This is a genomic window from Methylobacterium jeotgali, assembly GCF_022179345.1.
Taxonomy (GTDB): Bacteria; Pseudomonadota; Alphaproteobacteria; order Rhizobiales; family Beijerinckiaceae; genus Methylobacterium; species Methylobacterium jeotgali.
Window position 1 is genome coordinate 1 of the sequence record NZ_BPQR01000081.1, and the last position, 56,669, is coordinate 56,669.

At 71.6% G+C, this 56,669-nt stretch carries 48 protein-coding genes and 1 tRNA gene (1 of these 49 running past the window's edge); 23 read left to right on the forward strand and 26 right to left on the reverse strand.

Annotated elements, in window-relative coordinates:
• Positions 1-196 precede the first annotated feature (196 nt).
• On the forward strand, positions 197-517 hold the full coding sequence (locus MFF04_RS19335; RefSeq protein WP_238278224.1) for a hypothetical protein: 321 nt from the start codon (positions 197-199) through the stop codon (positions 515-517).
• 6 nt (positions 518-523) lie between these two features.
• Here the strand turns inward: MFF04_RS19335 and MFF04_RS19340 are convergent, their stop codons facing one another.
• The gene (locus MFF04_RS19340; protein WP_238278226.1) at positions 524-985 is read right to left on the reverse strand and encodes a Ros/MucR family transcriptional regulator; all 462 of its coding nucleotides are present in this window, start codon (positions 983-985) and stop codon (positions 524-526) included.
• Between the two features lie 285 nt (positions 986-1,270).
• On the opposite strand from MFF04_RS19340, the gene MFF04_RS19345 reads away from it, so the two are divergent.
• The gene (locus MFF04_RS19345; RefSeq protein WP_238278228.1) at positions 1,271-1,444 is read left to right on the forward strand and encodes a hypothetical protein; all 174 of its coding nucleotides are present in this window, start codon (positions 1,271-1,273) and stop codon (positions 1,442-1,444) included.
• A 70-nt stretch (positions 1,445-1,514) separates the two neighbouring features.
• Here MFF04_RS19345 and MFF04_RS19350 read toward each other — a convergent pair whose 3' ends face one another.
• The 3 genes from MFF04_RS19350 to MFF04_RS19360 all read right to left on the reverse strand — a co-directional run bounded on the left by MFF04_RS19350 (position 1,515) and on the right by MFF04_RS19360 (position 4,401).
• On the reverse strand, positions 1,515-2,690 hold the full coding sequence (locus MFF04_RS19350; RefSeq protein WP_238278230.1) for an ABC transporter permease: 1,176 nt from the start codon (positions 2,688-2,690) through the stop codon (positions 1,515-1,517).
• Positions 2,691-2,718: 28 nt separating this feature from the next.
• Complete coding sequence (locus MFF04_RS19355; RefSeq protein ID WP_238278232.1) at positions 2,719-3,156, reverse strand: DUF4112 domain-containing protein; 438 nt, start codon at positions 3,154-3,156, stop codon at positions 2,719-2,721.
• A 90-nt stretch (positions 3,157-3,246) separates the two neighbouring features.
• Positions 3,247-4,401, reverse strand: a complete 1,155-nt coding sequence (locus tag MFF04_RS19360) for an aminotransferase (protein WP_238278234.1) — start codon at positions 4,399-4,401, stop codon at positions 3,247-3,249.
• Between the two features lie 334 nt (positions 4,402-4,735).
• Between MFF04_RS19360 and MFF04_RS19365 the strand changes: the two genes are divergently transcribed.
• From MFF04_RS19365 to zwf, 6 genes are all read left to right on the forward strand, one after another.
• Complete coding sequence (locus MFF04_RS19365) at positions 4,736-4,978, forward strand: hypothetical protein (RefSeq protein WP_238278236.1); 243 nt, start codon at positions 4,736-4,738, stop codon at positions 4,976-4,978.
• A gap of 218 nt (positions 4,979-5,196) precedes the next feature.
• Entirely contained in the window at positions 5,197-6,516 is a 1,320-nt protein-coding gene (locus tag MFF04_RS19370; protein WP_238278253.1) for an MdtA/MuxA family multidrug efflux RND transporter periplasmic adaptor subunit, read from the forward strand.
• A 25-nt stretch (positions 6,517-6,541) separates the two neighbouring features.
• Positions 6,542-9,664, forward strand: a complete 3,123-nt coding sequence (locus MFF04_RS19375) for a multidrug efflux RND transporter permease subunit (protein WP_238278255.1) — start codon at positions 6,542-6,544, stop codon at positions 9,662-9,664.
• Entirely contained in the window at positions 9,661-12,993 is a 3,333-nt protein-coding gene (locus tag MFF04_RS19380) for an efflux RND transporter permease subunit (RefSeq protein ID WP_238278258.1), read from the forward strand. Before MFF04_RS19375 ends, MFF04_RS19380 begins: the two co-directional genes overlap by 4 nt.
• Before the next feature lie 95 nt (positions 12,994-13,088).
• Positions 13,089-14,528 (forward strand): efflux transporter outer membrane subunit, encoded by a 1,440-nt coding sequence (locus tag MFF04_RS19385; RefSeq protein ID WP_238278340.1) that lies wholly within the window; start codon positions 13,089-13,091, stop codon positions 14,526-14,528.
• Between the two features lie 124 nt (positions 14,529-14,652).
• The gene (zwf, locus tag MFF04_RS19390) at positions 14,653-16,170 is read left to right on the forward strand and encodes a glucose-6-phosphate dehydrogenase (RefSeq protein ID WP_238278260.1); all 1,518 of its coding nucleotides are present in this window, start codon (positions 14,653-14,655) and stop codon (positions 16,168-16,170) included.
• 3 nt (positions 16,171-16,173) lie between these two features.
• Here the strand turns inward: zwf and MFF04_RS19395 are convergent, their stop codons facing one another.
• The 3 genes from MFF04_RS19395 to MFF04_RS19405 form a co-directional block, all read right to left on the reverse strand.
• Positions 16,174-16,953 carry a restriction endonuclease gene (locus MFF04_RS19395; protein ID WP_238278262.1) on the reverse strand — a complete coding sequence of 260 codons (780 nt, stop codon included), beginning with the start codon at positions 16,951-16,953 and terminating at the stop codon, positions 16,174-16,176.
• A 218-nt stretch (positions 16,954-17,171) separates the two neighbouring features.
• Complete coding sequence (locus MFF04_RS19400) at positions 17,172-17,669, reverse strand: Ros/MucR family transcriptional regulator (protein WP_238278264.1); 498 nt, start codon at positions 17,667-17,669, stop codon at positions 17,172-17,174.
• 278 nt (positions 17,670-17,947) lie between these two features.
• Complete coding sequence (locus MFF04_RS19405; RefSeq protein WP_238278266.1) at positions 17,948-18,649, reverse strand: class II aldolase/adducin family protein; 702 nt, start codon at positions 18,647-18,649, stop codon at positions 17,948-17,950.
• Positions 18,650-18,739: 90 nt separating this feature from the next.
• Between MFF04_RS19405 and MFF04_RS19410 the strand changes: the two genes are divergently transcribed.
• Both MFF04_RS19410 and MFF04_RS19415 read left to right on the forward strand, forming a co-directional pair.
• Positions 18,740-18,895: a hypothetical protein gene (locus MFF04_RS19410; RefSeq protein ID WP_238278269.1), complete on the forward strand. Its 156-nt coding sequence runs from the start codon at positions 18,740-18,742 to the stop codon at positions 18,893-18,895.
• A gap of 74 nt (positions 18,896-18,969) precedes the next feature.
• Entirely contained in the window at positions 18,970-21,651 is a 2,682-nt protein-coding gene (locus MFF04_RS19415; RefSeq protein ID WP_238278271.1) for a bifunctional acetate--CoA ligase family protein/GNAT family N-acetyltransferase, read from the forward strand.
• Positions 21,652-21,670: 19 nt separating this feature from the next.
• Here MFF04_RS19415 and MFF04_RS19420 read toward each other — a convergent pair whose 3' ends face one another.
• Positions 21,671-21,868, reverse strand: a complete 198-nt coding sequence (locus tag MFF04_RS19420) for a hypothetical protein (RefSeq protein WP_238278273.1) — start codon at positions 21,866-21,868, stop codon at positions 21,671-21,673.
• 298 nt (positions 21,869-22,166) lie between these two features.
• Here MFF04_RS19420 and MFF04_RS19425 point away from each other — a divergent pair, with 298 nt between their 5' ends.
• Together MFF04_RS19425 and MFF04_RS19430 are read left to right on the forward strand one after the other, a co-directional pair.
• Entirely contained in the window at positions 22,167-22,376 is a 210-nt protein-coding gene (locus MFF04_RS19425; protein ID WP_238278275.1) for a cold-shock protein, read from the forward strand.
• 119 nt (positions 22,377-22,495) lie between these two features.
• The gene (locus MFF04_RS19430; RefSeq protein ID WP_163366564.1) at positions 22,496-22,696 is read left to right on the forward strand and encodes a hypothetical protein; all 201 of its coding nucleotides are present in this window, start codon (positions 22,496-22,498) and stop codon (positions 22,694-22,696) included.
• A 23-nt stretch (positions 22,697-22,719) separates the two neighbouring features.
• Here MFF04_RS19430 and MFF04_RS19435 read toward each other — a convergent pair whose 3' ends face one another.
• The 4 genes from MFF04_RS19435 to MFF04_RS19450 all read right to left on the reverse strand — a co-directional run bounded on the left by MFF04_RS19435 (position 22,720) and on the right by MFF04_RS19450 (position 26,113).
• A complete protein-coding gene (locus tag MFF04_RS19435; RefSeq protein ID WP_238278277.1) occupies positions 22,720-23,163 on the reverse strand; it encodes a DMT family transporter in 444 nt (147 codons plus the stop codon).
• 95 nt (positions 23,164-23,258) lie between these two features.
• Complete coding sequence (locus tag MFF04_RS19440) at positions 23,259-23,792, reverse strand: Dps family protein (RefSeq protein WP_238278279.1); 534 nt, start codon at positions 23,790-23,792, stop codon at positions 23,259-23,261.
• 183 nt (positions 23,793-23,975) lie between these two features.
• Positions 23,976-25,604: a L,D-transpeptidase family protein gene (locus tag MFF04_RS19445; RefSeq protein WP_373320127.1), complete on the reverse strand. Its 1,629-nt coding sequence runs from the start codon at positions 25,602-25,604 to the stop codon at positions 23,976-23,978.
• 92 nt (positions 25,605-25,696) lie between these two features.
• Positions 25,697-26,113, reverse strand: a complete 417-nt coding sequence (locus MFF04_RS19450; protein ID WP_238278283.1) for an EVE domain-containing protein — start codon at positions 26,111-26,113, stop codon at positions 25,697-25,699.
• 319 nt (positions 26,114-26,432) lie between these two features.
• On the opposite strand from MFF04_RS19450, the gene MFF04_RS19455 reads away from it, so the two are divergent.
• The 7 genes from MFF04_RS19455 (at position 26,433) to MFF04_RS19485 (ending at position 34,360) form a co-directional block, all read left to right on the forward strand.
• Positions 26,433-28,091 carry an OFA family MFS transporter gene (locus tag MFF04_RS19455; RefSeq protein WP_238278285.1) on the forward strand — a complete coding sequence of 553 codons (1,659 nt, stop codon included), beginning with the start codon at positions 26,433-26,435 and terminating at the stop codon, positions 28,089-28,091.
• Positions 28,092-28,217: 126 nt separating this feature from the next.
• On the forward strand, positions 28,218-29,600 hold the full coding sequence (locus MFF04_RS19460) for a sigma-54-dependent transcriptional regulator (protein ID WP_238278287.1): 1,383 nt from the start codon (positions 28,218-28,220) through the stop codon (positions 29,598-29,600).
• Entirely contained in the window at positions 29,593-31,590 is a 1,998-nt protein-coding gene (locus tag MFF04_RS19465; protein ID WP_238278289.1) for a sensor histidine kinase, read from the forward strand. Before MFF04_RS19460 ends, MFF04_RS19465 begins: the two co-directional genes overlap by 8 nt.
• Positions 31,591-31,688: 98 nt before the next feature.
• Positions 31,689-32,405 (forward strand): DNA polymerase III subunit epsilon, encoded by a 717-nt coding sequence (gene dnaQ, locus MFF04_RS19470; RefSeq protein WP_238278290.1) that lies wholly within the window; start codon positions 31,689-31,691, stop codon positions 32,403-32,405.
• Between the two features lie 53 nt (positions 32,406-32,458).
• Positions 32,459-32,779, forward strand: a complete 321-nt coding sequence (locus MFF04_RS19475) for a hypothetical protein (RefSeq protein WP_238278292.1) — start codon at positions 32,459-32,461, stop codon at positions 32,777-32,779.
• A gap of 162 nt (positions 32,780-32,941) precedes the next feature.
• Positions 32,942-34,087, forward strand: coding sequence for an extracellular catalytic domain type 1 short-chain-length polyhydroxyalkanoate depolymerase (locus MFF04_RS19480; protein WP_238278294.1), 1,146 nt, complete (start codon positions 32,942-32,944; stop codon positions 34,085-34,087).
• 196 nt (positions 34,088-34,283) lie between these two features.
• A tRNA-Arg gene (locus tag MFF04_RS19485) sits at positions 34,284-34,360 on the forward strand.
• A gap of 488 nt (positions 34,361-34,848) precedes the next feature.
• Here MFF04_RS19485 and MFF04_RS19490 read toward each other — a convergent pair.
• From MFF04_RS19490 to zapE, 3 genes are all read right to left on the reverse strand, one after another.
• Positions 34,849-36,282, reverse strand: a complete 1,434-nt coding sequence (locus MFF04_RS19490) for an NAD(P)(+) transhydrogenase (Re/Si-specific) subunit beta (protein ID WP_238278296.1) — start codon at positions 36,280-36,282, stop codon at positions 34,849-34,851.
• A gap of 9 nt (positions 36,283-36,291) precedes the next feature.
• Complete coding sequence (locus tag MFF04_RS19495) at positions 36,292-37,866, reverse strand: Re/Si-specific NAD(P)(+) transhydrogenase subunit alpha (protein WP_238278298.1); 1,575 nt, start codon at positions 37,864-37,866, stop codon at positions 36,292-36,294.
• Positions 37,867-38,746: 880 nt separating this feature from the next.
• Positions 38,747-39,967: a cell division protein ZapE gene (gene zapE, locus MFF04_RS19500; RefSeq protein WP_283206389.1), complete on the reverse strand. Its 1,221-nt coding sequence runs from the start codon at positions 39,965-39,967 to the stop codon at positions 38,747-38,749.
• 222 nt (positions 39,968-40,189) lie between these two features.
• Between zapE and MFF04_RS19505 the strand changes: the two genes are divergently transcribed.
• Positions 40,190-40,756, forward strand: coding sequence for a GNAT family N-acetyltransferase (locus MFF04_RS19505; protein ID WP_238278300.1), 567 nt, complete (start codon positions 40,190-40,192; stop codon positions 40,754-40,756).
• Positions 40,757-40,762: 6 nt separating this feature from the next.
• Here MFF04_RS19505 and MFF04_RS19510 read toward each other — a convergent pair whose 3' ends face one another.
• The 4 genes from MFF04_RS19510 to MFF04_RS19525 form a co-directional block, all read right to left on the reverse strand.
• Positions 40,763-41,173 carry a hypothetical protein gene (locus tag MFF04_RS19510; RefSeq protein ID WP_238278302.1) on the reverse strand — a complete coding sequence of 137 codons (411 nt, stop codon included), beginning with the start codon at positions 41,171-41,173 and terminating at the stop codon, positions 40,763-40,765.
• Positions 41,174-41,232: 59 nt separating this feature from the next.
• Positions 41,233-42,000: a lysophospholipid acyltransferase family protein gene (locus tag MFF04_RS19515; protein ID WP_238278304.1), complete on the reverse strand. Its 768-nt coding sequence runs from the start codon at positions 41,998-42,000 to the stop codon at positions 41,233-41,235.
• Between the two features lie 173 nt (positions 42,001-42,173).
• Positions 42,174-43,952, reverse strand: coding sequence for a gamma-glutamyltransferase (gene ggt, locus MFF04_RS19520; RefSeq protein WP_238278306.1), 1,779 nt, complete (start codon positions 43,950-43,952; stop codon positions 42,174-42,176).
• A 94-nt stretch (positions 43,953-44,046) separates the two neighbouring features.
• Positions 44,047-44,541 (reverse strand): hypothetical protein, encoded by a 495-nt coding sequence (locus tag MFF04_RS19525; RefSeq protein ID WP_238278308.1) that lies wholly within the window; start codon positions 44,539-44,541, stop codon positions 44,047-44,049.
• 55 nt (positions 44,542-44,596) lie between these two features.
• On the opposite strand from MFF04_RS19525, the gene MFF04_RS19530 reads away from it, so the two are divergent.
• On the forward strand, positions 44,597-45,316 hold the full coding sequence (locus MFF04_RS19530; RefSeq protein ID WP_238278310.1) for a Sir2 family NAD-dependent protein deacetylase: 720 nt from the start codon (positions 44,597-44,599) through the stop codon (positions 45,314-45,316).
• Between the two features lie 168 nt (positions 45,317-45,484).
• A complete protein-coding gene (locus MFF04_RS19535) occupies positions 45,485-45,721 on the forward strand; it encodes a hypothetical protein (protein ID WP_238278311.1) in 237 nt (78 codons plus the stop codon).
• A gap of 177 nt (positions 45,722-45,898) precedes the next feature.
• On the opposite strand, the gene MFF04_RS19540 is transcribed toward MFF04_RS19535, so the two are convergent.
• The 3 genes from MFF04_RS19540 to MFF04_RS19550 all read right to left on the reverse strand — a co-directional run bounded on the left by MFF04_RS19540 (position 45,899) and on the right by MFF04_RS19550 (position 49,214).
• The gene (locus MFF04_RS19540; RefSeq protein WP_238278313.1) at positions 45,899-46,273 is read right to left on the reverse strand and encodes a hypothetical protein; all 375 of its coding nucleotides are present in this window, start codon (positions 46,271-46,273) and stop codon (positions 45,899-45,901) included.
• A 113-nt stretch (positions 46,274-46,386) separates the two neighbouring features.
• On the reverse strand, positions 46,387-48,729 hold the full coding sequence (locus MFF04_RS19545) for a xanthine dehydrogenase family protein molybdopterin-binding subunit (protein ID WP_238278315.1): 2,343 nt from the start codon (positions 48,727-48,729) through the stop codon (positions 46,387-46,389).
• Complete coding sequence (locus MFF04_RS19550; RefSeq protein ID WP_238278317.1) at positions 48,726-49,214, reverse strand: (2Fe-2S)-binding protein; 489 nt, start codon at positions 49,212-49,214, stop codon at positions 48,726-48,728. The genes MFF04_RS19545 and MFF04_RS19550 overlap by 4 nt, the downstream gene beginning before the upstream one ends.
• Positions 49,215-49,766: 552 nt before the next feature.
• Here MFF04_RS19550 and MFF04_RS19555 point away from each other — a divergent pair.
• Positions 49,767-50,312, forward strand: a complete 546-nt coding sequence (locus tag MFF04_RS19555) for a thermonuclease family protein (protein WP_238278319.1) — start codon at positions 49,767-49,769, stop codon at positions 50,310-50,312.
• 40 nt (positions 50,313-50,352) lie between these two features.
• Here MFF04_RS19555 and MFF04_RS19560 read toward each other — a convergent pair whose 3' ends face one another.
• The 4 genes from MFF04_RS19560 to MFF04_RS21965 all read right to left on the reverse strand — a co-directional run.
• Entirely contained in the window at positions 50,353-52,521 is a 2,169-nt protein-coding gene (locus MFF04_RS19560) for a TonB-dependent siderophore receptor (RefSeq protein ID WP_238278321.1), read from the reverse strand.
• Positions 52,522-52,913: 392 nt separating this feature from the next.
• Positions 52,914-53,438, reverse strand: coding sequence for a cupin domain-containing protein (locus tag MFF04_RS19565; RefSeq protein ID WP_238278322.1), 525 nt, complete (start codon positions 53,436-53,438; stop codon positions 52,914-52,916).
• A 128-nt stretch (positions 53,439-53,566) separates the two neighbouring features.
• A complete protein-coding gene (locus MFF04_RS19570) occupies positions 53,567-55,585 on the reverse strand; it encodes a family 2A encapsulin nanocompartment cargo protein cysteine desulfurase (protein ID WP_238278324.1) in 2,019 nt (672 codons plus the stop codon).
• Positions 55,572-56,669, reverse strand: partial view of a family 2B encapsulin nanocompartment shell protein gene (locus MFF04_RS21965; RefSeq protein ID WP_283206390.1) — the 3' portion only. It continues 294 nt past the right edge of the window; only the last 1,098 of its 1,392 coding nucleotides appear in the window; its start codon lies beyond the right edge, outside the window; the stop codon is at positions 55,572-55,574. The genes MFF04_RS19570 and MFF04_RS21965 overlap by 14 nt, the downstream gene beginning before the upstream one ends.

Genomic DNA, 56,669 nt, shown 5'->3' on the forward strand with positions numbered 1-56,669 from the left:
TCGGCGGCCTCTCATCCCCTGCAACAACCGCCAATCGGTAACGCGGCTCGAAACGAAGCCCGGGAGACGCCGGCCCGACGCGATCGGGTCGGATCGATCTCCGGGTGCGTCCAGGTTCGGGACGATCCCGGTCACGAAGCGTTAACCGTGCGTCAGGCCCGAGCGTCGAAGACTCGACGGCCTTCCGGAGCGCTTCGTGACCGCCCGATCCCTCACCCTGGCCCTGCCGCTGCTCGTCGGGCTCTCCTGCCCCGGCGAGGCCGGCGAGGCTGGCGTCCGCTACGCCGCCTGGAACGGCTGCCTCTCGCGCAGCTTCGCGAGCCAGGCTGCCTTGACCGGCCGCGCGATCGCCGCCGACGCGGCGCTGCGCGACTGCCGCGAGGCCGAGGACGCCTATCTCGCCGCGCTCTCGACCTCGCCGCTCCTCGATGGCGACGACATCGCCCGCGTGCGCCCGGCGCTCCTGACCCGCGCCCGCGCCTCGCTCATCGCGCGGCCCCGGCGGCTGGGTCTCTGAGCGGATTCAGGCGGCGCGACGGCTTTCCCCGCCGAGTCGGGCGGCCATGCGCACCGGCTGGCCGAGGCCGATCTCGCGCGCGAGCCGCGAGCGGCGCTCCGAGTACTCGGAGGCGGTGGTGGGATAATCCACCGGCAGGCCGTAGCGCTGGCGGTAGGCGGCGGGCGTCAGCCCGTGCTTGGCGAGATGCCGCTTGAGGGTCTTGTAGGACTTGCCGTCGATGAAGCTCACGAGCGCCTCCGGCTGGACGGATCGGCGGATCTGCGCCGGGCTCGGCCTGACGGCAGCCACCGCGACCTCGTCGACTGCCTGTGCCGCCCCGTCGAGGGCCGCGAGCGCCCGGTGGATCTCGGCCATCAGGTTGGGAAGCTGCTCCGTCGGAAGAGCGTTGCGCGATACGTAGGCCGACGCGATCTCGGCCGTCCGCGCGAGCCGCTGTGCGGCCCGTGATACTGTCTGCTCGGTCATTTTCTATCTCGATCGATCGATCGTCCCCTTGCGGGGGTAAGTAATCGCCTCGGCGCGTGGCACAACCGCCGCATCGAGCGGATGAGACACATCATCGCGATTGAAGAGCGACCTCGAAAATATCGGTCAGAGCCGGGGTTTTTCCGACTTTGTTTCCGAAAATGTCCGTTCGCCTCCGCTCATCCCGCCCGCGTGCGGGGAAACTTGTGCGCCGGCAGCGAGTTGGACCAGCGAGCACGGCCCGCCCGCCGGGTCAGGCGCCGTCGCCACGGAGGACAATCCCGCATGAAGGCTCTCGCAGCCCTGAGCGCCGTCGCGCTCCTTCTCGCTACCCCGGTCCTCGCGCAGGGGCGCGATCCGTCGAGCTCGTCGGGCGCGGCGAGCAACGCCGAGCAGAACAACAAGCCCCGGCCCAACAGCGCCGGCGGTGGCGGCGGTGGCGGCGGCGGCGGGCAGTAAGCCCCGGCCGTCTCCGGTCCGCCTTTCGAAGAGGCCGTCGGTCCCGGGAGGGGCCGGCGGTCTTTCCGTTTCAGGCGAAGGTCTTGCGGGGGTCGAAGGCGTCGCGCACCGCCTCGCCGGCGAAGATCAGGAGGCTCAGCATCACCGCGACGACGGCAAAGCCCGTCAGCCCCAGCCAGGGCGCCTGGATGTTGTCCTTGCCCTGGGCGAGCAGCTCGCCGAGCGAGGGCGAGCCGGGAGGCAGGCCGAAGCCGAGGAAGTCGAGCGAGGTCAGCGTCGTGATCGAGCCGTTCAGGATGAAGGGCAGGAAGGTCAGCGTCGCGACCATGGCGTTCGGCAGGAGGTGGCGGGTCATGATGCGCAGGTTCGAGAGGCCGAGGGCGCGGGCGGCGCGCACGTACTCGAAGTTGCGCGCGCGCAGAAACTCCGCCCGCACCACGCCGACCAGGGCCACCCACGAGAACAGCAGCATGATGCCGAGCAGCACGAAGAAGCCCGGCGCGATGAAGGCCGAGATGATGATGATGAGGTAGAGGGTCGGGATGCCGCCCCAGACCTCGATGAAGCGCTGGAAGGCGAGGTCGACCCAACCGCCGAAATAGCCCTGCACGGCCCCGGCCACGACCCCGACGAGGGAGGAGACCGCCGCGAGCGCCAGCCCGAACAGCACCGAGATGCGGAAGCCGTAGATCACCCGCGCCAGCACGTCGCGGGTGGTGTTGTCGGTGCCGAGCCAGTGCCACTCGATGTCGCGGCAGCCGCTGCCGCCGGCGCGCTCGGCGACCGGGCGGCACTGATCGTCGGTCAGCATCCAGGTCGGCGGCGAGGGCGAGGGCGTCGGCAGGTCGGAGAGGATGGTGTCGTAGGAGTAGGGGATCGGCGGCCAGATCGCCCAGCCGTTCTCGGCGATCTCCCGGCGGGTCTCCGGCGCGCGGTAGTCGGTGCGGGCGAGAAAGCCCCCGAACTTCTCCTCCGGGTAGTCGACCAGCACCGGCACCAGCCACTCGCCCTTGTAGGAGACCAGGAGCGGCCGGTCGTTGGCGATGAACTCCGCGAACAGGCTGACCACGAACAGCGCGAGGAAGATCGCGAAGGACCAGAAGCCGAGCCGGTTGCGGCGGAAGTTCGAGAGCCGCCGCCGGTTGATCGGCGACAATCCGCGCCGCGTGGTCGGCGTCACGATCGCCTGGGCGCCGGGGAGCGGCGGCTGCACGGGGGCTCTCGTTCCGCGGGCGAGCTCGTTCATGGGCTCAGGTCCCCGCCGCCCGCTATGCTCAGTCGAGCCGGGTGGCCGTGCCCTCGATCTCGCCGAGGCGCACCGCCCCGGTGCGCTCCAGGTGACGGCGCAGCAGGCGGACGTTGCGCCGGTTGGCCTTGAAGGCGGCGTCGAACAGGTCGCCCGCGACAGGCACCGCACCCACCAGACCGTCGAAGGCGATGTTCATCGCCATGCGCGCCTGGATGTGCCGGGGCACCCCTAGACGGCGCGCCTCGAACAGGATGTAGGAGGACAGCACCATGCCGGCGAAGTCGCCGACGATGGGGATGAGGCCCAGCGCCGCGTCGATGCCGACCCGGCGGTTGAGCCCCGGCAGCAGGAAGGCCGAGTCGAGCAGGAAGGCGAGCTTCTCGAGGCGCAGCAGCGTCGCCTCGTGGCTCATGTCGGCGAAGCGGTAGGGCGTCTGCGCGCCGGCAGCGTTCTGGAAGGCCATCGCGGGGTCCCGGAGGGAAGCGGTCATCCGGCAGCATGTGGCCCCGGGCCCGCGAGCCGGCAAGGTTGCGCGAGGCGACGGGACGCAGGCTCACGCGGCCGTCCGCACGAAGGCCGCGATCCGCTCCAGACCCGCGTCCAGCGTCGCGTCGCTCTTGCAGAAGCAGAGGCGCACAAGGCTGCGCACCGCCGCGTCCGGGTAGAAGGCGCTCACGGGGATCGCCGCGACGCCGTGCTCGCGGATCAGCCGGTCGCAGAACGCGGCGTCCTCGCCGAGACCGAGGCGGGCAATGTCGACGTTGACGAACCAGGTCGCCTGAGAGGGCAGCACGTCGAGGCCGATCGCCCGCAGGCCCTCGCTCAGGCGGTCGCGGGAGCGGGCGTAGCCGGCGCGCATCCCCGTGAAGTAGGCGTCCTCCTTCGCGAGCCCGTAGGCGACCGCCTCCTGGAGGTTCGGGGGCGTGGTGAAGCACAGGAACTGGTGTGCCTTGGCGATGACCCGCATCAGGCGCGCGTCCGCCATCACGAAGCCGACCTTCCAGCCGGTGAGCGAGAAGATCTTGCCCGCCGAGCCGATCTTCACGGTCCGCCCGCGCATCCCCGGCAGCGCCATCAGGGGGACGTGGCGGGCGCCGTCGAAGACGACGTGCTCCCAGACCTCGTCGCAGACCGCCGTCACGTCGAACCGTTCGCAGTACCGGGCGAGGAGGGCGAGATCCTCCTCCGGCAGCATCGTCGCTGAGGGGTTGAGGGGGTTGTTGAGCACCACGACCCGGGTGCGCGCATTGAAGGCGTCGGCGAGGTCGGCCTCGGCGAGCCGGAAGGCCGGCGGCCTCAGGCGCACGATCCGGGGGATGCCGCCGGCGAGCCGCACCAGCGGCAGGTAGGCGTCGTAGAGGGGCGCGAACAGCACGACCTCGTCGCCGGGCTCAATCAGCCCGAGCAGGGAGGCGGCGAGCGCCTCGGTGGCGCCGGAGGTCACGATCACCTCGGTGACGGGGTCGAGATCGAGCCCCTGGTGCCGCGCGTAGTGGCCGGCCACTGCCTCGCGCAGGGCCGGGATGCCCATCATCGACGGGTACTGGTTGTATCCGTGAAGCGTCGCCTCCGCCGCTTTGGCCCGGATGTCGGCGGGCCCGGCCTCGTCGGGAAAGCCCTGGCCGAGATTGATCGCGCCGAGCTCCCGCGACAGGCTCGACATCACCTCGAAGACCGTCGTCGGCAGGCTGGAGAAGACCGGATTCATGCGATGCGGACGGCCGGGCGGGGTACCCCTGCGGGCACGGAGGGAGGGGCTGTAGCATGGGCCCACGCGAGACCGAAATGTGCGCGACCGCACGTCGGTGACGCCCTGGCGGCCGGTCGCGGCTGACGAATGTTGACTTTCATCAGTCGTGATCCGATCTTCCTGACACACGGCTGGAGCGGCCCGTCGCCGCCAGGGACTCCGCCCCCTCGTCCCGGGATGCGATGTGCCGCTCCGGTCGTGGTCCTCTTCGAAAGGCCGCCTTTACGGGCGGCCTTTTTTCGTGCCTGCATTCCGCGTCGGGACGACGTGCGCACCGGAGCGGGAGGAGCCCTTGAAGGACGCGGCCGCATCGCCGGGCGGAAGCCGGCTCTCCCTGAGCCTCTGTCTTGCGGGCGCGCTCGTCGCCTGCGGCCTCGGGCTCGGCCTGCGCCGGGCCATCCCCGTCATCCCCGTCGACGAGCCCTTCCGGGAGGTGCTGCGCTTCTACCGCTCGCTGCCGCCGCTTCCGGCACGGGAGGGGCGTTCCGTCGCGCCTCCGGCCAGCAACACGCCCGAAACCCGCGCGCCGTACTAGGGTCTCAATGGGCGGGCATGGCCCGCTCCGCTCTATGAGGTACATGAGCGCGCGCGAGGGGGCGCGGACCGGGAAGGATCGGGCACGATCCCCAGCGGTCGGCGAGGCGTCGCGGCGAGGAGCTTGACCGGCGCGCGCGTTCCGCGGCGTGGTCCCCGAGGGGGACCGCTCCGGCACGACGCCCGCGGCTCCGCCCCGCGCCGCCGTTCGAGGCAGGCATGAACGAGAGCTCACCGATCCGGCGGGACAAGGCCCGCGCCTATCCGGAGGTCGAGGCTCCCGCCGCACCGGTGCGGCGGCGCTCGCGGCTGGTCCGCTGGATGCTGATCGCGCTGCTGCTGGCCGGCGCGGGGGCGATCGCGCATCGCTGGACCGAGTCGCGCACCCAGACCTCGGGCGGATCCGGCACGGGCCGTGGCACCGGCGGGCCGGGCCGCTTCGCGGACATGCCGCAGGCGGTGGGCATCGCCACGATCGCGGCCGGCGACATGCCGATCGTGCTCCAGGGGCTCGGCACGGTGACGCCGCTCGCCACCGTGACGGTGCGCTCGCAGCTCAGCGGCTACCTCACCGAGATCGGCTTCCGCGAGGGCCAGACGGTCAAGAAAGGCGACTTCCTCGCCCAGATCGACGCCCGGCCCTACGAGGCGCTGCTCGCGCAGTACCAGGGCCAGCTCGCCCGCGACCAGGCGCTGCTCCAGAACTCGCGCCTCGACCTCGCCCGCTTCCAGACCCTGAACCGCCAGGACTCGATCTCGAAGCAGAACGTCGACACCCAGGCGGCCCTGGTGAAGCAGAACGAGGGCACGGTCGCCTCCGACCAGGCGCTCGTCGACCAGCAGAAGCTCAACATCGCCTACGCGCGCATCACCGCGCCGGTGGAGGGCCGCGTCGGCCTGCGCCAGATCGATCAGGGCAACTACGTCACCGCCGCGAGCACGGCGATCGTCGTGGTCACGCAGCTCCACCCGATCTCGGTGGTGTTCACCCTGCCCGAGGACGACGTGGCCCGCGTGATGCGGCGCCTGCGCGAGGGCGCCAAGCTGATGGTGCGCGCCTACGACCGGGGCGACGCCCACGAGATCGCCTCGGGCGACCTCGACACGGTCGACAACCAGATCGACACCACCACCGGTACGGTGAAGCTGCGTGCGCTGTTCCGGAACGACGACGAGGGGCTGTTCCCCAATCAGTTCGTCAACGCCAAGCTCACCGTCGATACGATCCGCGGCGCGGCCCTGGTGCCGACCGCCGCGATCCTGCGGGGGACGCCGGGCACCTACGTCTACCTGATGGAGGGCGACGACAAGGTCGTCGTCCGCAAGATCGCGGTCGGCGAGAGCGACGGCACCCGCACCGTCGTCACCGAGGGGCTGAAGGTCGGCGACCGCGTCGTCACCGACGGCACCGACCGCCTGCGCGACGGCGGCCCGGTACGGATCACCAGCGCCGACGGCACCGCGACCGCCGCGCCTCCCGCAGGCGCCCCCGGTGCGGAGGGCGAGCGCCCCCGCGGCCGCCGCCGGCAAGCGCCGTGAGGGAGGCCGCCGGGCGGCCCCGCGCATGAACCCCTCGCGCCTCTTCATCCTGCGCCCCGTCGCGACGACGCTCCTGATGCTGGCGATCCTGATCGTCGGCGGGGTCTCGTACTTCAACCTGCCGGTCTCGGCCCTGCCGGCGGTCGACTATCCGACGATCCAGGTCCAGACCTTCTACCCCGGCGCCAGCCCCGAGGTGATGACCTCGGCCGTCACCGCGCCGCTGGAGCGGCAGTTCGGCCAGGTGCCGAACCTCAACCAGATGACCTCGCAATCCTCGGCGGGCGCCTCGGTCATCACGCTCCAGTTCAACCTCGACCTTCCCCTCGACATCGCCGAGCAGCAGGTCCAGGCCGCGATCAACGCCGCCGGGAACCTGCTGCCGAGCGACCTGCCGGCGCCGCCCGTCTACGCCAAGGTGAACCCCGCCGACGCCCCCGTCCTGACGCTGGCGCTGACCTCGAAGACCCTGCCGCTCACCCAGGTGCGCGACCTCGCCGAGACCCGCCTCGCCCAGAAGATCAGCCAGGTGGCCGGCGTCGGCCTCGTCAGCATGGGCGGCGGCCAGCGGCCGGCGGTGCGCATCCGCTTCAACTCGCGCTCGCTCGCCGCCTACGGGCTCAACATCGACGACCTGCGCACCACCATCGGCAACCTCAACGTCAACACGCCGAAGGGCACCATCGACGGGCCGAAGCAGTCCTACGCCATCAACGCCAACGACCAGATCCGCGACCCTCAGGTCTACGCGGACGCGATCATCGCCTACCGTAACGGCGCACCGGTGCGCCTGTCGGACGTCGCAGACGTGATCGACGGCGCCGAGAACACCAAGCTCGGCGCCTGGATGGACGAGACGCCCGCCGTCATCCTCAACATCCAGCGCCAGCCCGGCGCCAACGTCATCGCCACCGTCGACCGCATCAAGGCGCTGCTGCCCCAGCTCCAGGCGAGCCTGCCGGCAGCGATCGCGGTGGCGCCGCTCACCGATCGCACGGTGACGATCCGCGCCTCCGTCGAGGACGTGCAGTTCGAGCTCGGGCTCGCCATCGCGTTGGTCGTGCTGGTGATCTTCCTGTTCCTGCGGAGCCTCTCGGCGACGCTGATCCCGAGCCTGTCGGTGCCGCTCTCGCTCATCGGCGCGCTGGCGATCATGGACCTCTACGGGTTCTCGCTGGACAACCTCTCCCTGATGGCGCTCGTCATCGCCACGGGCTTCGTCGTCGACGACGCCATCGTGGTGATCGAGAACATCGCCCGGCACGTCGAGGAGGGCGAGGCGCCCCTGGAGGCGGCGCTCAAGGGAAGCCGCGAGATCGGCTTCACCATCATCTCGCTCACCGTCTCGCTGATCGCGGTGCTGATCCCGCTGCTCTTCATGGGCGACGTGGTCGGGCGGCTGTTCCACGAGTTCGCGATCACGCTGGCGGCCACCATCGTGATCTCGGCGGTGGTCTCGCTCACCCTGGTGCCGATGCTCTGCGCGCGCCTCCTCAAGCACGTGCCGGAGCAGGCCGTGCGCCGGGAGGGCCCGATCTCGCGCCTCGGACGCCGGGCGATCGACGGCACCATCGCCGCCTACGGGCGGGCGCTGCGGGTGGTGCTCGCCCACCAGGGGCTGACGCTCCTCGTGACGCTGGGCACGGTGGCGCTGACGGGCTGGCTGTTCGTGGTGATCCCGAAGGGCTTCTTCCCCGTCCAGGACACCGGCGTCGTCCAGGGCATCACCCAGGCCGACCAGACCGTCTCCTACGCTGCGATGGCCGAGCGGCAGGGGCAGCTCGCCGCGATCGTCGTCCGGGACCCGGACGTGGCGAGCCTGTCCTCCTTCATCGGCGTCGACGGGCAGAACGTCACGCTGAACTCCGGCCGCTTCCTCATCAACCTGAAGCCCCGCTCCGAACGCACCGCCACGGCGAGCGAGATCATCCGACGGATCACCGCGGCAAGCACCGCCGTGTCCGGCATCCGCCTCACCATGCAGCCGGTCCAGGACCTGACCATCGACACCTCGGTGTCGGCGGCCCAGTACCAGGTGATCCTGGAGAACCCCGATCTCGACGCCTTCGACACCTGGGTGCCCCGCTTCACCGAGGCGTTCGCGCGCTCGCCCCTCGTCGCGGACGTGTCGAGCGACCACCAGGGCAGCGGGCTCGCCGCCTACGTCACCATCGACCGGGCGACGGCGGGCCGCTACGGCATCACCCCGGCCTCCGTCGACAACGCCCTCTACGACGCCTTCGGCCAGCGCATCATCTCGACGATCTTCACCCAGTCGAACCAGTACCGGGTGATCCTCGAGGCGGACCCGGCGCTCCACACCACGCTGGAGAGCCTCAACCGCATCTACCTGCCCTCCTCGACGGCGACGAACGGGCAGGTGCCGCTCTCGGCGGTGGCCCGCGTCGAGGAGCGGCGGGCGCCGCTGCTCATCGGCCATCTCGGCCAGTTTCCGGCGACGACCGTCTCCTTCAACCTCGCCCCCGGCGCGGCGCTGGGGCAGGCGGTGGAGGCGATCGAGCGCACGCGCCGGGAGATCGGCCTGCCGGACTCCTTCCGGGTGGTGCCGCAGGGCTCGGTCTTCGCCTTCCAGTCGGCGCTCGGCAACGAGCTGCTCTTGGTGCTCGCGGCGGTCGTCACCGTCTACATCGTGCTCGGGGTGCTCTACGAGAGCTTCATCCACCCGATCACCATCCTCTCGACCCTGCCCTCAGCGGGGATCGGGGCGCTGCTCGGCCTGATGCTGTTCGGGCTCTCCCTCGACATCATCGCGATCATCGGCATCGTTCTCCTCATCGGCATCGTGAAGAAGAACGCCATCATGATGATCGACTTCGCGCTCCAGGCGGAGCGCGAGGGCGGCCTCGACCCGCGCGAGGCGATCTTCCAGGCCTGCCTGCTGCGCTTCCGCCCGATCCTGATGACGACGCTCGCCGCGCTGTTCGCGGCGGTGCCGCTCATCGTCGGCACCGGCACCGGCTCGGAGCTGCGCCAGCCGCTGGGCATCGTCATCGCCGGCGGCCTCATCGTCAGCCAGGTGCTGACGCTGTTCACGACGCCGGTGATCTACCTCGCCTTCGACCGCCTCGAGCGCCGCATCTCCGGTCGCCGCAGGCCGGACCTCGCGGCCGGCGAGGCGGTGCCGTGAACATCTCCGCCCCGTTCATCCGGCGGCCCGTGGCGACGACGCTGCTCACCTTCGGGGTGCTGCTCGCGGGCATCTTCGCCTTCCTGAAGCTGCCGGTGGCGCCGCTGCCGCAGGTCGACTTCCCCGTCATCCTCGTCCAGGCGCAGATGCCGGGCGCTAGCCCCGAGACCATGGCGACCACCGTCGCGGGTCCGCTGGAACGGCGCCTCGGCGTCATCGCCGACGTCACCGAGATGACCTCCACGAGCTCGACGGGCACGGTGCGCATCGTGCTCCTGTTCGGGCTCAACCGCGACATCGACGGGGCCGCCCGCGACGTGCAGGCGGCGATCAACGCGGCCCGCGCCGACCTGCCGACGGCGCTGCGCTCGAACCCGACCTACCGCAAGTTCAATCCCGCCGACTCGCCGATCCTGATCCTGGGCCTGACCTCGGACACGCTCTCGCCCGGCCAGCTCTACGATTCCGCCGCCACGATCGTGCAGCAGAAGCTCTCGCAGCTTCCCGGCGTCGGCAACGTCGACATCGGCGGCTCCTCCCTGCCGGCGGTGCGCGTCGAGCTCGATCCGACGGCGCTGTTCCACTACGGCATCGGGCTCGAGGGCATCCGCGCGGCGCTGGCCTCGGCCAACGCCAACTCGCCGAAAGGGGCGATCGAGGCGGGCGACCGGCGCTACCAGCTCTACGCCAACGACCAGGGCCGCAAGGCGGAGGACTACCGCGACATCGTCGTGGCCTACCGCAACGGGGCCGGCGTGCGGCTGACCGATGTCGGCCGCGTCGTCGACGGGGTGGAGGACAAGCGCAACCTCGGCCTCGTCAACGGCAAGCCGGCGGTGGTGCTGTTCGTCTACAAGCAGCCGGGCTCGAACGTGGTCGAGACCATCGACGGCATCAAGGCGGCGCTGCCGCAGATGCGCGCGGCGCTGCCCGGCGACATCGACTTCACCGTCAACGGGGACCGCGCCGCCACCATCCGCGCGTCGCTCGCCGAGACCGAGGACACGCTCGTCCTCGCCGTCGGCCTCGTGGTGCTCGTGGTCTACGCCTTCCTGCGCTCCGGGCGGGCGACGCTGATCCCCGCGGTCGCCGTGCCGATCTCGATCGTCGGCACCTTCTCGGCGATGTACCTGCTCGGCTACACTCTCGACATCCTCTCCCTGATGGCGCTCATCATCGCCACGGGCTTCGTGGTGGACGACGCCATCGTCGTCCTGGAGAACATCCAGCGCCACATCGAGATGGGCAAGCCGCGCCTGGAGGCGGCGCTCGTCGGCGCGCAGGAGGTCGGCTTCACCGTCGTCTCCATGAGCCTGTCGCTGATCGCGGTGTTCCTGCCGATCCTGCTGATGGGCGGCCTCGTCGGGCGGCTCTTCCAGGAGTTCGCGGTGACGCTGTCGCTGGCGATCCTGGTCTCGCTCGTCCTCTCGCTGACGACGACGCCGATGATGTGCGCGCGCCTGCTGCGGCCGGAGCACGGCTCGGCGAAGCGCCCGGCGTGGCCCGCGCGGCTCCTCGAATCCGGCTTCTCGCGGATGCTCTCGGGCTACGAGCGCAGCCTCGGCTTCGCCATGCGCCACCGGCGGCTCGTGCTGCTGAGCCTCTTCGCGACGATCGGGCTCAACGTCTACCTCTACGTGATCGTCCCGAAGGGCTTCTTCCCCGAGCAGGATACCGGGCAGATGATGGGCGGCATCCAGGCCGACCAGCGCATCTCCTTCCAGTCGATGGAACAGAAGCTGCGCGAGGCCACCGCCATCGTGCAGGCGGACCCGGCCGTCGACAGCGTCATCGGCTTCACGGGCGGGCGCGGCACCAACTCGGCCAACGTCTTCGTCGGGCTGAAGCCGAGGGGCCAGCGCGCGCCGATCTCGGAGGTGATGAACCGCCTGCGCCCGAAGCTCTCGCGGGTGGCGGGCGCCCGGCTCTACCTGTTCCCCCGCCAGGACCTGCGCATCGGCGGCCGGCAGAGCTTCGCGCAGTACCAGTACACGCTCCAGGGCGACACGGCCGAGGAGGTCTACGCCGCCGCCCCCCGCCTGATGCAGGCGCTCCAGAAGAACCCGGTCTTCGCCGACGTCACCTCCGACCAGCAGGAGGGGGGCCTCGAGAGCCGGCTCGTCGTCGATCGGGCGACCGCCTACCGCTACGGCATCACCCCCGACAAGATCGACAACACCCTCTACGACGCCTTCGGCCAGCGGCAGGTCTCGACGATCTACAACCCGCTCAACCAGTACCACGTCGTGATGGAGATCGACTCCCGCTACCTCCAGAGCCCGGAGTCCCTGAAGACGATCTACGTCTCGACCTCCGGCGGCAAGGCGCGGGGCTCGGCCACCACCAACGCCGTCGCCGGCACCGTCGCGGCGGGGGGCGTCGTCAACGCGTCGGGCTCGAGCGCCAACACCGACACCGCCGGCCCCTCGGACCCCACGGCGGCGGCCGCGGCGGTCGCGGGCGACTCGGCCCGCAACGCCGCCTCCAACGCCATCGCCGCCTCGAAGGGGGGCGCCTCCTCCGCCGCGCCGGTCTCCAGCGCCAAGGAGACCATGGTGCCGCTCTCGGCCTTCGCCCGCTTCGAGACAGGCAACGCGCCCGTGCAGGTCAGCCACCAGGGCCTGTTCGTGGCGACGACGATCTCCTTCAACCTCGCGCCGGGCAAGAGCCTCTCGGACGCCACCGCCGCCATCGAGCAGGCCATGGCGGAGCTGCGCCTGCCCGCCACCATCCACGGCGAGTTCGCGGGCGCGGCCAAGACCTACCAGGCCTCCGCCTCCCGCCAACCGCTGCTGATCCTCGCGGCGATCCTCGCCGTCTACGCCGTGCTCGGCATCCTCTACGAGAGCTTCATCCACCCGATCACCATCCTCTCGACCCTGCCCTCGGCGGGGATCGGGGCGGTGCTGGCGCTCCTCGTCTCGGGCACGGAGTTCACGGTGATCGCGCTGATCGCGGTGTTCCTACTCATCGGCATCGTGAAGAAGAACGCCATCCTGATGATCGACTTCGCCCTCGAGGCCGAGCGCACCCGCGGGGCGTCGCCCCAGGCGGCGATCGTCGAGGCCTGCCTCTTGCGCTTCCGGCCGATCATGATGACAACGGCGGCCGCGCTTCTCGGCGCCCTGCCGCTGATCCTGGCCGGGGGCGAGGGCTCGGAGCTTCGCCGGCCTCTCGGCATCGCCATCGTCGGCGGCCTGATCGTGAGCCAGATCCTGACCCTCTACACGACGCCCGTGGTCTACCTGTACCTCGACCGGCTCCGGCACTGGGGGATCGCCCGCTGGCGCCGCCGGGGCGCCGCCCCGCAGATCCGGCCGGCCGAATGAGCACGCGCATCCCGACGGGGCTCCTTCCGCGCGGAAGGGGCCGGCTCGCCGCCTGCCTGCTGGCCGCCGCTTCGTTGCCGGGGCTCGGCGGCTGCATGGTCGGGCCCGACTACGCGCGCCCCTCCGTCGAGACGCCGCTCGCCTTCAAGCAGGGCGGCCAGCGGGAGGACAGCCTCGCCCACGTCGCCGCCGTGCGCTCCGGCTGGCGGCCGATCGCGCCGAACGACGCCGCCGAGCGCGGCGACTGGTGGCGGATCTTCAACGACCGGACGATGGACCGGCTGATCCGCCTCGTCGACGTCGACAACCAGACCCTGCGCCAATCCGTGGCGAGCTACACCCAGGCCCGCGCCCTGGTGGAGCAGGCGCGCGCCGCGCTCTACCCGACGGTGATCGGCGCGCCGGGCATCACCCGCCAGCGCGCCGCGGGCGTCCAGCGCACCACGGTCGTGCTCCAGGGCCAGGCGAGCTGGGAGCTCGACCTGTTCGGCCGCATCCGGCGCAACCTCGAGAGCGAGGTGGCGACCGCCCAGTCCGACGCGGCGGCGCTCGCGGCGACCCGCCTCGCGATCCAGGCGGAGCTCGCCACGACCTATATCGAGCTGCGCTACGCCGATTCGCTCCAGCGCCTCCTGAACGAGACCGTCGCCGCCTACAAGCGCACGCTCGCCATCGCCGAGAACCAGTACGCTGCGGGTGTCGCCGCCCGCTCCGACGTGATCACCGCGCAGACGCAGGTGCAGACCGCCGAGGCCCAGGCCATCGCCGTCGGCCTCCAACGGGCGACCTACGAGCACGCCATCGCGCTCCTCGTCGGCCGCCCCCCCTCCGAGGTGACGCTGCCGGTCACCGCGCTCGCAGCCCGGCCGCCCGCGGTGCCGGTCGGCATCCCCTCCGCGCTCCTGGAGCGGCGGCCGGACGTGGCCCAGGCCGAGCGCCTGGTCCAGGCCTCGAGCGAGCAGATCGGCGTCGCCGTGGCGGCCTTCTTCCCGACCGTGACGCTCTCGGCGAGCGGCGGCATCTCGGGCCCGACGAGCAACGGCGTGTTCTCGGCGGTCAACCAGGTCTGGTCGGTGGGCGCGGCGGGCAGTGAGGTGCTGTTCGACGGCGGTGCCCGCTCGGCAGCGCTCCAGGCCTCCCGCGCCGCCTACGAGGCCAGCGTCGCGAGCTACCGGCAGACGGTGCTGACCGCCTTCGGCGAGGTCGAGAACGGCCTCGCCGGCGTGCGCATCCTCGCCCGCCAGCAGGTCGCGCAGGACGCGGCCGTGGCCTCGGCCCGGCGCGCCGTCGAGATCGCGCTCAACGAGTACCGCGCCGGAACACAGAACTTCACCACCGTGGTCACGGCCCAGGCGCTCGCCTTCAACAACGAGGTCACGGCGCTCGGCGTGCGCCTCAACCGCTACACGACGGCGATCGCGCTGATCCGGGCGCTCGGCGGCGGCTGGGATGCGAGCCGCCTGCCCACCGGCGCCGAGTTGAAGGGCCCGCGCCTGCCGATCGATTCCGGCTCCGCCGTCCGCCCCGACGAGTAGCGCTCGCACGGATGTGACCGCGCCCGGCGGCACCGGGGACGGGGCGCGGCAGGAACGCGGGACCGGCGGAGCCGTTGGCCCGGCGCCGCGCCCGACGCGGCCCGAGCATGGAGTGCCGCCCCCGATGCATCCCTCCGAGACCGCGAAGCCCGCCACCGGGGAGACGAGCCCGGCGCCGCCCTGCACCCTGGTGATCTTCGGGGCGGCGGGCGACCTCACCAAGCGGCTCCTGATGCCGGCCCTCTACAACCTCGCAGGTGCCGGCCTCCTCGATCCCGGCTTCCAGATCCTCGGCGTCGACCACAACGAGTCCAGCGACGAGGCCCTGCGCCGCGACCTCACGCAGACGATGGAGTCCTTCACGAAGGACCGCTCCGGCGAATTCCACCCCGACCACATCGACGACGAGACCTGGGGCTTCGTGTGCGCGCGCATCCGCTTCCAGAAGGGCGATTTCGAGGATCCGGAGAGCTACGCGGCGCTGAAGGAGCGCCTCACGGGCAACGTGGTCTTCTACCTCGCGGTCTCCGCCCGCTTCTTCGGCGCGGTGGTGGAGGGCCTCGGGAAGGCCGGCCTCCTGAAGGAGAGCGGGGACGCCTTCCGCCGGGTGGTGATCGAGAAGCCCTTCGGCTCGGACCTCGCCTCCGCCAAGGCGCTGAACGCCCGCATCCTGAAGCAGGGCGACGAGCGCCAGTTCTACCGGATCGACCACTTTCTCGGAAAGGAGACGGTGCAGAGCATCCTGGCGGTGCGCTTCGCCAACACGATGCTGGAGCCGGTCTGGCGGCGGGCGTTCGTCGACCATGTCGAGATCACCGCCGCCGAGACGATCGGCGTCGAGGCACGGGGCCGCTTCTACGAGGCGACCGGAGCGCTGCGCGACATGGTGCCGAACCACCTCTTCCAGATCCTGGCGATGATCGGCATGGAGCCCCCGAAGAGCCTCGACGCCGAAGATATCAGGGACGCCAAGGCCGCCCTCATCGCCGCCGTGCGCCCGGCCGATCCCGGCGAGGCCGCCCGCGGCCAGTACGCGGCGGGCACGGTGCGCGGCAAGGCGGCGGCCGGCTACCGCGAGGAGGCGGACGTGGCGAAGGATTCGCGCGTCGAGACCTATGCCGCCCTCAAGCTCACGATCGAGAACGAGCGCTGGTCGGGCGTGCCGTTCTACCTGCGCACCGGCAAGCGCCTCGGCACCCGGCTCACCGAGGTGGCGATCCGCTTCAAGCCGACCACCCTGCCGCTGTTCCACGCCGACGGGGTCGGGCCGGCGCCGGGCAACGTCATGCGGCTGATGATCGACCCCGAGCAGGGCATCCGCACCGGCTTCACCGTGAAACGGCCCGGCCCGCGGATGCTGCTCGGACAGGCCGAGACGCATTTCGCCTACGGCGAGGCGTTCAAGGAGGCGCCGAGCGTCGGCTACGAGACGCTGCTCTACGATTGCATGACCGGCGACGCGACGCTGTTCCAGCGGGCCGACGCCATCGAGGGTGGCTGGGCCGCCGTCGAGCCGCTGCTCGAGGCCTGGAAGAGCGGGGAGCCCGAAAGCTATCCCGCCGGTTCGGAGGGGCCGCCATCGGCCGCGCACTTGGTCGAGCGGGACGGGCGCGCCTGGCTGCGGCTCGACGACGAAGCCTGAGCTTCAGCGGGCGGCCCGCCGCACCCTGGCGGAGGCGGGCAGTTCGTCGAGTTCGGCGAGGTCGTCGTGGTGGAGGAGGTGGACCCCCGTCGCTGCGGCGAGCTTGCGCGCGGCGGGGGTGAAGCCGGCATTCGAGACCACGGCCGCGGCGTCGCCGCCCCAGTAGCGGGCGGCGGCGGAAGCCTCCTGCACGGCGGCGTTGCCGACCGGGCGCCCGTAGCGCTTGCACTGGACGACGAGGCGGAACCCCTCCCGCTCGGCGAGGATGTCGGCGCCCTGGTCGCCGCTCGCCGGTGTCGGGCGCGCCTGCCAGCCCGCCGCCTCCAGCCGCGACCGGCAGAAACGCTCGTAGGCGATGCCGTCGCCCGGCGCCTCGCTCTCCTCGGCGGGCTCGGCGGCGTCGGCCGCCGCCTCCACGAGGTCGAGCATTTCAACGAAGCGCGGCTCGACGCAGTCGCCGTAGCCCTTCGCCTCCAGGGCCGGCACCAAGGTGCGCTCGACGAAGTAGGCGCGCTCCCGCTCCCAGCCGTCGCGGACCTCGTTGCCGTAGGCGTCCACGAAGCATTCCTGCCGCCGCCGCTGCGCCAGCGTCGGACCGTGGCGGCGGGCGAGGCGCCGCACGAGCCGCCGGAAGCGGGCGGGCCGGCGCAGGCGATGGAGCACGGCGAGACCCATCGCCGCAGCCGTGGCGGCGAGCATCCAGCGGCCGTAGACAAGGCCGAGGCCGCCTCCGACCACCGCGATCCAGAACAGGCGGGCGACGAGGTTCGGCCGGCCGGGCATGCCATCCTCCGGGAGGCCGCCCGGACGGGGCGGCGCCATCCCGGAAGCCTTGCCGGCCTCGGCTTGTCCCTTTCCTAACCGCGCGCGGACCGTTCAGGCCCCGCCGGGACCGGGCGCGGCGCAAGCCACTGCGAGGCCACCCGGAAACGGCCTCGGCCGCCCCCTTGCGGTGGGCGGCCGAGGGTCGAACGAGCTGTGGAAAAGGGTTCGCGCCGGGTTCAGGCCTCGGAGGCCTGGCGAGCCCGGCGGCCGCGCGGGGCGCGGGCGGGGGCCTCGGCGGCGCTCGCGGCGGGAGCGGCGCGGTTCTTCCGGCGCTGCTGGCCGAGGCCCATGTTCTTGGCGAGCTCGGAGCGGGCGGCCGCATAGTTCGGCGCCACCATCGGGTAGTCCGCCGGCAGGTTCCAGCGAACCCGGTACTCCTCCGGGGTCATGTTGTAGCGCGTGCGCAGGTGGCGCTTCAGCGACTTGAACTTCTTGCCGTCCTCCAGACAGACGATGAAGTCGGCGGTGACGGAGCGCTTCACCGGCACGGCGGGCGCCAGCGGTTCGGCCGGGGCCTCGGCGGCGTTGCTGGTCAGCTTGGCCAGGGTCGCGTGGACCGAGACGAGAAGACCGGGAAGCTCGGAGACGGGCACCGAGTTGTTGCTCACGAACGCCGACACGATATCCGAAGCAAGCTCGATGTAATCCGGCGTAATCCCGTTCTCTTCTGCCATCTCGAATCCCTCTGCAACGCAGGCGTGTTTCGTCCCAGGGCCGAGCAAGTCGGGAGCGGAAGGGAGAAAGTGCCGACGCATCCAATGCTGGCGAGGGTTATTAGGGAATCATCAATGATGGCGCAAGATGGCGTATCGCACCAAAAACAGCGGAATTCACGCTTTCGCGCAAGAAAAGCAGTCTTGCGTCGTTCTCCGGCGCGCGACGAAAGGATGAGGGCAAGCTGGAATCGGAAGAGAGTCCTACCACTCTCTTTTACGAAATTTGACTGAGCGTCTCACCGCGGCATCGCCCCGGGCCGGGTCGGCACCTCTCGACCGGATCGATCCGGATCGGCCTTGCGCGGGCCGTAGGACTTGAAGCGTTCGACTGTGCGCAAGACCTCCGCATCATCGAGAACGACCGGCGTGCCGACCTGCAGCGCGACCGCATACTGCCGGCAGAGCGCCTCCACCTCGACGGCGAGCCACAGCGCCCGCTCGAGATCGGGGCCGGTGGCGATCATGCCGTGGTTGGCGAGCAGGCAGCAGCTCCGTCCCTCGAGCGCCGCGAGCGCGGCCTCGGAGAGCGCCTGCGTCCCGTAGGGCGCGTAGGGCGCGCAGCGGATCGTCGGCCCGCCGGCCATGGCGATCATGTAGTGGACCGCCGGGATCTCCCGGCCGCAGATCGCGAAGGCGGTGGCGTAGGTCGGGTGCGCATGGACGACGGCTCCGGCCTCCGGCCGCGCCGCCAGGATGTCCCGGTGGAAGCGCCACTCCGAGGACGGCGCGAGCGGGTGGTCGAAGCGGCCCTCCATGTCCATCGCCACGATGTGCTCCGGCGCGAGCTCCTCCGGGGGGATGCCGGACGGCGTCACCAGGAAGCCGTCGCCCGCCCGCACCGAGACGTTGCCGGAGGTGCCCTGGCTGAGACCGAGCGCGATGATCCGGCGCGAGACCGAGACCACGGCCTCCCGCAACGCGCCGTCGTGAGCGGACATGGTTCTTCCCCGAGCGTCTGAGGTGCCGACGCGGAAACTTCCGAAGCGGTCGGCACGTTGAGGCTCAGATTAACCTTCGCGAGACCCGACATGAAGACCGATTGGCAGAGCCTCTCCGACCTCGCCCAGGCTCGCGGCCTCAGCCTCGCCGAGGCGCGCTCGCTCGCCGAGCGCATGCACTGGCCGATGGTGTTCAAGACCCGCGAGACCCTCGTTCTCGCGCCCCCGGCGGCACCCGAGGGCTGAAGCCGCCTCGGAAACCGTTGACCCGGACCTGAAGATCGCGTCTCTCCGGGCCCTGCCCTGGAGGGAGGCCCGCTTTGAGCACCTACCGCTTCGAGAGGCTGCTCAAACCCGGCTCGATCGCGGTGGTCGGCGCCGGCCAGCGCGAGGGCTCGTTCGGCCGATCCGTCTTCGAAGCGTTGCAGGCCTCGGGCTTTCCCGGCCCGGTCCATCCCGTCAACCCGCGCCACGTCGCCGTCGAGGGGCATCCTTGCGTGCCGCGGGTGAGCGACATCGCCTCGCCCCCCGACCTCGTGCTCGTGGCGACCCCGCCGGCCACCGTGCCCGGCATCGTCGACGATGCCGGCGCGAGCGGCTGCGGCGCGGCCGTGATCCTCACCGCCGATCTCGGCTTCGGGCCGAACGATGCCGGCCCGAGCGCCCGCGAGGCCGCCCGCCGCCACGGGTTGCGCCTCGTCGGCGCCAACAGCATCGGCATCGCCGTCCCGGCGCAGCGTCTCAATGCCAGCCTGCTCGCCCACGCCCCCGAGAAGGGTGACCTCGCCCTCGTGTCGCAATCCGGCACCGTCGCGGCGGGGGTCCTCGAATGGGCGCGCCCGCGGGGGGTCGGCTTCTCGGCGATCCTGTCCCTCGGCCGCTCGTGGGACGTCGACGCCGCCGACTGCCTCGATCATTTCGCCGCCGATCCCGGCACGCGGGCGATCCTGCTCTGCCTCGACACCGTCACCGATGCCCGCAAGTTCATGTCGGCCGCCCGCGCCGCCGCCCGCTCGAAGCCGGTCGTGGTGCTGCGCGTCGCCCGAACCGATCTCGGGAGCGGGCATCCGCAGCCCGAGACCCATACCGGGGCACTCGCCCGGCCGGAGGCGGTCTACGAGGCGGCCTTCCGGCGGGCGGGCCTGCTCGCCGTCGCCGATCTCGACGAGATGTTCTCCGCGGTGGAGACGCTCTCGCGCCAGCGCCCGTTCCCCGGCCGGCGCCTCGCGATCCTGTCCAACGGCCACGGCATCGGCGCGCTCGCCGCGAACCGGCTGACGGAGCGCAGCGGCAGCCTCGCCGCCCTCTCGGACGCCGGCGGCCTGCCGGTGCCGAACCCGGTCAATCTCGGCATCGACGCAGGGCCTTCCGCCTTCGCGGCGGCGCTCGAGCCGCTGCTCGCGAGCCGGGCGACCGACGCGGTGCTGGCGATCCACGTCCCGACGATCCGTTCGAACGCCGTCGAGGTCGCCTCGGCGATCTCGGAGACCGTCCGCCGGGCCCGCGCCGGCGGCAGCCGGCGCCTGCCGGTCTTCGCGGTGTCGCTGGGCGACACGCCGGGCGCGACGGACCTGCTGTCGGGCGCGGCGATCCCGCATTTCTCCACGGATTCCGAGGCGGTGGAGGGCTTCCTGCACCTCGTGCGCTACAGGGAGGCGCAGGACGACCTCATGCGCACCCCCGCCTCGCTGCCGCGGGACTTCGCGCCGGACGTCGCCCGCGCCCGCGCGATCGTGGCCGGCGCCCTGCGCCAGGGGGCGAGCTGGCTCGATCCGCTCCAGGTCGCTGGCCTGCTCGACGCCTACGGCATCGCCGGCCAGCCCCTGACGCTGGTGCCCGACATCGACGCGGCCGCCTCCGCCGCCTGGCCGATCATCGCCGCCGGCGGCAGCGTCGCCCTCAAGGTCGCCTCGCCCGACATCGTCCACAAGTCGGACATCGGCGGCGTGCGCCTCGACCTCACCTCGGAGGCCGACGTGCGAGAGGCCGCCCGCGAGATCCTGGCCCGGGCCCGGCGGGAGCGGCCGGCGGCGCGCATCACCGGCTTCTGCGTGCAGCCCATGGTCCGCCTCGGCCGGCGCATCGAGCTGATCGCCGGCATCGCCGAGGACCCGACCTTCGGGCCGGTCGTGGTGTTCGGCCGCGGCGGCACCGCGGTCGAGGTCGTCGACGACCGGGCGCTCGCCCTGCCGCCCCTCGACCTGGCGCTCGCCGACGAGCTGATCGGCCGCACCCGCGTCGCCCGGCGTCTTGCCGGCTACCGGGATGTCCCGCCCGCCGACCGGGCGGCGCTGGCGCTGATCCTGGTGAAGCTCGCCCAGCTTTCCGCCGACCTGCCGCAGGTGCGCGAGCTCGACATCAACCCGCTGCTGGCCGACGACACCGGCGCGGTGGCCCTCGACGCGCGGGTGCGCGTCTCCCGCGAGACCGGCCGCGACGGGCGCCGGGCGGTCGGCGCCGGCCATCCCCGCTTCGCGATCCGCCCCTACCCCGTCGAATGGGAGCGCACGCTCGCCCTCAAGGACGGCCCCGCCGAGGTGCGCCCGGTGCGCCCGGAGGACGAGGGGATGTTCCGAGCCTTCTTCGAGACGGTCGACCCAGAGGACGTGCGCCTGCGCTTCTTCTCGCCGGTGAAGGACTTCAGCCACGCCTTCCTCGCCCGGCTGACCCAGCTCGACTACTCCCGCGCCATCGCCTTCGTGGCGCTGCGCGAGGGCGCGGACGGCCCGCGGATGCTCGGCGCCGTGCGCCTCCACGCCGACGCCAACCACGAGAGCGGCGAGTACGCGATCCTGGTGCGCTCCGATCTCCAGGGCGCGGGCCTCGGCGACGCGCTGATGCGGCTGATGATCGACTGGGCCGGCGCCGAGGGCATCCGCCGCATCGAGGGCACGGTGCTCGCCGAGAACCGGGCGATGCTCGCGGTCTGCCGCCGCCTCGGCTTCCAAGCCCGCATCGATCCGGACGATCCCGGCCTCGTGAAGGTCGAGCGGTCGGTCTGAGCCCCCGGCCGGTTCGGCCTCAGTCCTCGCCGGACGTCCGCTCGTCGGGCGAAGCCTGATCGTGGCCCTGCGCAGGCCGGTTCCAGCGCCGGCCGGCCGGGCGGCGCACGGCGCCCTTCTCGATGATGCCGGTGCTCTCCGCCACGCGCTTCGCCTTCGCGTTGAATTCGGCGGCCGAGAGCGATTGGGCGCGGCCGTAGGGGGACGAGCGGTTCATGACGGGCTTTCGGCGATGCGACGGCAGAACGAGGTCGCTGCCCGCGCTCACCGACGAGACCCTATTTCGCGACCGATCATGCGTCAAAGATAAATTCGTTCGATGAAAAATTTTCGCAGCCATTGTGAAATTTACCGAGTGTGATTATACGATCTCATATCGATCAGCGCTCGAAATTATTTGGCGGCGATTCTTCGCGTCCGGTTCGAATAATTTTCCTTCACGCATCGATTTGCGAACGAGTCCGGGCGCCTGCGCGCGGACGACTTCATAGCTACCGGAAATATCAGGACTTTCAATGAGCATCGGCACGGTCAAGTGGTTCAACGATCAGAAGGGCTTCGGCTTCATTCAGCCTGAGGACGGCGGCCAGGACGTTTTCGTCCATATCTCCGCCGTCGAGCGGGCGGGCCTGCCCGGCCTCACCGAGGGGCAGAAGATCAGCTACGAGCTCGAGACGGATCGCCGGAGCGGCAAGAAGTCCGCCGGACAGCTCCAGACCGTTTGAACCGCGACGGACCCGAGCGCGGGTTCTATGGGCCGCTCCCTCCGGGGCGGCCCTTCTCGTGTCCGGACCCGCGATCTCCCGCGGGCCGTGCGGCATGGATCGAACATCGAGGAGAGGACATGTCCCACAAGTTCAAGCTCGGGCAGCGCGTGCGCTACGCGCATACGGTCCACAGTGACGGCGCCTCCTCGCGAGGAGACGTGTGCGAGGTCGTGCGGCTGATGCCCGAGGATCAGACCGGCGAGCCGTCCTACCGCATCCGGTCGTCGACGGGCGAGCGCGCCGTCCGGGAGGGCGAGATCATCCTTGCCATGCGCTGACGGGCGTAACGCGCGGCGATGTCCTAGGAGCGGGCCACCAGCAAGACGCCGCCGATCATCAGCGCTCCGCCGAGCAGGCGCAGCGGGCCCGCCGCGTGGGGCTCGAAGCCGACCCAGCCGAAATGGTCGAGGACGATCGAGGCGATGACGCCCGCCGTCACCGTCAGGCCGAGGAAAGTCGCAGCGCCGACCCCTTGGGCGAGGGTGAGCTGCGCCGCGACGATGCCGCCGCCGAGCGCGCCCCCGAGCCAGCCCCACCAGGGCACCGCCGCGATCTGCTCGGGGCCTGGCCAGGACAGGCGGCCCGAGACAAGACCGATCAGCAGCACCGTGGTCGCCGTCGTCAGGCCGACCGCGATCCCGCCCGCGAAGGGCTGCCCGAGGCCGCGGGCCAGCGCCGCGTTCATCCCCGGCTGCACCGCCGTCGCGATACCGACGAGCAGGATGAGCGGGTAGGCGATCCACATCGCGCGGTCCTCCGGGAGGTTGGAATCGAGAGGGCCCCGCACCGCGTCGGCGGTACGGGGCCCTGTGGCGTCGGCCTTGGCGGCCGGAGGGGGGCTTAGTGGCCGCCCTGGGTCGCCTCGCGGGTCGACTCGTAGAGGAACCAGGTCCGCTCCTCGGACTCGTCGATCCACTCCTCGATGAGGCTCGTGGTCGAGACGTCGTTGGCCTCGTCGGTGATCTCGTGCAGCTCGCGCATGTTGGCGGTGAGCTGGCGGTTGTCGTCGCGCAGCTCCTTGAGCATGTCGAGCGGGCTCACGTACTCGGCGTTGTTGTCGGCGACCCGCTTCAGGCTCTCGGCCTGGCCCAGCGAGCGCAGCGTGGTGCCGCCGATCTTGCGGGCGCGCTCGCCGACGGCGTCGATGATCGCGAAGATCTGCTCCGACTGCGCGTCAAGGAGCAGGTGGTAGTCGCGGAAGTTCGGGCCGCTGACGTGCCAGTGGAAGTTCTTGGTCTTGATGTAGAGGGCGAAGAGGTCCGAAAGCAGGACGGTCAGGCCCTCGGAGATCTTCTTCACGTCCTTGGGATCGAGGTCGGTCGGCGTGTTGAGGCGGTCGCTGCCGACGCGCTGGATGGGCTTGGCCTTGGCCATGGGATCGTCTCCGGGGCTTGAACGGATCTCGTCGGCGCGCCCGTCCTGTCGGCGGCGCCTCACGTTCCGCAGAAAGCCCGGGGCGGTCCGATTGTTCCGCGCCGCGGGGCCGCTCTGCACAGCCTGCAGGCGCGGCCCATAGATCCCTTTCGCCCTTCCTGAGCCGGACCGGCCGGAAGCGCTCTAGCCGCGCGGACCGACGAGGCCCGGCGGCAGCGGGATGGGCGAGCCATCGCTGTCGGCCCGCGCGGTCGGGCGCGGCGCCGGCTTCGGCGCGATGGACCCGGTGGTCGTGACGTCGCGGGGGCGCGCGGGCGGCGGCGATACGGGCGCGGGAGCGGCTGCCCCGGCGGCGGCCTTCGCGGGCTCCTTCGACCGGGCGGGCGCCGGAGGCTGGGTGCGGCCGGGCGCGGCCTCGCGGCTCGCCGAGCGCTCCTGGGGCGCGGTGGGGGAGCCCGGCGTGTCGAGCCCGTAGATGTCGTCGCGGAAATGCGCCCGTCCGTCGGGGGTCGCGTAGCCCGTCAGGTAGACGAAGGTCACCGGGATCGGCTTGCCGAGCTTGAGATCGCGGCGCTCGCCCGTGGCGATGCCGGTCTCGATCTCGATCGGCCCCCAGGACGAGCCCGGCCCGTTCGGCCCCTCGACCCCCTGGAGGAGCCAGCCGATGAGTTCCTTCACCTGCCCTACCCGCACGCAGCCGTGGGAGTGGAAGCGGATGTCGCGGGTGAAGTACGACTTCGCCGGCGTGTCGTGCATGTAGACCGCGTGGCGGTTCGGCATGTCGATGCGCACCTGGCCGAGCGAGTTGTCGAAGCCGGGGTCCTGCCGCAGGGTGTAGTTGACAGCCTTCTCGCCCTTCCAGTCGATCGAGACCGCCTCGACCTCCTGGCCCTTGCCGTCGAGGATGCGGATGTGGTTGCGGGCGAGCCAGCCCGCATCCTTGCGCATCTTGGGGATGATCTCGTTCTTCACGACCGAGACCGGCAGCGTCCAGGTCGGGTTGAAGTTCACGTCCGTGATGCGGGTCTCGACGGAGGGCGTCGGCTTGTCGGGGCTGCCGACCACGGCGACGTAGCGCCGGGCGACGACGCCCTTCTCCACCGCCTCGACGCTGGCGGACGGGATGTTCACGACGACGTAGCGCTCGCCATACGCGAAGCTCGAGCCCATCAGCCGCGCCGCCGAGGCGGCGAGCTGGCGCTGGCGGACGCTTGCCGGCACGTTCAGCGCCGCGAGCGTCTGCTTGCCCACGAGCCCGGTCTCGGCGAGCCCGTGCCGGGCCTGGAAGCTCTTCACCGCGGCGGCGAGCGGCGCGTCGTAGCGGTCGCTGGCGGGGGCGTCGGCGGGAAGGTCGCCGGTCAGGGTGAGATGGTGGCGCAGCGCCGGGATCGCCGGATCGCGGGCGCCGGCCTTCGGCGCGAAGCCCGCGGGCAGCATCTCCCAGCCGCCGGCCTCGGCGAAGGCCTGGTAGCGCTCGGCCATGCGCAGCGTGTCGAGGAAGGTCGAGGGCGCGAGGCTCGGCACCGGATCGGCGGAGACGCGGGCATAGACGAGGGGCGCGGCCTCGCGGCTCTTCTTCGGCATGGCGGCCGCTGCGGGCGCGGGCTGCGGCGGCAGGGCGGGCGGCTCGGCGGGAGCCGGCGCTTCGGCCGGGGCAGGTGCCGCGACCGGGGCGGGGGACGGCGCGGAGGGGGCCGTCGAAGGCGGCGACTGCGCGAGGGCGCCGCCGACCGTCAGGGCCAGCGCCAGGACGGCGAGGCTGGGAGACTCGAAGAGACGCTGCACGCCGATACCCTGGCCCCGGGGACACATGCCGGCATCATCGGCAGGGATGGTTACCAATCCCTGTCGGCCGGCTCCCCGCCGCGGCCTGCGCCGTGTCCCGGCGCACCCCGCACCCTCCCTCAGCCGAGCCCGCCCAGGCGGCACACAGCCGCCCATTCCTGCGGGGTCACCGGCTGCACGGAGAGGCGGGCGTTCTTCACGAGCACCATCTCGGCGCAGGCGGGCTCGCCGCGGATGGTCTCCAGGGTGACGGGGCGGGGCATCGGCTCGACGGCGCGCACGTCGACCATGCCGAAGCGGCCGCTCTCGTCGGTGTGGTCGGGATAGTAGGGCCGGATCACCTCGACGATGCCGACGACGGCCTTGCCCTCGTTCGAGTGGTAGAAGAAGCCCTGCTCGCCGACCTGCATCGCCGTGAGCTGCTTCTTGGCGAGGTGGTTGCGCACCCCGTTCCAGTGCGTACCGGCCTCGCCCGCGGCGACCTGCTGATCCCAGGACCACGAATCCGGTTCGGACTTGAAGAGCCAGTGGGCCATGAGACGCTCCCCGCGATACCGGCGACGCTATAGCCGCTCGCGCCGCCCCGGCATCGGGAAATCCGGCTTATCCACGCCCGAGCGCCTCTGGCCGGGGCAGCGGGCGGGAGCCGCGAGGTCCGGACATTTTGTCCAGTCCCATCGAGGCCGACCTCGGCCAGCGCGGACAAAATGTCCAACTCCTCGCCAAGTAAAAATCGTGTCAAGCAATTGATAGGAATTAAGAAAACGCCCTTTCTTCCGGCTGGCTCGGACATTGCTCTGAAACGGATGGAGCGCGGCGGAGATCGCGCCCCGATCGGTCCCGTCAGGAGGAAACATGTCCGCTGGTATCGCTGCCGACCCCGGCTTCTTCAGCCGCGAGCGCACCATCGCCGCACCGAGCTTCAACCGCTGGCTGGTGCCGCCGGCAGCCCTCGCGATCCACCTCTGCATCGGCATGGCCTACGGCTTCAGCGTGTTCTGGCTGCCGCTGTCGCGGGCGGTCGGCATCACGCAGCCCGTCGCCTGCCCGGCGGAGATGGGCTTCCTCGCCTCCATGGTCGCGACGAACTGCGACTGGAAGATCAGCCAGCTCGGCTGGATGTACACCCTGTTCTTCGTGCTGCTCGGCTGCTCGGCGGCGGTCTGGGGCGGCTGGCTGGAGCGAGCCGGACCGCGCAAGGCCGGTCTCGTCTCGGCGCTGTGCTGGTGCGGCGGCCTGCTGATCTCGGCCTTCGGCGTCTACAGCCACCAGCTCTGGATGCTGTGGCTCGGCTCGGGCGTGATCGGCGGCATCGGGCTCGGCCTCGGCTACATCTCCCCGGTCTCGACGCTCATCAAGTGGTTCCCCGACCGGCGCGGCATGGCCACCGGCATGGCGATCATGGGCTTCGGCGGCGGCGCCATGATCGGCGCGCCGCTCGCCGACTGGCTGATGCGCCAGTTCGCGACCCCGACCTCCGTCGGCGTCTGGCAGACCTTCGTGGCGATGGCCGCGATCTACGCGGTGTTCATGGTCGCCGGGGCGCTGGGCTACCGGGTGCCCCGCGAGGGCTGGACGCCGGCCGGCTGGACGCCGCCGGCTACGATGAAGAGCGCCATGGTCTCCTCCAGCAACGTCGACCTCGACGTGGCGACCCGGACCCCGCAGTTCTGGCTGATCTGGGCGGCGCTCAGCCTCAACGTGTCGGCGGGCATCGGCGTCATCGGCATGGCCTCGCCGATGCTGCAGGAGATGTTCGGCGGCCACCTCATCGGGCTCGACACCCCCTTCGCCTCCCTCGACGCCAGCCAGAAGGCCCGGATCGCGGCGATCGCGGCCGGCTTCACGGGGCTTCTCAGCCTCTGCAACATCGGCGGCCGCTTCCTGTGGGCGACCTCCTCCGACCGGCTCGGCCGCAAGCTGACCTTCGCGATCTTCTTCACCCTCGGCTTCGTGCTCTACGCCGCGGTGCCGACGCTGGCGGCCACCGGCACGACGCTGTTCTTCGTGCTGGCGATGGGGGTGATCATCTCGATGTACGGCGGCGGCTTCGCCACGGTGCCCGCCTACCTCGCCGACATGTTCGGCACCAAGATGGTCGGTGCCATCCACGGGCGGCTGCTGACCGCCTGGGCCACGGCGGGCATCCTCGGCCCGGTGCTCGTCAACTACCTGCGCGAGTATCAGCTCGCCTCCGGCCTGCCCAACGCCCAGGCCTACAACCAGACCATGTACATCCTGGCCGGGCTCCTGGTCCTCGGCTTCGTGTGCAACCTGCTGGTCCGGCCGGTGGCGGCGCGCCACCACATGGTCGAGTCCGCGAAGGCCGCGCCCATAGCCGCGCCGCGCTCGGGTCCCCAGGGATCGGTGGCTCCGGCCTCGGTGGCCGCCACGCCGACCGCCGAGGCGGCCGCCGCCCCGGTGCTGGTGATCCTCGCCTGGGCCGCGGTGGGTATTCCGCTCGCGGCGGGGGTGCTGATCACCCTCCAGAAGGCGGCGATCCTGCTGCACTGACAAACCACGGCCCGCCGGTACCAGACCGGCGGGCCCTCGCATCGCCAAGCGCCGGGCGATCCTCTAGAAGCGGAGCCCGCCGGCCGACATGACCGGCCGCCCCTCGCGCTGGACCCGTGCGGCCCCATGAGCCAAGGCGCCATCCAAGGCCCGGACGCGACCGACGGCGCCGCCGCACCCGCCGATCCCTGGCTCGCCAAGGCCCACGTCCTCGTCGTCGACGACGAGCCGGGCATGCGCAACTTCCTGATCCGCACCCTCGGGCCCCGCTGCGCCCGGGTCGAGGCGGTGGGCGACACCGTCGCCGCCGGCCGGATGCTGGAGGCCAGCCATTTCGACCTCATCATCCTCGACAACATCCTCGGCGGCCGGACCGGGCTCGCCTGGCTCGCGGAGCTGCGGCGCGACGGGCTGTTCACCGAGGTGATCCTGATCACCGCCTTCGCGGATCTCGAGACCGCGATCGAGGCGGTGCGGGCGGGCGCGGCCGATTTCGTGCTCAAACCCTTCCGCACCAAGCAGATCCTCAACGCCGTCATCCGCTGCCTCGACCGGGCGGCGCTCCGGCGGGAGAACTTCGTGCTGCGCCGCCAGCTCGGCGCGGTGCCGCGAGCGGACGTGGCCGGCCGCATCGTCGGCACCTCCCCGCAGATGGCGCGGGTGCGCGAGCTCGTCGCCCGCGCCGCGGCGACGCCGAGCACGGTGCTGATCACCGGCGAATCCGGGACCGCCAAGGAGGTGACGGCGCGGGCGCTCCACGCGCAGTCGCCCTACGCCGACCGGCCGTTCGTGCCGGTGAACTGCGGCGCCATCGCCGCAGAGATCATCGAGAGCGAGCTGTTCGGCCACGTGAAGGGCGCCTTCACCGGCGCCGCCTCCTCGCGGGAGGGCCTGTTCTTCTACGCGCAGGGGGGCACACTCTTCCTCGACGAGATCGCCGAGCTTCCGCTGCCGCTCCAGACCAAGCTCCTGCGGGTGATCGAGGACCGCAAGGTGCGCCCGGTGGGCTCGGACCGGGAGATCCCGGTCGACGTGCGCCTGATCGCGGCCACCAACGCCGACCTTCCGGGCGAGGTCGCGGCCGGGCGTTTCCGTGCCGACCTCTACTACCGGCTCGACGTGCTGCGCATCCACCTGCCGCCGCTGCGCGAGCGGGTGGAGGACATCGAGCCCCTGGCGATGATGTTCATGGACCAGATCTCGGCACAGCTCGGCCTGCCGCCGCTGCCGATCCGCACGAGCGTGCTGCAGCGCTTCGAGACCTATCCCTGGCCCGGCAACGCCCGCGAGCTGCGCAACCGGGTCGAGCGGGCGCTGATCCTCGGCGCCTTCGAGGAGCCGGACACCGGCGGCCCCGCGGAGGCGCGCACCGACGATCTCGCCGAGGTCGAGAAGCGCCACATCCTGCGGGTGCTCGCCGCCTGCGACGGCAACCGGGCGGAGGCCGCCCGCCGGCTCGGCGTCTCGCGCAAGACGCTCGACCGCAAATGCGCTGAGTGGAATGCTTGAGCGGCCCGCCGGCGGCTGGGGCCTGCGCTCGGTCCGCGCCCGCCTCCTCGCCATCGCGCTGCTACCGATGGTGGCGGTGTTTCCCGTCGTCCTCGGCGTGATCCTGTTCTGGTGGCTCGCCCAGTTCGACGCGCTGCTCGTCTCGAAGGCCCATGACGACCTGATCATCGCCCGGCAGTACCTGCGCCGGATCATGGAGCGCGGCAGCGCGCAGATCGCGGCACTGGGGCAGTCGGCGGCCTTCGCGGAGGCCGGGCGCGCGGGCGGTCTGGAGGCGCTCCTCGAGGCCCGCCGCCGGGAGCTCGGCCTCGATTTCCTCTACCTGACGGCCCCCGGCGGCGCGATCCTGGCGGCGGCGCCGGCCGGGGCGCGGCCCTCGGCGGCCGGCGAGCGGCGCATCGTCGGCGCGGCGCTGGAGGGCCGGCCGGAGACCTCCATCGACATCTTCGAGGCGGGCGAGATGGCCTCCCTCGACCCCGGCATGGCCGCGCGGGCGCGCCTCGATCTCGTGCCGACGCCGGCCGCCGCCGAGACCGAGCGCACGGTCGAGACGCGGGGGCTCGTCATCCATTCGGCCGCACCCGCGCCCCTGCCGGACGGGCGCGTCGGGGCGCTGGTGGGCGGCTCGCTGCTCAACGGCAACCTCGGCTTCGTCGACACCATCAACGACCTCATCTACGCCCATGCCGACCTCGCCGCGGGCAGCCAGGGCACGGCGACCCTGTTCCTCGGCGACGTGCGGGTCGCCACCAACGTGCGCCTGTTCGGCGACCGCCGGGCGCTCGGCACCCGCGTCTCGCAGGAGGTGCGCGACGCCGTGCTCGGCCAGGGCCGCACCTGGCTCGACAGCGCCTTCGTCGTGAACGACCGCTACATCTCGGCCTACGAGCCGATCGCCGACGGGGCCGGCCGGCGGGTCGGCATGCTCTATGTCGGCTTTCTCGAACGCCCCTTCCGCCTGGCGCGCTGGGCGATGATGGCGGCGGTGCTCGGCGCCTTCCTGATCGCGGCCGCCGTGACCGTGCCGTTCCTGCTCCGGCTTGCCCGTGCGATCTTCCAGCCGCTGGAGCGCATGAACCGCACCATCGCGGCGGTCGATGCGGGCGATCTCGGTGCGCGCATCGGCCCCCTCGCCAGCCGCGACGAGATCGGGCTCGTCGCGCACCGCTTCGACGAGCTGCTCGACCGGCTCGAAGCACGCGACGGGGAGCTGCGCGCCTTCGCCCGCGAGCTCGACGCCCGCGTCGAGGAGCGCACGCGCCAGCTCGAGGACACCCGCCGGCAGCTCGTGATGTCGGAGAAGCTCGCCTCGATCGGCGAGATCACCGCCGGCGTCGCCCACGAGATCAACAACCCCATCGCCGTCATCCAGGGCAACCTCGAGGTGGCGCGCGAGGCCCTCGGCCCGGCGGCCGACGAGGTCCGGGTCGAGTTCGACCTGATCGACCAGCAGGTCCACCGGGTGAACATGATCGTGACGCGCCTGCTCCAGTTCGCGCGGCCGGAGGAGTATGCAGGCTATGTCGAGACCGTCGCGCCCGCCGACGTCGCCGCCGACTGCCTCGTGCTCGTGCGCCACCTGCTGGAGCGCGCCGACGTGATCGTCGAGACCCGCGGCGAGGCGACGCGCACGGTTGAGGTCAGCCGCACCGAGCTGCAGCAGGTGGTGATCAACCTGATGATCAACGCCCTCCACGCCATGCCCGACGGCGGCCGTCTCGGCATCGAGACCCGCGACGAGGACCGCGCCGAGGCGGAGGGCGTCGCGATCACCGTGGCCGATACCGGCGTCGGCATTCCCGCCGACCGGCTGCGCAAGATCTTCGATCCGTTCTTCACGACCCGCACGCAGGGCGGCACCGGCCTCGGCCTCTCGATCAGCTATACGCTGATGGCCCGCTACGGCGGCACCATCGAGGTCGAGAGCGAGGTCGGCGCGGGATCGCGCTTCACAGTCTGGCTGCCGTGTTCCCGCGATCCGGAGGCATGAGCCGGCCGCGGTTTTCCCCGGCCGCCCGCGCGGCGGCAGGCGAAGCCCCGGCCGAACCAGTGTAGGATCGGAAAAGCCCCGCGAAGGAGAAGCCCGGCGTGCTGCGCGAGATCGTCCTCGACACCGAGACCACCGGCACCGACGCCAAGGGCGGCGACCGCATCATCGAGATCGGCTGCATCGAGCTGATCAACCATGTCCAGACCGGCGCGAACTGGCACCGCTACGTCAACCCGGAGCGCCCGGTCTCGGAAGGGGCGCTCGCAGTCCACGGCCTCTCGGACGCCTTCCTCGCCGACAAGCCGCTCTTCGCCGACGTGGTCGAGAGCTTCGCGGCCTTCTGCGGCGACGCGAGGCTCGTGATCCACAACGCACCCTTCGACGTCGGATTCCTCAACATGGAGTTCGCCCGGCTCGGCGCGGCGGCACCCCCGGCGATCGTCCTCGACGAGGTGGTGGACACCCTGCTCCTCGCCCGCCGCAAGCACGCGGGCGCCTCCAACACCCTCGACGCGCTCTGCGCCCGCTACGGGGTCGATACCAGCCGCCGCACCAAGCACGGCGCGCTCCTCGACGCGCAGATCCTCGCCGAGGTCTATGTCGAGCTCCTCGGCGGCAAGCAGGCGAGCCTGGGGCTGGCGCCGGTCGAGGAGAACCGTCTCGTCGGCGATCTCGGCGATGAGATCGCCGCCGGCACCGGTCCCCGGCGGATGCGCCGCCGGCTGACGCAGGCCGAGGAGGCCGCCCACGCCGCCTTCGTCGCGAGCCTCGGGGGTACGCCGATCTGGCGCGAGTACATCTCCGACGAGGCGTGAACCCGGCCGTTCCCCGGCCGTTGCCGTCCGAGTCGACGCAGCGGGAAACGGGAATGACGCGCACGATCACACGCAAGATCACACTCGCGGCGGCCGCCCTCGCCGGCCTCTCGCTTGCCCTCGGCGGTCCGGCCTCGGCCCAGATCGTGACGGGCGGCGCCGGCAACACCGGCGTGGCACCGCCGGCCGGCGTCGGCGGCGTGCGGCCGGGCGAGCGCGACCTCGGCCCCAGCCCAATCACCCGCGGCAACCAGGCCAACCCCAGCAACTCCTCCGTGCCGGGAACGACCCCGGGGGTGAACATCGGCGGCACCGTGACCGGAGGCCCGCCCGGCACCGGCGGGACCGCCGGCGGGCCCTCCCTCGACCGATAGCCATGCCCTGCCGCCGAACCTCGGCCGACATCACCATCCCGTGACCCGCGCATTGTGCGTCGCGGCAAGCAGGTTGCATTGCACAATGGCCTGCGCCATATCCGCCGTTCGAGGGGGCGCTCCACGGCCGAGCGCCGCGGACAACGGACGGGCGGGCTTTCCATGAGCGACTCCGATCTCCGCCGCGGGTCGACCCCCCTCGGCGACATGGCCGAGGTGATGCGGCTGACCCGCGCCGGACGACTCGACGAGGCGACGGCCCTGATCGGCCGCGGCCTCTCGCAGACCGGCGTGTCGTCCGGCGTGCCGCTGCGTCCGGAGGCCCTGCGCGAGTCGCTGGGCGGCCTGCTGCGGGATCTGCCCGATGCCTTGCCGAGCCTGTCCACCTTGCCGGGCCTGTCCGGCCTCGGCCGGGGCATGACCCCGTCGGTGGAGCCGATCGCTCCGGCCTCCGATCTTCAAGCACGCCGGTTCCAGGGCCCGGCCGGAGCGCGCGACTATCGCCTCTTCGTGCCGAGTGCGCCGCGCATGCCCGCCCCTCTCGTCGTGATGCTGCACGGCTGCACCCAGACGCCGGATGATTTCGCCGCCGGGACCGGCATGAACGCCCTCGCGGAGGCGCAGGGCGTCTTCGTCGCCTACCCGGCCCAGAGCGCCCGCGCCAACGGGCAGCGCTGCTGGAACTGGTTCGAGCCCGCCGACCAGGAGCGCGGCGCCGGCGAGCCGGAGATCATCGCCGGCATCACCCGCGCCCTGATCGGGGAGTTCCCGATCGACCCGGCCCGCGTCTACATCGCCGGCTTCTCGGCCGGCGGCGCCGCGGCGGCGAATGTCGCCCGCGCCTATCCGGACCTCTACGCCGCGGTCGGCATCCATTCCGGCCTCGCGGCGGGCTGCGCGCGGGACCTGCCCTCGGCGCTCGCCGCGATGCGGGCCGGCGCTCCCGGCGAGGCCATGCCGACCGGCCTCGGCGCCGCTGCTGCGGTCGTCGTGCCGACCATCGTGATCCATGGCGAGGCCGACGCGGTCGTCAGCCCGCGCAATCTCGACGCCGTCCTCGCCCAGGCCGGCGCGGAGCGCCTCCGCGCGAGCCGGGAGACGCTCTCCGGCGGCCGCGCCGGGCGCCGCACCCTGTACACGGACGCCTCCGGGCGCGTGCTCGCCGAGAGCGTGCGGATCGAAGGGTCCGGCCATGCCTGGTCGGGAGGCCACGCGGCCGGCAGCTACGTCGACCCGGACGGCCCCGACGCCTCGGCGATGATGCTGACCTTCTTCGCGCGCCACCGCCTCGGCGCCGGCCGCGCCTAGCGCCCTCGTCCCGACAATGCCGCCAGTGCCATGCGGCCGGGCCTGACGCCCCCTCGAAGGTGAGCGCTTGCGGCAAGACCCGCCTAGGCGGATCGAGCGATCACGCCCGCTCCCGGAAGCTCTCGCGCCATGCGGAGGATCGTCTTTCACCGCGTTGCGCCCGCCCGCCAGTTGGGCTAGGTGAGAGCCACGGCCTGCACCCGTAGCTCAGCTGGATAGAGCGTTGCCCTCCGAAGGCAAAGGTCACACGTTCGAATCGTGTCGGGTGCGCCATGCCTTTCCCAAGACCTTGCTGGGCTGAAGAAGCCACATAGAGCAGTCGCTCGCCCTTCGTCACTCGTGCGAAGCGGGGGGCAGACGGGCCGTGGCTCTGATGTCGTGTCTCTATCGCGATGCCGCCGGCACCGGCTCCTTCCGCCGCACCATCCCCCCGAACCTGCGGAGCTTCATGGCCGCGCCGTGAACAGGCGCGTCGGCCTGGAAGCGCCTCGGGACGAAAGACCCGGCGGCCGCCAAGCGGTCGGCGGCACGGCTCCTCTCAGCCTGCACCCGGGACTTCGCGCTGCAGGCACGACGGAGGCGGCGCAGCTCCCCATCGGGCGATCTTCGTCGTCAGTCCGCCAGAGGCCGCTCGCCGATGCCTCGGCGCGGCACCGGCGAGCGGTGCCGGGTTCCCCAAAGGCCGTACCATCCGCATCGCATGGCCGGGATCTGCACCCAGGCTCAAGCACGAGAACGCGGCTCCGGAGAACCCGGATCACCTAGACGATCTGCGGCAGCAGCTTGTCGACCGAGGCCTTGGCGTCGCCGTAGAACATCCGCGTGTTCTCCTTGAAGAACAGCGGGTTCTCGATGCCCGAGTAGCCGGCGCCCTGCCCGCGCTTCGACACGAAGACCTGCCGCGCCTTCCACACCTCGAGAACCGGCATGCCGGCGATGGGCGAGTTCGGGTCGTCCTGCGCGGCCGGATTTACGATGTCGTTCGAGCCCACCACGATCACGACGTCGGTTTCGGGGAAGTCCTCGTTGATCTCGTCCATCTCGAGGACGATGTCGTAGGGGACCTTGGCCTCGGCGAGCAGCACGTTCATGTGCCCCGGCAGACGCCCGGCGACCGGGTGGATGGCGAAGCGCACGGTCTTGCCGGCCGCGCGGAGCTTGCGCGTCAGCTCCGAGATCGACTGCTGCGCCTGCGCGACCGCCATGCCGTAGCCCGGCACGATGATGACGCTGTCGGCATCGTTAAGGGCCGCGGCGACGCCGCCCGCGTCGATCGCGACCTGCTCGCCCTCGATCACCTGCGCGGGGCCCGTGGTGGAGCCGAAGCCGCCGAGGATGACCGAGACGAACGAGCGGTTCATCGCCTTGCACATGATGTAGGACAGGATCGCACCCGACGAACCGACCAGCGCACCGACCACGATCAGCAGATCGTTGCCGAGCGTGAAGCCGATGGCCGCCGCGGCCCAGCCCGAGTACGAATTCAGCATCGACACCACGACGGGCATGTCGGCGCCGCCGATGCCCATGATCAGGTGCCAGCCGATGAACAGGGCGAGCAGCGTCATCAGCAGGAGCGCCCAGAGGCCGGCCCCCTGGCAGTAGACGACCAGCAGCAGCAGAGAGAGGATCGCGGCGCCGGCGTTGAGCGCGTGCCCGCCGGGCAGCTTCGTCGCCTTGCCGTCGATCTTGCCGGCGAGCTTGCCGAATGCGACCACCGAGCCGGTGAAGGTCACCGCGCCGATGAACACGCCGAGGAACACCTCGACCTTCAGGATCGAGATCTCGACGCCGGTCTTGTGCGCGAGGATCGCGGCGAAGCCGGTCAGGGCGCTCCTGGCCGTCTCGTCGAGCGCCAGGACGCGGCGCAGCTCGATGTCCGCGTTGAAGCCGGTGAACACCGCGGCCAGGCCGACGAAGCTGTGCAGCGCCGCGACGAGCTGCGGCATCTCCGTCATCTGGACCTTGCCGGCGACGTACCAGCCCACGGCGGCGCCGATCAGGATCATCAGCACGACCAGCCACACGTGCCCGACGCCCGGGCCGAGGATGGTGGCCGCGACGGCGACGCCCATGCCGACGATGCCGTACCAGACCGCGCGCTTGGCGCTTTCCTGGCCGGACAGGCCGCCCAGGGAGAGGATAAAGAGGACAGCGGCCGCGATGTAGGCGGCGGAAACGATGCCGATGTTCATGACGGCCTCTTACGACTTCTGGAACATGGCCAGCATCCGGCGCGTGACCAGGAAGCCGCCGACGATGTTGATGGTGGCGATCAGGACCGACAGGGCCGCGAGGAACGCGACCATCTTCGAGCCCGAGCCGATCTGCAGCAGCGCGCCGATGATCACGATGCCCGAGATCGCGTTGGTGACCGCCATCAGCGGCGTGTGCAGGCTGTGGCTGACGTTCCAGATCACCTGGAAGCCGACGAAGCAGGCGAGCACGAACACCACGAAATGCGCCATGAAGCTCGCCGGCGCGAAGGCGCCCACGATCAGGAGCGCCGCCGCGCCCGCGGCGAGCGTCACGACCTGGCTCTTGGTCTCCGCCCGAAAGGTCGCGAGCTCCTTGGCGCGCTTCTCGTCCGGGGTCAGCTCCTTGACCTTCTCCTTCGGCTTCTGGGCGGCGATCGCCGCGACCTTGGGCGGCGGCGGCGGGAAGGTGACCGCGCCGCCATGCGTCACCGTCGCCCCGCGGATGACGTCGTCCTCCATGTTGTGGACGACGACGCCGTCCTTGTCCGGCGTCAGGTCCGTCAGCATGTGGCGGATGTTGGTCGCGTAGAGCGCGCTCGACTGCGTCGCCATGCGGCTCGGGAAGTCCGTGTAGCCGACGATGGTCACGCCGTTCTCACTGACGACCTTCTGCTCGGGGACGGTCAGATCGCAGTTGCCGCCGCGCTCCGCCGCCAGATCGACGACGACCGAGCCCGGCTTCATCGCCGCGACCATGTCGGCGAGCCAGAGCTTCGGCGCCGGGCGGCCGGGAATCAGCGCCGTCGCGATGACGATGTCCATCTGGGGCGCGAGCTCGCGGAACTTGGCGAGCTGCTTCTCGCGGAACTCGGGGCTCGACGGCGCGGCGTAGCCGCCGGTCGCGGCCCCGTCCTGCTGCGCCTCCTCGAAGTCGAGGAACACGAAGTTCGCGCCCATCGACTCGATCTGCTCGGCGACCTCCGGCCGGACGTCGAAGGCGTAGGTGATGGCGCCGAGCGAGGTCGCGGTGCCGATCGCGGCGAGGCCGGCGACGCCGGCGCCGATCACCAGCACCTTGGCGGGCGCCACCTTGCCCGCCGCCGTGACCTGGCCCGTGAAGAACCGGCCGAAATTGGCGCCCGCCTCGATGACGGCGCGGTAGCCGGCGATGTTCGCCATGGACGACAGGGCGTCCATCTTCTGGGCGCGGCTGATGCGCGGCACCATGTCCATCGCGATGACGGCGGCGCCCGTCTCGGCGCAGCGCTTCAGCAGCTCCTCGTTCTGCGCAGGGTAGAAGAACGAGATCAGCGTCTTGCCGGCCCTCAGCCGCTCGGCTTCCGCCGGTTCGGGCGGGCGCACCTTGGCGATCACGTCGGCGCGGTCCCAGAGCTCGGCGGCCGTCTCGACGACTTCGACGCCCGCGGCCCGGTAGGCCTCGTCCAGATATCCCGCCGCCGTTCCCGCCCCGGCCTCGATGAGGCATTCGTGACCGAGCTTCTGGAGCTGAGAGGCGCTGTCGGGAGTCATCGCGACGCGCGACTCTCCCGGCGAGATTTCCTTTGGTGAACCGATTTTCACTGTGTCCTCCGAAGCTCGTCAGATCATGCCCTGGCCGCAGTCGGCGGCGATGGTCAAGCGGTGCCGCGACACAGCTTCACGCTTATCGGGCGCGAGGAAGGCAACGCGTCGTGAAATTCCTCCGCGTTGCGGCAACAGCCCGGGAAAAATCCCGGGCGGATCAAGCCCTTACCGGGATCCGCGCGATGTCGCATGCCCCATCGCGGAATGTCGTAGATCAGATATGAAACTCCCAATCTGAGCTTCTATTGGAATATGCACTCTCTAAGAGGCATCACATCAAGGATATACGATCAGTATACATGCGCGTAAACGCCAGACAGGAATAAATTTTCTTCTGCGAAATTCAAATTTTGATTCTTTGGTCAGCTCGTTTTCATGCCAATACCGCAACCCGTCGAAGGCATCCAGTCTGTCGGGCTGATCCCGGATCGACTTTCCGACATCCAGCACGAGGTTGGTTCGCGACACGGATCCAGACCGGTCTTCGGGCTCGACGCGAAGACGCTCGGATCGTTGAGCCCCGCCCCTTCGGCAGGATGGCCACGGTGAACCCGGCGAGGCTGAGCGGACCGTTCGGCAGGAACGTCAGCGGCGGGTTGTCGGCGGTCTCGATCTCGGGGACGGCGTCGAAGCTGACGTCGCGGCGGCAGCCTTCGAACCCTGACGACGTGCCGGGGGAGATCGAGGTCGCCCAGTCCGGGCCGGCGCCGCGGGGCAGAGACGACGGGGCGCCCCTGACCGCAGACCTCGCGAGGCCGGCCCGCGCCCTCATCACCCTCGACCGCTGCGGGCGGCCCCGTCAGACGCTCCAAGCCCCCCGAAGCCGGGACCGCTCCAGGGCTCGGCGCCACCTCTCATCGAGGCAGGTCTCATCCGGTCAGGTCTCCGCGAGACCGGCGCTCGATCCCGTGGCGCCGGAATCGCCGTGGCCCTTGGGGAGGGCGAGGTACTCCCCGGAGCGCATCTCGATGAGGCGCGAGACGGTGCGGTCGAACTCGAAGGCCTCGCGGCCGTCGCGGGCCTTGTAGAGATCGGGCGCGTCGGCGGCCGCGGAGGCGAGGAGCTTCACCCGCGCTTCGTAGAGCGTGTCGACGAGCGTGATGAACCGCTTGGCCTCGTTGCGGTTCTCCTCGCCCATCACCGGGATGTCCTCCAGGATCAGGGTGTGGATGCTCGAGACGAGGGCGAGGTAGTCCGAGGCTCCGAGAGGTTTTGCGCAGAGATCGGCGAAGGGTACACGCGCGACGCCCGCCGCCTCCTCGGGCACCGCCACGTCGCGGCCCTTCACGCGGATCGTCGCGGGCTTGCCCCGCGCCTTGCCCGTCAGCGACCGGAAGGCGGTGTCGAGGGCGGCCTTCGCGGCGGCGTCGGCCGGCACGTGCCAGACGGAAGCGCCCCCGAGCTTCTCCAGGCGGAAGTCGGTGCGGGAATCGAGGCGCAGCACCTCGACCCGCTCCTGCAGCTCGGCGACGAAGGGCAGGAACAGCGCCCGGTTGAGGCCGCCCTCGTAGAGCCGGTCCGGCTCGACGTTCGAGGTCGCCACCACCGTGACGCCGCGGGAGAACAGCGCCCCGAACAGGCGCCCGAGGATCATCGCGTCGGCGATGTCGGTGACGGTGAACTCGTCGAAGCACAGGAGCCGGGCCTCGGCGGCCAGCGCGTCGGCCACCGGCGGGATCGGGTCGTCGCCCTTCGCGGTCCCGGCCTTGAGCGCCTGGCGGTGGGCGTGGACGCGCTCGTGCACGTCGGCGAGGAACCCATGGAAGTGCACCCGCCGCTTCGGCTCGGGGGCCGCCTCGTGGAACAGGTCCATGAGCATGGTCTTGCCGCGCCCGACCGAGCCCCAGATGTAGAGCCCCCTCGGGGCCTCGGGCCCCTGCGAGCGCTGGCCGAACAGCCAGCCGAGCGCACTGCTCTTGCTCGCCCTCCGGCGCTGGGCGAGGTCGCGCAGTAGCCGGTCGAGGGCCCGCACCAGCTTGACCTGCGCCGGATCGCGCTCGATGGCGCCGCGCGCGACGAGCGCCTCGTAGCGCTCGGCGACGGGCCCTGCCTCTCCGGCGGCCTGAGGCCCCGCGCCCGGTCTCGATGTCTCGCTCACGGCCGCGCCGCCTCCGGTTGCGTCCCTCGATCCTCCGCTGTGGCGCCTCGTGCGGCGGCGATCAAGGATCGGGCGGTGCGATCGGGCGCGCGTGTCACAGGTCGCGTCGGCAACCTTCGACCTTATGGTGCATTGCACACATAATGCAGGCGTGGCATGCGTCGCGCAGGATACCGCCGCTTCCGCTCTCGGGCGCGGCCTCGCCGAATGGCGATGGAACCCATGGCCTCTCTCGCGCACCGCACCGCAGCACCCCTCGTCCGCCGGCTCTGGCAGAGCGACCGGGCGACGGTGCTCGCCTTCTTCGAGCGTCTCGACGGCCCGGCCCGGGCAAGCCGCTTCACCGGCCGGGTCGGCCCGGCGGGCGTGCGCGCCTACGCGGAGCGGGTTCTGAGCCCGGACGGTCTCGCCTTCGGCGCCTTCGTCGACGACGAGCTGCGCGGGCTTGCCGAGCTGATGCCGCTGCGGGCCAGCCGGGGCGCCTCTCCGCACGCGTGTTTCGCGCCGGTGCCGCTCGGGGCCGAGGCGGAAATCGCCTACGCCGTCGAGCGTCCCTTCCGGCGGATCGGTCTCGGCCGGGCGCTGCACGCGCGGATCGAGGAGGCGGCGCGCAGCCGCGGCGTGTCGGAGCTGCGGGTCCGCCGCCTGCGATTGAACGAGATGCCGGCCCGGCCGGTGCCGGCCCTCGCCCTCCTGCCGGGACGGAGCGACGCCCGCCGCCCGGTCGCGGAGCGACCCTTCGAGCGCTGGCACGCGGCGCTGGCCTCGGCCTTCGAGCCGGCCCGCTAGGACTCGTCAGGCGCGCAAGGGATCGGCGACCGTCAGATCGGCGGCGACCGCCCGGCGCTCGGCCGGCGTCTCGGCGAGACGGTGGACGTGCAGCTCGGTCGCGCCGCGGCGGCGGGCGGCGGCGATCCAGGCCGCATCGGGCTCCGTCACGCTCGCGACGGCGACCGCCTCGGCGATTCCCTCCCCGTCCCGCCGCACCGCGATCACCACCGCCGGGCCGACCTCGTCGAGATCCCCCGCTTCCATCGGGTGGATTCCGACCACGTAGCGGCGCCCGGAGCGTCCGCGCCAGGCGCTGAGCGACAGGAGCGGGACGCTGCGCAGCGTGCCGGCGCCGCGCAGGCGCTCCTCGCGGACACCTCCGGCATGACGGGATTCGAGACGGCGCATCGGGATCGCGATTCGCATGTTCATCATTTGTTCTCATGATGAGCGGCGGCCCTGCAGGCGTCAAGGCGCCGGTCCGCCGGTCGCGCTCAGGCGGCCGGGCGGTCCGCCTCCTTCGGCGCGCTCTGGCCGCTGGCGGCGAGGTCGGCCCGGCCCTCGGCGAGGAGCGCGTCGGAGGCGCCCTCGATGGTCTGCGTGATCCGGTCGAGGAAGGCCGTGCGGTCGAGCCCCGGCGGGATCGGCGGCAGGAAGGCGATGACCGTCGTGCCCTGGCGGCGCGTCAGGCTCTGGCGGGGCCAGTAGAGGCCGCTGTTGAGCGCCACCGGCAGGCAGGGCACGCCGAGATTGGCGTAGAGATGGGTGAGCCCGAGCTTGTAGGCGGGGGGCGCGCCCGGCGCCCGGCGGGTGCCCTCGGGGAAGATGATGAGCTGTCTGCCCTCCCCGATCGCGCGGGCGGCGGCCTCGTTCATCAGGGCCATGGCGCGGCTGCCCTTGGTGCGGTCGATGGCGACCATGCCGGCCCGCGACAGGTACCAGCCGATCAGGGGGATGAAGAGCAGCTCCCGCTTGAGGATGTAGGCGAAGCGGGGGAACACCGTGCACAGCGCCAGGGTCTCGAGCGCCGACTGGTGCTTGGCCGCGACGATCACGGCGCCGGGCGGGATGTTCTCCAGGCCCCGGAACTCGACCCGGAGCCCGCCGACCACCCGCAGCAGCCAGAGCGTGCCCCGCCCCCAGAATCGCGCCAGCCGCAGCACCCCGTCCCGCGAGGCGAGGAGCGGCAGTCCGCCGACCGCGAGCACGGTCGTGAACAGGTAGAAGCAGAGGTTGACGGCGAGGGTGCGAAGGAGCGGCATCAGTCCGGAGCTCGCGCCGGAAGCGGCGCGGGCCCTCCCTTAGAGCATTTTGCGCCCGCGTGCTGCCGCCAGAGTGTGGGTCCAGGAGTAGTGGAAGCCGGTTCTCCGTCAGGACCAACGATCCGACAAGAGGTTAGGGTCCGTCAGGCGCTGATGGAGACGCCTGACGGACCCTAGTATCCGTCGGCCAGCGTCCCCCGCTGGCGCGGGTCGGCGGCGCCGGCGAGCAGGCCGTCGACGCGCATCACGGAGTTCGCCGAGCCCGAGCTCGACCCGACCCGGACGTTCTGGCCCCGGTCGCGGAGCAGGGCGAGGGTGTCGGGGGAGAGCCCCTCCTCGGTGAGCAGCGCGTCCGGCCGCCACTGGTGGTGGATGCGCGGGAAGGCCACGGCCTCGGCGAGGTTCATGCGGAAATCGATCAGGTTGACGATCACCTGCAGCACCGTGGTGATGATGCGGCTGCCACCGGGGCTGCCGGTGACGAGCAGCAGCTTGCCGTCCTTGAACACGAAGGTCGGGCTCATGGAGGAGAGGGGCCTCGCGCCGGGCGCGACCGCGTTCGCCGCGCCGCCGACAAGGCCGTAGGCGTTCTGGGCGCCGGGCTTGGCGGCGAAGTCGTCCATCTCGTTGTTGAGGAGCACGCCGGTGCCCTCGGCGACGAGGCCGATCCCGTAGGAGAAGTTCAGGGTGTAGGTGTTCGAGACGGCGTTGCCCTCGGAATCGACCACCGAGAAGTGCGTCGTCTCGGTGTGCTCGAAGGGTAGCGGGTTGCCGGCCGAGACGGCGTCCGCCGGCCGCGCCCGCTCGCCGATCGCGGCGCGCAGGCTCTCCGCGTAGGGCTTGGCGGTCAGCCCCGCGACCGGCACCTTGACCCGCGCCGGGTCCCCGAGCCAGGCGGCACGGTCGGCGTAGGCGGGCTTCATCGCCTCGGCCATCGTGTGGAGCGCCCTGGCGCTCCCCGCCCCCATGCCGGCGAGGTCGAAGCCCTCAAGGATGTTCAGGATCTCGATGAGGTGCACCCCGCCCGAGCTCGGGGGCGGCATCGAGACGATCTCATGGCCGCGATAGGTGCCGCGCACGGGCTCGCGGATCACGGTGCGGTAGCCGGAAAGATCGGCCTCGGTCATCACCCCGCCGGCCTCGCGCACGGCGGCTGCGATCCGCTTCGCGATCTCGCCCTCGTAGAAGGCCGCGTCGCCCCGCTCGGCGATGGCGCGCAGGGTGTCGGCGAGGTCCGACTGGACGAGGGTCGCGCCCCGGGGCAGCGGCGCATCCCCGGCGAAGAACACCTTTCGGCTCGATGGCCACTGGCCCAGCAGACCGCCGGCCCTCGGCAGCGAGTCCGCGAGGCCCGACTCGACGGGGATGCCCTCGCGGGCGAGGCGCTCGGCGGGGGCGATCAGGTCGGCGAGGCTCAGCTTGCCCGAGCCGTAGCGGCGGTGCGCCTCGACGAGCCCGCGCACGGTGCCCGGCACGCCCACCGCCTTGCCGCTGCGGGTCGAGGCGGCGCGGTCCGGGTTGCCGGCGGCGTCGAGGAACATGGTCTCGGTGGCCCCGGCCGGCGCCGTCTCCCGGTAGTCGATGGCGAGGCTCTCCCCCGTCCGGGCGAGATGGACGAGCATGAAGCCGCCGCCGCCGAGATTGCCCGCCCGCGGCAGGGTCACGGCGAGCGCGAAGCCCACGGCCACGGCCGCGTCGACGGCGTTGCCGCCGCGCTTCAGGATCTCGACGCCGACCCGCGTCGCCTGCGCCTCCTGCGAGGAGACCATGCCGTGGGCGGCGAGCACCGGCAGCAGACGCGCCTCGTCCGGCCGCACGGGCTCGGCGGCGACGCCCGGCGGCGCGAACTGGCTGGCGAGGTCGTTCTGGGCGAGCGCGGGCCCCGGCAGCGCCGTCAGGAGCGCCAGCGCCAGGGCGAGGAGGGGGCGGGGCCGGCGGGTGGGGCTCTGCATCGGCGAGGTCTCCTTCGGCCGGCGCGGCGCCCCCCGCGCCGTCCGGTCCGCAGCCATTCCTAGGGCAGTCGGCGGCGAAGGCGACCGCGCGACCCTATCGCGGCCGATCCGCCGAGGCTCCCGCACCACGGCCGGCGACCACCCAGTAGACGAGCCCCGCGACGGCACCGGCGACGAAGAGCAGCGCGGTGAGGCGGCCCTCGGCGGCGAGCCTCGCGGCCTCCCCGCCGGCGCGGGGCGCGCCGCGCACGAGCCAGGGGATCGCGGCGGTCAGCAGACCGGTGGCGGCGCCGTACCAGGCGAGCGCCCGCAGGCCGGCGACCTCTCCGATCAGGGCGACCGCGACCGGAGGCACCACGAGCAGCGCGAACAGGGCCTGCGCCAGCCCAGCGGCGAGGAGCGCCAGGCTCTCAGGCGGCAGCCCGGCCGAGAGGTCGGAGAGAGCGTCGAGACCGGCGAGGCCGGCCCGCGCGAGCCAGGCGTCGGCGGCGGGATCGAGGACCAGCCCGGCCATCAGCGCCAGGGTCCCGCAGGGGATCGCCGCGAGGAGGCCGAGGCCGGCGAGGAGGAGACGCGAGAGAAGGCGCATGACCGATCTCCTACCCCGCTGTGACGGGGGCGTCCCGCGCCCTATCTCGGAGACCATGACGGAGCGGATCACGGCGCGGCGCATCTTCGTCCTGACCGGCGCCGGCGTCTCGGCGGAGAGCGGGCTCGGCACCTTCCGCGACCGGGGCGGGCTGTGGGCGCGCTTCGACCCCATGACGCTCGCCACGCCCGAGGCCTTCGCGCGGGATCCCGAGACCGTGCTCGCCTTCTACGATGCCCGGCGCCGGGCGGCGCTCGCGGCGCGGCCGAACGCCGCCCACCACGCCCTGGCGCGGGCGGCGGACCGGCTCGCCGCCTCGGGCGGCCGGCTGTTCCTGTGCACGCAGAACGTCGACGACCTGCACGAGCGGGCGGGCTCCCGCGAGGTGGTGCACATGCACGGCGAACTCACACGGGTCCGCTGCACGGCCTGCGGCGCTGGGGCCGAGCATCGCGGCGATCTCGCCGTCGGCGACCGCTGCGCCGCCTGCAACCGTGCCGGGTGCCTGCGGCCGGACATCGTCTGGTTCGGCGAGGTCCCGAAGCACCTCGACCGGATCGAGGCCATGCTCGCCGACAGCGACCTCTTCGTCGCTGCGGGCACCTCCGGAACCGTCCATCCCGCCGCCGGCTTCGTGGCCTACGCCCGCCGCCGGGGCATCCGGACCTGCGCGCTAAACCTCGAACCCTCCGGGAACGCGGATCTCTTCGAGGAGACCCGCACCGGGCCGGCAAGCCGCACCGTTCCGGATTTCTTCGATGCGCTCACGGCTTAGTGCGGATCGGCACCGACGGCCCCGAAAAAATTCGACGCCGAATCAGCAGTTCATCGATCGTCAAGACATGGCCGGGACCGGGGGCGGCCCCTACAAAGGTCACGCTTGGTGAGTCGGCGGGCCAGGCTCACCCAGGCACCCGTTGCGGATAAAAAGGGAACCAGCCGCATGCAGAACATCACCGTGACGTCCCGCGAGCGAGACACCGTCATCGCTGCCCTGCGCTACTACCAGTTTTACCGGATGCAGGGGCATCCGTTCGACCCGCGTCAGGACCACCTCATCGACGCCATCGCCAACGAAACCGGAGAGGCGCTCGACCTGTCCGAGATCGACGATCTCTGCGCCGGCCTCAACGGCAACAGCCACGCGCTCGCTGCCGCGGCGACCGCCACGGCCGCCTGAACCCGACGCGGCGGGCCATCTCTCGGCCCGCCCCGACCCGTACCGTTTCCTCGGCCAAGGCCGAGCACCCGCGCGCCTCGCCACCTCTCCCGCAACGCCGGGACGGAGAACGGAAGGCAGGCCGCGCTTCCCCGCTCCCGCGGTCGGTCAAGCTACACCGTCGAGAACGCTCTCAGCTCAAGGCGCCGCATCGAGCTGCGCCTTGGCGCGCGACACCGCCCCGGCACAGGCGCCCTCGTCGCCCTTCTTGAGGGCGGCGCGGGCCTCCTCCAGGGCGACGCGGGCCTGCTGGCTGCGGTCGCCGCCCTCGCCGGCCGCCGCCGACTTCTCCGGCGGCGCCTCGGCGACCTTGGGCTCTCCCTGCTTCGAAGCATCGACCCCCTGCCCTTCCCGGGCGGCGGCGACGCCCTTGCCGCTGGTCGAGGCGGAGATCGCCTCGCGGGAGGCGTCCTTCACCCGCGGTTCGAGCCGGGCGATGTCGTCGGCGCAGCCGGCGAAAGCCTGGCCGGACAGGCCGACGAGGACGAGGGCGGGCAGCAGCGTGCGGATCATGGGCGGGGGCTCTCACAAGCGGGCGCGGCCCCGCGCGGGTGCGAGGGGCCTGCCTCGGGGCGACTAAGGGAGGGGGAAACGGCCGGGCGGGCCGGCCGTTTCCGTGCGCAGCGTCAGGCGCTGAGCTGGTCGCGGATCGGGAGCTGGCGCACCCGTCGCCCCGTCGCCTGGAACACCGCGTTGGCGATGGCTGGGGCGACCGGGGGGACGCCGGGCTCGCCGACGCCGCCGAGCGGCCCGTCCCAGGTGCCCGAGGGCACGAGGTGGACGCGCACCTCCTTCGGCGCGGCGTCGAGGCGCACGACCTCGAACCCGTCGAAGTTGCCCTGCTCGGCGCGGCCGTTCTTGAAGGTCATCTGCGAGGTGAGCGCGAGGCCCATCCCCATCACCACGGCGCCTTCCATCTGCGAGCGGATCCGCTCCGGGTTGACCTGCGGCCCGCAATCGACGGCGATGTCGACGGCGTTCACCTTGACCTCGCCCTTCGGCCCGACCTCCACCTCCGCCGCCACAGCGGTGTAGGTGACGAAGCTGTAGTGGCCTGCGAGCCCGAGTCCGCGGCCCTTCGCGAGCTTGCGGCCCCAGCCGGCGCCCTTGGCCGCCGTCTCGATCACCCGGCGCAGGCGGCCGGTGTCGATCGGGTAGAGGGCCGGGTCCTCGCCGTGGTTCCAGACGTCGCCGATCGTGGTCGGGTCGATGCGCCGCGCCGGCCCGATCAGGTCGAGGAGGTAGTCCTTCGGGTCACGCCCCGCCGCATGCGCGAGCTCGGCCACGAAGGACTGGATCGCGAAGGCGTGGGGGATGTTCGAGACCGAGCGGAACCAGCCGATGCGCACGTGCGCCGCGGCTTCCGGGTTCTCCAGCCGGATGTTCGGCAGGGCGAAGGGCGTGTTGACGAGCCCCATGCCGAGCTCGAAGGGCAGCTCGTGCTTCGGGTCCGGCGCGAAGATCGAGCCGATGGTCGGCGCGACCGAGCGGTGGAGCCAGGCCACCGGCATGCCCTTCTCGTCGAGGCCCGCCTCCAGGCGCTCCACCGAGATGGTGTGGTAGTAGCCGTGATGGAGGTCGTCCTCGCGGGTCCAGACGAGCTTGACCGGCGCGCCGCCGACCTCGCGGCTGCACAGCGCCGCCTCGACCACGTAGTCGGGCTTCGACTTGCGGCCGAAGCCGCCGCCGAGCAGCGTCACGTTCACGCGCACCTTGTCGCCGGGAAGGCCGAGGGCCTTCATCAGCCGGTCGTGGGCGGCCTGGGGACCCTGCGTGCAGGCCCAGGCCTCGCAGGCCCCGTCCTTCACCTGCGCCACCGCGGCCGGAGGCTCCATCGGCGCCTGGACGAGGTGGGGCACGAAGTACTCCGCCTCGACCTTGCGCTTGGCCTTGGCCATGGCGCCGTCGACGTCGCCCGCCGTGCGCACGACCTTGCCCGGCGCGCGGGCGGCCTTCTCCAGCTCGCCCCGGAACACGTCGGTGTCGTAGTTCGCGTTCGGGCCATCGTCCCAGGTGATCTTGAGGGCCTCGCGGCCCTTCATCGCCGCCCAGGTGTTCTTGGCGACCACCGCGACCCCGCCGAGCGGCATGAACTCCGAGGGGATGGCGCCGCCGTCGATCTTGAAGACCTTGACCACGCCGGGGACCTTGAGGGTCTCCGCGTCGTCGTAGCTCGCGACCTTGCCGCCGTAGACGGGCGGCCGGGCGACGAGGGCGTAGAGCATCCCGTCCCGCTTCACGTCGAGCCCGTAGACGGCGCGACCCGTGGTGATGTCGCGGTTGTCGATGATCCCGATCTCGCCCTTGCCGATGTAGCGGAAGGCCTTCGGATCCTTGAGGCGCACGCTCTCGCGGGCGGGCACCGGCAGCTCGGCCGCCGCAGCCGCGACCTCGCCGTAGCCGATCCGACGGCCGGACTTGGCGTGGACGAGGACGTGCTTGTCGGTCGTGATCTCGGAGGCCGGCACGTTCCACTTCGCGGCCGCCGCCTGGATCAGCATGGCGCGGGCCGCCGCCCCCGTGTGGCGGAAGTGCCGGAAGAAGTGGCGCAGCGAGCGGGAGCCGTCGGTGTCCTGGTTGCCGAAGCGGGTCTCGTCGCCCCAGGCCTGGACGACCTTCACCTTCGACCAGTCGGCGTCGAGCTCGTCGGCGACGGTGAGCGCGATCGAGGTGCGCACGCCCTGGCCCATCTCGGAGCGGTGGTTCGTCACCGTCACGGTGCCGTCGGCGGCGATGGCGACGAAGATCGTCGGGTCGTCCTGCCAGCCATGCGGCATGCCGTCGGCGCCGAACTTCTTCGGCTCGCTCTTCTCCTCGGCGCGGCCCTCGCGGACGGAGAGCGCGAGGACGAGGGCGCCCATGCCGCCGAGGATGCCGCGGCGGCTGAGGTTGGACAGGATCGGGGCGCCGGACTCGGAGGCTTCGGGGGCGGAGGCGAGCTCGGCCATCAGCTTGGCTTCATGGATCACAGGCGGCCTCCCTTGGTCTCGCCCGCCTGGCCCTGACCTTGGCCGGCGGCCTGATGGATCGCCGCGCGGATGCGCGGGTAGGTGCCGCATCGGCAGATGTTGCCGCTCATGGCCTCGTCGATCTGGCCGTCGTCGGGCTTGGGCGTGTCCTTGAGGAGCGAGGCCGCCTGCATGATCTGGCCGCACTGGCAGTAGCCGCACTGCGCCACGTTGAGGTCGCGCCAGGCCACCTGCACGGGGTGGTTGCCGTCGGGCGAGAGCCCCTCGATCGTCACGACCTCCTGGTCGGCCGCGGCCGAGACCGGGGTGACGCAGGCCCGCGCGGCAGTGCCGCCGAGATGGATCGTGCAGGCGCCGCACAGCGCCTGCCCGCAGCCGAACTTGGTGCCGACGAGGCCGAGCTCGTCGCGCAGATACCAGAGGAGGGGCATGTCCGGGTCGCCGTCGAATGTGCGGCGCGCCCCGTTGACGGTGAGGCTGATCATTCCTGCCTTCCTGAGCGTTGGACCGACCGCGCCCGAGCGATGCGCGGCGAGTCTGAAGCGACGCGAGGCCCGTCGGGCACCGCGACGATCGCGGGCAGGACGGGCGGACCGTGCCGGGAGCGGAAGGCCCGCCGCCGCAGACGACGCGAGGCGGCGCGGCCCGCATCCCGGACATCAGAATGGTCCTAACCTAGGGCGCCCCCCGGCGCCGGGGCAACATGGCAACCTGCGGGGACGATCGGCAATCGGGCGCTGAGGGCCCGAAGATGTGCTCCAGCGCACAGGCCGGACCATCGCCCCCGGCCGGCGTTCGAGCCCCGTTAACCGAGCCCTGCGACCCTCCGGGAAAGCCGCGCGGAGGCGCGAGCCCGGCGCTCCGTGCAGCCGGGGTGCGACGGCGTGGCGCTACCGCGCGGCTCCGTTCCGAGCGACGAAAGACGGTAGACGACGAAACATTCTGCTGCGTCGCGGGGCGACGGAGACAGTCTGGCCTTCGAATTGCCTCACGGCGGCGGACAGTTTGACCGCATGAGAGACAGGACGGACCATTCGATGCGTAACTCGGTCGACGGGATCCGCGGCGGGGCGTGGGCACGCACGCTGCGGGCCGCCCCGCTGCTCCTCGCTCTCGGCGGCCCCGCGCTCGCCGCCGACACGGTCCAGGGCCGCCCCACAGTGATCGACGGCGACACCCTGCAGGTCGGCGGCACCCTCATCGGCCTCTACGGCGTCGCCGCGCCCGCCGCCGCGCAGATCTGTCAGGACGCCGAGGGCGCCAACATCCGCTGCGGCGAGCGGGCCCGCAGGGCGCTCGCCCGCCATATCGGCACCGGCGAGATCGTCTGCGAATCCCGGGGCGTCGACCGCAGCCACCGGCCCGTCGCCCTGTGCCGTCTCGGCCGCGAGGACCTCGCCGCCTGGATGGTGCGCCAAGGCCACGCCGTCGCCGACAAGCACGTCGCGGAAGCTTACAACGCGGACGAGACCCGTGCCTGGGCGGCCCGGCGCGGCCTCTGGGCCGGCGTGTTCGAGGATCCGACCACCCGCAGCCGCGAGGCCGGGCGGTCCCCCGCGCACCGCACCGCCTCCGCCCAGTAAGCGCGGCGCCTCGGCGCGGCGTTCGCCCGGCCAGCCCGGCTCAGAGCTTGGCCGACAGGGTCGCCAGCACCGTGAACGGCGCGCCGGGCGCGTTGTTGAACTGGTTGAACGGCTGCTCGACGTAGCGCACGTCGGTCAGGTTGCGCATGTTGACCGCGAGCCGGTAGTGCGCGTCGAAATCGTAGTACACGGCGGCGTCGAGGCGGGTGTAGGCGCCCACGACGTAGCTGTTGTTGAGGTCGCCGTAGCGCTGGCCGACATAGGTGACGCCCGCGCCGAGGCCGAGGCCGCGCAGGGCGCCCTCCTGGACCTGATAGGTCGACCACACGCTGGCACTGAACAGGGGCGCGGCGGCGAGCCGGTTGCCGACCGTGAAGGTGGTGTCGCGGGTGATCCGCGCGTCCGTGAAGCCGAGGCCGCCGATGACTTTCCAGCCCGGCAGGATCTCGCCCGTCAGGTCCGCCTCGAAGCCCCGCGACTGCTGCTGCCCTGTGATGACCGAGAAGCCGGTATTGGCGGGGTCGGTCGCGGCGACGTTGTTGCGCGTGATCCGGAAGGCGGAGGCCGTGAGCGACAGGTTCGGGGCGAGGTCGAAGCGGCTGCCGACCTCGATCTGCTCGCCCGTCTCCGGGGGCGGGTTGACCGCGTTGAGGACGTTGGCCGTCTGCGGCTTGAACGAGGTCGTGTAGCTCGCAAACAGCGTGACCGGGTCGGCCAGACGGTAGACGAGGCCGATCCGCGGCGAGATGCCGGAAAGCTCCTGGTCCGGCGGGATCGTCCGCGAGGTCGGGGTCCGGTTGAAGTAGAACTGCGTGCCGAAATCGTAGCGCAGGCCGGCGAGCAGCTGGAGGCCGTAGCCGAGATCGATCTGGTCCTGGACGTAGAAACCGTTCAGTTCGTTCTTCTGCTTGAGGTCTCCCTGGAGGGAGAGCGGGCCGGGCGCCGCGCCGAAGGTCGGGTTGAGGAAGCTCACCGAGGCGATGTTGCCCTGTGTCGTGTACGAGCGGCGATAGCCGTTGGTGTACTCGAAGCCGATGAGCACGGTGTGGCGCAGGCCGAAGAGGTCGAACTTGGCGACCATCTCGCTCTGGCTGTCGACCGCGGCGTAGCTCGAGTTGGTCGCGGTGTCGCGGCGTGTCACCAGGGTGTTGCGGTTCGAGAGGCCGGTTGCGCGCACGACGAACTGGTCGAAGCCGCCCCACTGCGCGTTGATGACCTGCCGCAGGGTGATCTGCTCGTTGAGGTCGTGCTCGGCGATCAGCAGGCCGAAATTCGCGTAGCCGTTGTAGCGGGCGAAGGGCTCGCCGTAGTAGCGCGAGATGTTGTCGAGGGAGACCCGGCCGTTCACGGCGATCAGGCCCTCGTCGTACTGCGCGTCGACCCGCGTGAACTCGCCGACGAAGTAGACCCGCGTGTCGGGGGTCGGGTTGTAGCTGAAGGCCGGCGCGAAGAAGGTGCGGGAGTTGTCCCGCCCGCCGAAGCTGCGGAAGGTCGGGTCCGTCTGCGCGGCGAAGCTCAGGCGCCCGGCGAGGCCGTCGACCCCGACGATCGCGCTCGAGGCCGAGCCCTGCACCCGCCGGAAGCCGAAGCTGCCGCCCTGAAGGCTGGCGTCGGCGCTGGGCTCCAGGGTCGGGCGGCGGGTGACGACGTTGATGACGCCGCCGGGATCGCCGCGCCCGTAGAGGACGGAGGCCGGCCCCTTCAGCACCTCGACGCGCTCGACGTCGGCGAGGTCGCGGGTGACGGTGAAGAAGTTGCTCGACTGGTTCAGGAAGACGCCGTCGACGGCGCCTGTCTGCGTGTTGAAGCCTCGGATGGTGTAGGTCTCGGTACGGCCCTGGAGGGTGCCCGCCGGCTGCACGTTGCTGACGTTCTGCAGGACCTGCGTGAGGCTGGTGCTGCCCTGGTCGACGATGACCTCCCGGGGCACGACGTTGACGGTCTGCGGCGTGTCCCGCAGCGCGGTGTCGGTCTTGGTGCCGGTCGCCGAGCGCGTGGCGCGGTAGCCGATCACCGGGCCCGAAGCCCGCTCGATCGCCGGCCCCTGGCCGATGACGCTGAGCTCCTCGAGCCGCGCCTCGTCCAGCGCTCCTTGCGCCAGCGCGCCGGACGCAGCCGCCGCGAACCCCGCCAGCGCGAGACCAAGAGCCCTCCGAAGCGACGCGCCGGCGCGGCCGGACTCTCTCGTTTCGCGGATCGGGGATGTCATCGACGGAGTCTCGGGTGCGCGCCGGGTCAGGATGCCGCACACCCCGCTTCAACGGGATTATCTCGGGGCGCGCAATCCCGGCCGACATGTCGCCGCCGCAAACACACGCGATCCGAAAGTCGTGTCACATAAAGTCATCAATCTCTATTTGAAATGATTCCATTCTAGACTAGACGCCGTAGACCAACCCCGGAACACAACTCGTATTTGCAAGAGTTCTTCTCGCAGCGAGAGACGCCAGGATCGATCGGCGGCGAGGATCTGTGCGATTCCGGGCGGCCGTCGATGGGCTCGCGTCGGCGAGCGGTCCGCCGCGCGGCGGGCAACCCGCAGAGATCCGGGCGCTCGTCGCGCTCCGGTGGCGCGAGGCGCCCGAGCGGCACCGGCCTCGATCACGGATGGCGATGGATGGGGTCGATCCAGGGGACGGTCTCGGGCCGCTCGACGGGCTCGATCTCCGGCAGGTTGACGACGACGGCCTCGTTGTCCGAGCGCACCAGCACGCAGTGCAGGGGCTCGTCGGTGGAGGCGTTGATCTCCTGGTGCGGCACGTAGGGCGGCACGAAGATGAAGTCGCCGGGGCCGGCCTCGGCGACGTATTCGAGCCGCTCGCCCCAGCGCATCCGGGCGCGGCCGGAGACGACGTAGATCACGCTCTCCAGGGCGCCGTGGTGGTGGACGCCGGTCTTGGCGTCGGGCTCGATGGCCACCGTGCCGGCCCAGATCCGCTGCGCGCCGACGCGGGCCGCGTTGATCGCCGCCTGCCGGAACATGCCCGGCGTCTGCGCGGTGTTCGGGTCGAGGCGGTCGCCGGGGATCACCCGCACGCCGTCGTGCTTCCAGCGTGCGTCCTCCCGCGCGTGATCCTCTCCGTGGGGGTGCGGCTCTCCGTCGTGGTCGTCGCCGATGTCGTGCATGTTCCGCCTCGATGCCCGCGCCCGGCGCCATCATGGCATGGCTGGGCTCCGCCCTGCACCCGCGAAAGGTCCCGGCCTTTCGAGACCACGACCGAAGGGGCGCCGGCCTCGGGTCGGCGCCCCTTTCTTCAGTGCCGGGGCAGGGTGTGGAGCGCCCGCAGGAACGCGTCCACGTCCGCGCGGGTGTTGTAGAAGGCGAGCGAGGCGCGCACCGACTGGTCGACGCCGAAGCGGCGCAGGGCCGGCAGCGCGCAGTGATGGCCCGAGCGCACGGCGATGCCGTGGGCATCGAGATGGTGGGCCACCGCCTCGTTCTCCTGCCCCTCGATCACGAAGGACATCACGCTGGCCTTCTCCCGCGCGGTGCCGATCAGGCGCAGGCCCTTCACGTCGGCGAGACCCGCCTGGGCGTACTCCAGCAGGTCATGCTCGTAGGCCGCGATGGCCGGCAGGCCGATGCTCTCGAGATACTCGATCGCCGCGCCGAGGCCGACGGCGCCGGCGATGTCGGGCGTGCCCGCCTCGAACTTCTCCGGCGCGCCCTTGTAGACGGTCTTCGAGAAGGTGACGTCCTCGATCATGTGGCCGCCGCCCTGCCAGGGGGGCATCGCCTCCAGAAGGTGCGACTTGCCGTAGAGGGCGCCGATGCCCGTCGGCCCGAATACCTTGTGCCCGGAGAAGACGAGGAAGTCGGCATCGAGGGACTGCACGTCCAGCGGGATATGCGGCGAGGACTGGGCCGCGTCGACGAGCACCGGCACGCCGTAGGCGTGGGCGAGCTGGATGATCTCGCGCACCGGGTTCACGGTGCCGAGCGCGTTCGCCACATGCGTGACCGAGACGATCTTGGTGCGCCCCGAGAGCAGCGCCGCGTACTGCTCGAAGATCAGCTCGCCGCGATCGTTGACCGGGATCACCCGGATCGTCGCCCCGGTCGCCTGAGCGAGCAGCTGCCAGGGCACGATGTTGGCGTGGTGCTCGATCGTCGAGACGATGATCTCGTCGCCCGGCCCGATATTGGCTCGGCCGTAGGAGGCGGCGACGAGGTTGATCGCCTCCGTCGTTCCTCGCAGGAAGACGATGTCGTCCTTCGACGGCGCGTTAAGGAAGCGGCGCACGGATTCGCGGCCGCCCTCGAACAGGTCGGTGGAACGCGCCGCGAGCGTGTGCGCGGCCCGGTGGATGTTCGAGTTGTGGCGGCCGTAGAACTCGCTCGTCGCGTCGATGACGCTCTGCGGCTTGTGGGTCGTCGCCGCGTTGTCGAGCCAGACCAGCGGGTGGCCGTTCACGCTCTGGTGGAGCGCCGGGAAGTCGCGGCGCACGCTCTCCACGTCGAAGGGCGCGGCGACCGGGCTCGACCCGTGCGAGATCGCCCGCGGCGCCGGGCCGGGGCGCTTTGCGGGCTCGACGCGCGGCGCGGCCGGCGCCTTCCGGGCAGGGGCAGGCACATGACCGGCGGGGCTCAGGAAGTAGTAGTCCGAGCCGGCGGCCGCCTCCGGAGCGCGCGACAGGCGGCCGGTCCTCGAGAAGCTCTCCTGCGAGGCGTCCACGCCGTGCTTCGACGGATCGGCCGGCACGAGATGTGGACTGAGCGCGTGCGCGAAGGCGTTGGCGCGGGGATGGTCCGCCGCGATCTGCCGGTGCAGCTCCGGGCCGCCGGGCAGGGCGGACGCGAGCGAGGGCACGCTCGGGGACGAGAAGTCCGGCAGCGGCGGACGCGGGCTCGCCGGATGGACCGGCGGGATCGTGGCGGTGTCGAGGAAGGCCAGGCTCGCGGGGGCGAAGTTCGGCAGGCTCGGTCCAGAAAGGCCGGGCAGGCCGATCGGCGGCGCCCCGAAGGAGCGCGCCGCCAGCGCCGAGGCGTCCGGCTGCAGGCCGTGGGGCTGGCCGCCCCCCGGCGTCGAGGGGACGCCGACCGCGCCGCTGGGCAGCGGCGCGCCGCCGGGGCCCTGAGGCAGGCTTTCCAGCGCCTGCGGGACCTGGGGCCCAGCGGGGATCGATGGGGCGAAGGGCTGGCTCGCGGCCTGCCCCTGCCCGTAGATCTCGCGGGCGAGGCGCCCGACGAGATCGGCGTGAGCGAGCTCGCTCGGACCGGCGCCGAGCGCGCCCGTGGGGCTACCGAATGCCGACGCCTCAGGCGTAGTCATGGTAGTTTCCCAGGAGCACGTTATCGAGGCGGGCGATCGCGTCCTCGACCAGCACCGCGGCCGAGAAGTAGCGGGTCACGAGGTGCGAGGCGATCGAGTGATCGTTGGTGCCGGCGTAGCGCACCGACAGGCCGGGCTCGATCTCGCCGGTGACGCCGGACTTGTGCAGGCCGACGACGCCCTGCTCGCCCTCGCCGACCCGCAGCAGCAGGATCGAGGTGGTCTGCGCGCCCGTCACCGGGTCGGTGTCGATCGGCAGCTTGTCGCTCGGCACCAGCGGCACGCCGCGCCAGGTGATGAAGGGCGCGCCGAACAGGTGCACCACCACCGGCGGCACGCCGCGGCGGGTGGCCTCGCGGCCGAAGGCGGCGATGGCGCGGGGATGCGCCACAAAGAAGGCGGGCTTCTTCCAGACCAGCGTCAGCAGCTCGTCGAGGTCGTCCGGGGTCGGCGGACCGCCGCGGGTCGGGATGCGCTGGCGGCCGGAGACCTCGCCGAGCAGGCCGAACTGCGAGTTGTTCAGAAGCTCCCACTCCTCGCGCTCCTTCACCGCGTCGACGGTGAGGCGGATCTGCTCGCGGAGCTGGTCGATCTCGTTGGAGTAGAGATCGGTGACGCGGGTGTGGGTGTTGAGGATCGTCTGGATCGTGGAGAGGTGGTACTCGCGCGGGTTGGTCTCGTAGTCGACGAAGGTGGTCGGCAGGCGCGGCTCCCCGGCATGGACCGCGAGAAGCTCGATGCCCTGCTCGCCGTAGGAGTTGGTGTGGCCCTTCAGGCGGTCGCGCTCCTCCCGGTACTGGCCGATGCGCGAGCGGATGGCCTCGTCCTCGATCGCGGCGCGGTCGAGGGTCAGCAGGGTCACGGCCGAGAGCGCCTTGACGGCGGGCGCCGGGCCGCTCTCACCGAGCAGGGCGTCGTCGCCGAAATAGTCGCCGGTCGTGGCGAGCCCCTGGCGCAGGCGGCCCTTGTAGGGGCCCGACAGGGTCAGCTCGACGGTGCCGTCGGCGACGATCACGAGGCTGCGGCCGCTGGACCCCTCCTCCTGGATCACCTCGCCCGCCTTGTGGCGGCTCTCCTTGAAGCG

Coding starts and splice junctions, on each gene's coding strand:
- MFF04_RS19340 (WP_238278226.1), bottom strand. CDS start 985: ATGACCGAGCAGACAGTATCACGGGCCGCACAGCGGCTCGCGCGGACG.
- MFF04_RS19345 (WP_238278228.1), top strand. CDS start 1,271: ATGAAGGCTCTCGCAGCCCTGAGCGCCGTCGCGCTCCTTCTCGCTACC.
- MFF04_RS19350 (WP_238278230.1), bottom strand. CDS start 2,690: ATGAACGAGCTCGCCCGCGGAACGAGAGCCCCCGTGCAGCCGCCGCTC.
- MFF04_RS19355 (WP_238278232.1), bottom strand. CDS start 3,156: ATGGCCTTCCAGAACGCTGCCGGCGCGCAGACGCCCTACCGCTTCGCC.
- MFF04_RS19360 (WP_238278234.1), bottom strand. CDS start 4,401: ATGAATCCGGTCTTCTCCAGCCTGCCGACGACGGTCTTCGAGGTGATG.
- MFF04_RS19370 (WP_238278253.1), top strand. CDS start 5,197: ATGAACGAGAGCTCACCGATCCGGCGGGACAAGGCCCGCGCCTATCCG.
- MFF04_RS19375 (WP_238278255.1), top strand. CDS start 6,542: ATGAACCCCTCGCGCCTCTTCATCCTGCGCCCCGTCGCGACGACGCTC.
- MFF04_RS19385 (WP_238278340.1), top strand. CDS start 13,089: ATGGTCGGGCCCGACTACGCGCGCCCCTCCGTCGAGACGCCGCTCGCC.
- zwf (WP_238278260.1), top strand. CDS start 14,653: ATGCATCCCTCCGAGACCGCGAAGCCCGCCACCGGGGAGACGAGCCCG.
- MFF04_RS19395 (WP_238278262.1), bottom strand. CDS start 16,953: ATGCCCGGCCGGCCGAACCTCGTCGCCCGCCTGTTCTGGATCGCGGTG.
- MFF04_RS19400 (WP_238278264.1), bottom strand. CDS start 17,669: ATGGCAGAAGAGAACGGGATTACGCCGGATTACATCGAGCTTGCTTCG.
- MFF04_RS19405 (WP_238278266.1), bottom strand. CDS start 18,649: ATGTCCGCTCACGACGGCGCGTTGCGGGAGGCCGTGGTCTCGGTCTCG.
- MFF04_RS19410 (WP_238278269.1), top strand. CDS start 18,740: ATGAAGACCGATTGGCAGAGCCTCTCCGACCTCGCCCAGGCTCGCGGC.
- MFF04_RS19420 (WP_238278273.1), bottom strand. CDS start 21,868: ATGAACCGCTCGTCCCCCTACGGCCGCGCCCAATCGCTCTCGGCCGCC.
- MFF04_RS19425 (WP_238278275.1), top strand. CDS start 22,167: ATGAGCATCGGCACGGTCAAGTGGTTCAACGATCAGAAGGGCTTCGGC.
- MFF04_RS19430 (WP_163366564.1), top strand. CDS start 22,496: ATGTCCCACAAGTTCAAGCTCGGGCAGCGCGTGCGCTACGCGCATACG.
- MFF04_RS19435 (WP_238278277.1), bottom strand. CDS start 23,163: ATGTGGATCGCCTACCCGCTCATCCTGCTCGTCGGTATCGCGACGGCG.
- MFF04_RS19440 (WP_238278279.1), bottom strand. CDS start 23,792: ATGGCCAAGGCCAAGCCCATCCAGCGCGTCGGCAGCGACCGCCTCAAC.
- MFF04_RS19445 (WP_373320127.1), bottom strand. CDS start 25,604: ATGTGTCCCCGGGGCCAGGGTATCGGCGTGCAGCGTCTCTTCGAGTCT.
- MFF04_RS19450 (WP_238278283.1), bottom strand. CDS start 26,113: ATGGCCCACTGGCTCTTCAAGTCCGAACCGGATTCGTGGTCCTGGGAT.
- MFF04_RS19455 (WP_238278285.1), top strand. CDS start 26,433: ATGTCCGCTGGTATCGCTGCCGACCCCGGCTTCTTCAGCCGCGAGCGC.
- MFF04_RS19460 (WP_238278287.1), top strand. CDS start 28,218: ATGAGCCAAGGCGCCATCCAAGGCCCGGACGCGACCGACGGCGCCGCC.
- MFF04_RS19465 (WP_238278289.1), top strand. CDS start 29,593: ATGCTTGAGCGGCCCGCCGGCGGCTGGGGCCTGCGCTCGGTCCGCGCC.
- MFF04_RS19475 (WP_238278292.1), top strand. CDS start 32,459: ATGACGCGCACGATCACACGCAAGATCACACTCGCGGCGGCCGCCCTC.
- MFF04_RS19480 (WP_238278294.1), top strand. CDS start 32,942: ATGAGCGACTCCGATCTCCGCCGCGGGTCGACCCCCCTCGGCGACATG.
- MFF04_RS19490 (WP_238278296.1), bottom strand. CDS start 36,282: ATGAACATCGGCATCGTTTCCGCCGCCTACATCGCGGCCGCTGTCCTC.
- MFF04_RS19505 (WP_238278300.1), top strand. CDS start 40,190: ATGGCCTCTCTCGCGCACCGCACCGCAGCACCCCTCGTCCGCCGGCTC.
- MFF04_RS19510 (WP_238278302.1), bottom strand. CDS start 41,173: ATGATGAACATGCGAATCGCGATCCCGATGCGCCGTCTCGAATCCCGT.
- MFF04_RS19515 (WP_238278304.1), bottom strand. CDS start 42,000: ATGCCGCTCCTTCGCACCCTCGCCGTCAACCTCTGCTTCTACCTGTTC.
- ggt (WP_238278306.1), bottom strand. CDS start 43,952: ATGCAGAGCCCCACCCGCCGGCCCCGCCCCCTCCTCGCCCTGGCGCTG.
- MFF04_RS19525 (WP_238278308.1), bottom strand. CDS start 44,541: ATGCGCCTTCTCTCGCGTCTCCTCCTCGCCGGCCTCGGCCTCCTCGCG.
- MFF04_RS19530 (WP_238278310.1), top strand. CDS start 44,597: ATGACGGAGCGGATCACGGCGCGGCGCATCTTCGTCCTGACCGGCGCC.
- MFF04_RS19535 (WP_238278311.1), top strand. CDS start 45,485: ATGCAGAACATCACCGTGACGTCCCGCGAGCGAGACACCGTCATCGCT.
- MFF04_RS19540 (WP_238278313.1), bottom strand. CDS start 46,273: ATGATCCGCACGCTGCTGCCCGCCCTCGTCCTCGTCGGCCTGTCCGGC.
- MFF04_RS19550 (WP_238278317.1), bottom strand. CDS start 49,214: ATGATCAGCCTCACCGTCAACGGGGCGCGCCGCACATTCGACGGCGAC.
- MFF04_RS19555 (WP_238278319.1), top strand. CDS start 49,767: ATGCGTAACTCGGTCGACGGGATCCGCGGCGGGGCGTGGGCACGCACG.
- MFF04_RS19560 (WP_238278321.1), bottom strand. CDS start 52,521: ATGACATCCCCGATCCGCGAAACGAGAGAGTCCGGCCGCGCCGGCGCG.
- MFF04_RS19565 (WP_238278322.1), bottom strand. CDS start 53,438: ATGCACGACATCGGCGACGACCACGACGGAGAGCCGCACCCCCACGGA.
- MFF04_RS19570 (WP_238278324.1), bottom strand. CDS start 55,585: ATGACTACGCCTGAGGCGTCGGCATTCGGTAGCCCCACGGGCGCGCTC.